Source organism: Treponema sp., assembly GCF_045641405.1.
GTDB lineage: Bacteria > Spirochaetota > Spirochaetia > Treponematales > Treponemataceae > Treponema_D.
In genome coordinates, this window is the sequence record NZ_JAZUGX010000006.1 from 1 (window position 1) to 57,671 (window position 57,671).

51 protein-coding genes and 3 tRNA genes (1 of these 54 running past the window's edge) are annotated in these 57,671 nt (G+C 42.5%); 31 read left to right on the top strand and 23 right to left on the bottom strand.

The annotated features are described in order from the left end of the window. The 3 genes from ACKI39_RS00790 to ACKI39_RS00800 all read left to right on the top strand — a co-directional run. Positions 1-249, top strand: a 249-nt coding sequence (locus ACKI39_RS00790) for a transposase domain-containing protein (RefSeq protein ID WP_407396684.1), incomplete at its 5' end; no start/stop codon positions are given. A gap of 82 nt (positions 250-331) precedes the next feature. Beyond that, complete coding sequence (locus ACKI39_RS00795; RefSeq protein ID WP_407396686.1) at positions 332-715, top strand: RNA recognition motif domain-containing protein; 384 nt, start codon at positions 332-334, stop codon at positions 713-715. 5 nt (positions 716-720) lie between these two features. Then, positions 721-1,620 carry a M28 family peptidase gene (locus tag ACKI39_RS00800; protein WP_407396688.1) on the top strand — a complete coding sequence of 300 codons (900 nt, stop codon included), beginning with the start codon at positions 721-723 and terminating at the stop codon, positions 1,618-1,620. Positions 1,621-1,679: 59 nt separating this feature from the next. Here ACKI39_RS00800 and ACKI39_RS00805 read toward each other — a convergent pair whose 3' ends face one another. From ACKI39_RS00805 to ACKI39_RS00855, 11 genes are read right to left on the bottom strand one after another with little or no spacing between them, the layout of a single operon-like run. Further along, positions 1,680-3,446: a methyl-accepting chemotaxis protein gene (locus ACKI39_RS00805; protein ID WP_407396690.1), complete on the bottom strand. Its 1,767-nt coding sequence runs from the start codon at positions 3,444-3,446 to the stop codon at positions 1,680-1,682. Between the two features lie 3 nt (positions 3,447-3,449). Beyond that, positions 3,450-5,216, bottom strand: a complete 1,767-nt coding sequence (locus tag ACKI39_RS00810; protein WP_407396692.1) for a methyl-accepting chemotaxis protein — start codon at positions 5,214-5,216, stop codon at positions 3,450-3,452. Continuing rightward, complete coding sequence (locus ACKI39_RS00815) at positions 5,213-7,072, bottom strand: methyl-accepting chemotaxis protein (RefSeq protein ID WP_407396694.1); 1,860 nt, start codon at positions 7,070-7,072, stop codon at positions 5,213-5,215. The genes ACKI39_RS00810 and ACKI39_RS00815 overlap by 4 nt, the downstream gene beginning before the upstream one ends. Beyond that, on the bottom strand, positions 7,069-8,829 hold the full coding sequence (locus ACKI39_RS00820) for a methyl-accepting chemotaxis protein (protein WP_407396696.1): 1,761 nt from the start codon (positions 8,827-8,829) through the stop codon (positions 7,069-7,071). Before ACKI39_RS00820 ends, ACKI39_RS00815 begins: the two co-directional genes overlap by 4 nt. 15 nt (positions 8,830-8,844) lie before the next feature. After that, a complete protein-coding gene (locus ACKI39_RS00825; RefSeq protein WP_407396698.1) occupies positions 8,845-10,719 on the bottom strand; it encodes an adenylate/guanylate cyclase domain-containing protein in 1,875 nt (624 codons plus the stop codon). After that, complete coding sequence (locus tag ACKI39_RS00830; RefSeq protein ID WP_407396700.1) at positions 10,709-12,808, bottom strand: hybrid sensor histidine kinase/response regulator; 2,100 nt, start codon at positions 12,806-12,808, stop codon at positions 10,709-10,711. The genes ACKI39_RS00825 and ACKI39_RS00830 overlap by 11 nt, the downstream gene beginning before the upstream one ends. Continuing rightward, positions 12,809-14,146, bottom strand: coding sequence for a CheR family methyltransferase (locus tag ACKI39_RS00835; protein WP_407396702.1), 1,338 nt, complete (start codon positions 14,144-14,146; stop codon positions 12,809-12,811). Continuing rightward, the gene (cheB, locus tag ACKI39_RS00840) at positions 14,139-15,218 is read right to left on the bottom strand and encodes a chemotaxis-specific protein-glutamate methyltransferase CheB (RefSeq protein ID WP_407396704.1); all 1,080 of its coding nucleotides are present in this window, start codon (positions 15,216-15,218) and stop codon (positions 14,139-14,141) included. Before cheB ends, ACKI39_RS00835 begins: the two co-directional genes overlap by 8 nt. Beyond that, entirely contained in the window at positions 15,215-15,595 is a 381-nt protein-coding gene (locus ACKI39_RS00845; protein ID WP_407396706.1) for a hypothetical protein, read from the bottom strand. The genes cheB and ACKI39_RS00845 overlap by 4 nt, the downstream gene beginning before the upstream one ends. Further along, the gene (locus ACKI39_RS00850) at positions 15,582-16,082 is read right to left on the bottom strand and encodes a chemotaxis protein CheW (protein WP_407396708.1); all 501 of its coding nucleotides are present in this window, start codon (positions 16,080-16,082) and stop codon (positions 15,582-15,584) included. Before ACKI39_RS00850 ends, ACKI39_RS00845 begins: the two co-directional genes overlap by 14 nt. A 32-nt stretch (positions 16,083-16,114) precedes the next feature. Beyond that, complete coding sequence (locus tag ACKI39_RS00855; protein ID WP_407396710.1) at positions 16,115-17,002, bottom strand: DMT family transporter; 888 nt, start codon at positions 17,000-17,002, stop codon at positions 16,115-16,117. 81 nt (positions 17,003-17,083) lie between these two features. Between ACKI39_RS00855 and ACKI39_RS00860 the strand changes: the two genes are divergently transcribed. The 7 genes from ACKI39_RS00860 (at position 17,084) to ACKI39_RS00890 (ending at position 23,844) form a co-directional block, all read left to right on the top strand. After that, entirely contained in the window at positions 17,084-18,148 is a 1,065-nt protein-coding gene (locus ACKI39_RS00860) for an RluA family pseudouridine synthase (protein WP_407396712.1), read from the top strand. Positions 18,149-18,425: 277 nt separating this feature from the next. Continuing rightward, positions 18,426-19,568: a bifunctional diaminohydroxyphosphoribosylaminopyrimidine deaminase/5-amino-6-(5-phosphoribosylamino)uracil reductase RibD gene (ribD, locus tag ACKI39_RS00865; RefSeq protein ID WP_407396714.1), complete on the top strand. Its 1,143-nt coding sequence runs from the start codon at positions 18,426-18,428 to the stop codon at positions 19,566-19,568. A 56-nt stretch (positions 19,569-19,624) separates the two neighbouring features. Beyond that, entirely contained in the window at positions 19,625-20,272 is a 648-nt protein-coding gene (locus ACKI39_RS00870) for a riboflavin synthase (protein WP_407396716.1), read from the top strand. Positions 20,273-20,286: 14 nt separating this feature from the next. Then, on the top strand, positions 20,287-21,492 hold the full coding sequence (ribA, locus tag ACKI39_RS00875; RefSeq protein WP_407396718.1) for a GTP cyclohydrolase II: 1,206 nt from the start codon (positions 20,287-20,289) through the stop codon (positions 21,490-21,492). Positions 21,493-21,516: 24 nt separating this feature from the next. After that, positions 21,517-21,984: a 6,7-dimethyl-8-ribityllumazine synthase gene (gene ribH / locus ACKI39_RS00880; RefSeq protein ID WP_318689097.1), complete on the top strand. Its 468-nt coding sequence runs from the start codon at positions 21,517-21,519 to the stop codon at positions 21,982-21,984. Positions 21,985-22,248: 264 nt separating this feature from the next. Continuing rightward, complete coding sequence (locus tag ACKI39_RS00885) at positions 22,249-22,581, top strand: antibiotic biosynthesis monooxygenase family protein (RefSeq protein WP_407396721.1); 333 nt, start codon at positions 22,249-22,251, stop codon at positions 22,579-22,581. A gap of 222 nt (positions 22,582-22,803) precedes the next feature. Then, positions 22,804-23,844, top strand: coding sequence for an esterase/lipase family protein (locus tag ACKI39_RS00890; RefSeq protein ID WP_407396723.1), 1,041 nt, complete (start codon positions 22,804-22,806; stop codon positions 23,842-23,844). A 223-nt stretch (positions 23,845-24,067) separates the two neighbouring features. Here the strand turns inward: ACKI39_RS00890 and ACKI39_RS00895 are convergent. The 3 genes from ACKI39_RS00895 to ACKI39_RS00905 all read right to left on the bottom strand — a co-directional run bounded on the left by ACKI39_RS00895 (position 24,068) and on the right by ACKI39_RS00905 (position 25,139). Beyond that, positions 24,068-24,140, bottom strand: a tRNA-Glu gene (locus ACKI39_RS00895). Between the two features lie 37 nt (positions 24,141-24,177). Then, positions 24,178-24,248, bottom strand: a tRNA-Gln gene (locus ACKI39_RS00900). A gap of 66 nt (positions 24,249-24,314) precedes the next feature. Further along, positions 24,315-25,139: a cytidylate kinase-like family protein gene (locus ACKI39_RS00905; protein WP_407396725.1), complete on the bottom strand. Its 825-nt coding sequence runs from the start codon at positions 25,137-25,139 to the stop codon at positions 24,315-24,317. Positions 25,140-25,219: 80 nt separating this feature from the next. Between ACKI39_RS00905 and ACKI39_RS00910 the strand changes: the two genes are divergently transcribed. The 5 genes from ACKI39_RS00910 to lon all read left to right on the top strand — a co-directional run bounded on the left by ACKI39_RS00910 (position 25,220) and on the right by lon (position 30,555). Continuing rightward, positions 25,220-25,783, top strand: coding sequence for a chromate transporter (locus ACKI39_RS00910; protein ID WP_407396727.1), 564 nt, complete (start codon positions 25,220-25,222; stop codon positions 25,781-25,783). After that, positions 25,780-26,352, top strand: coding sequence for a chromate transporter (locus ACKI39_RS00915; RefSeq protein ID WP_407396729.1), 573 nt, complete (start codon positions 25,780-25,782; stop codon positions 26,350-26,352). Before ACKI39_RS00910 ends, ACKI39_RS00915 begins: the two co-directional genes overlap by 4 nt. A gap of 84 nt (positions 26,353-26,436) precedes the next feature. Beyond that, complete coding sequence (locus tag ACKI39_RS00920; RefSeq protein ID WP_407396731.1) at positions 26,437-27,345, top strand: nucleotidyltransferase family protein; 909 nt, start codon at positions 26,437-26,439, stop codon at positions 27,343-27,345. Further along, positions 27,345-28,118: a type I phosphomannose isomerase catalytic subunit gene (locus ACKI39_RS00925; RefSeq protein WP_407396733.1), complete on the top strand. Its 774-nt coding sequence runs from the start codon at positions 27,345-27,347 to the stop codon at positions 28,116-28,118. Before ACKI39_RS00920 ends, ACKI39_RS00925 begins: the two co-directional genes overlap by 1 nt. Before the next feature lie 37 nt (positions 28,119-28,155). Further along, positions 28,156-30,555 carry an endopeptidase La gene (gene lon / locus ACKI39_RS00930; RefSeq protein ID WP_407397014.1) on the top strand — a complete coding sequence of 800 codons (2,400 nt, stop codon included), beginning with the start codon at positions 28,156-28,158 and terminating at the stop codon, positions 30,553-30,555. Between the two features lie 60 nt (positions 30,556-30,615). On the opposite strand, the gene ACKI39_RS00935 is transcribed toward lon, so the two are convergent. From ACKI39_RS00935 to ACKI39_RS00945, 3 genes are all read right to left on the bottom strand, one after another. Continuing rightward, a complete protein-coding gene (locus ACKI39_RS00935; protein ID WP_407396735.1) occupies positions 30,616-33,609 on the bottom strand; it encodes an efflux RND transporter permease subunit in 2,994 nt (997 codons plus the stop codon). Positions 33,610-33,644: 35 nt separating this feature from the next. Continuing rightward, on the bottom strand, positions 33,645-35,219 hold the full coding sequence (locus ACKI39_RS00940) for a hypothetical protein (RefSeq protein WP_407396737.1): 1,575 nt from the start codon (positions 35,217-35,219) through the stop codon (positions 33,645-33,647). Between the two features lie 80 nt (positions 35,220-35,299). Then, on the bottom strand, positions 35,300-36,109 hold the full coding sequence (locus ACKI39_RS00945; protein WP_407396739.1) for an outer membrane lipoprotein-sorting protein: 810 nt from the start codon (positions 36,107-36,109) through the stop codon (positions 35,300-35,302). A gap of 224 nt (positions 36,110-36,333) precedes the next feature. Between ACKI39_RS00945 and ACKI39_RS00950 the strand changes: the two genes are divergently transcribed. Continuing rightward, the gene (locus ACKI39_RS00950) at positions 36,334-36,681 is read left to right on the top strand and encodes an ArsR/SmtB family transcription factor (protein ID WP_407396741.1); all 348 of its coding nucleotides are present in this window, start codon (positions 36,334-36,336) and stop codon (positions 36,679-36,681) included. A gap of 97 nt (positions 36,682-36,778) precedes the next feature. On the opposite strand, the gene deoC is transcribed toward ACKI39_RS00950, so the two are convergent. From deoC to ACKI39_RS00970, 4 genes are all read right to left on the bottom strand, one after another. Next, positions 36,779-37,474 (bottom strand): deoxyribose-phosphate aldolase, encoded by a 696-nt coding sequence (gene deoC / locus ACKI39_RS00955; protein ID WP_407396743.1) that lies wholly within the window; start codon positions 37,472-37,474, stop codon positions 36,779-36,781. After that, positions 37,471-38,409, bottom strand: coding sequence for an MBL fold metallo-hydrolase (locus ACKI39_RS00960; RefSeq protein WP_407396745.1), 939 nt, complete (start codon positions 38,407-38,409; stop codon positions 37,471-37,473). Before ACKI39_RS00960 ends, deoC begins: the two co-directional genes overlap by 4 nt. An 83-nt stretch (positions 38,410-38,492) precedes the next feature. Further along, positions 38,493-41,204 carry a transcription elongation factor GreA gene (greA, locus tag ACKI39_RS00965; protein ID WP_407396747.1) on the bottom strand — a complete coding sequence of 904 codons (2,712 nt, stop codon included), beginning with the start codon at positions 41,202-41,204 and terminating at the stop codon, positions 38,493-38,495. A gap of 67 nt (positions 41,205-41,271) precedes the next feature. After that, complete coding sequence (locus ACKI39_RS00970) at positions 41,272-42,201, bottom strand: tetratricopeptide repeat protein (RefSeq protein ID WP_407396749.1); 930 nt, start codon at positions 42,199-42,201, stop codon at positions 41,272-41,274. 270 nt (positions 42,202-42,471) lie between these two features. Between ACKI39_RS00970 and rplU the strand changes: the two genes are divergently transcribed. The 7 genes from rplU to rsfS all read left to right on the top strand — a co-directional run bounded on the left by rplU (position 42,472) and on the right by rsfS (position 46,902). Continuing rightward, complete coding sequence (gene rplU, locus ACKI39_RS00975) at positions 42,472-42,786, top strand: 50S ribosomal protein L21 (RefSeq protein ID WP_407396751.1); 315 nt, start codon at positions 42,472-42,474, stop codon at positions 42,784-42,786. A gap of 16 nt (positions 42,787-42,802) precedes the next feature. Then, positions 42,803-43,138 carry a ribosomal-processing cysteine protease Prp gene (locus ACKI39_RS00980; protein WP_407396753.1) on the top strand — a complete coding sequence of 112 codons (336 nt, stop codon included), beginning with the start codon at positions 42,803-42,805 and terminating at the stop codon, positions 43,136-43,138. A 29-nt stretch (positions 43,139-43,167) separates the two neighbouring features. Then, positions 43,168-43,431, top strand: coding sequence for a 50S ribosomal protein L27 (gene rpmA / locus ACKI39_RS00985; protein WP_407396755.1), 264 nt, complete (start codon positions 43,168-43,170; stop codon positions 43,429-43,431). A 99-nt stretch (positions 43,432-43,530) separates the two neighbouring features. Further along, complete coding sequence (gene obgE, locus ACKI39_RS00990; RefSeq protein WP_407396757.1) at positions 43,531-44,655, top strand: GTPase ObgE; 1,125 nt, start codon at positions 43,531-43,533, stop codon at positions 44,653-44,655. Positions 44,656-44,742: 87 nt separating this feature from the next. Then, on the top strand, positions 44,743-45,324 hold the full coding sequence (yqeK, locus tag ACKI39_RS00995) for a bis(5'-nucleosyl)-tetraphosphatase (symmetrical) YqeK (RefSeq protein WP_407396759.1): 582 nt from the start codon (positions 44,743-44,745) through the stop codon (positions 45,322-45,324). Further along, positions 45,321-46,508: an LCP family protein gene (locus ACKI39_RS01000; protein ID WP_407396761.1), complete on the top strand. Its 1,188-nt coding sequence runs from the start codon at positions 45,321-45,323 to the stop codon at positions 46,506-46,508. The genes yqeK and ACKI39_RS01000 overlap by 4 nt, the downstream gene beginning before the upstream one ends. A gap of 43 nt (positions 46,509-46,551) precedes the next feature. Then, positions 46,552-46,902 carry a ribosome silencing factor gene (rsfS, locus tag ACKI39_RS01005; protein WP_407396763.1) on the top strand — a complete coding sequence of 117 codons (351 nt, stop codon included), beginning with the start codon at positions 46,552-46,554 and terminating at the stop codon, positions 46,900-46,902. A 146-nt stretch (positions 46,903-47,048) separates the two neighbouring features. On the opposite strand, the gene ACKI39_RS01010 is transcribed toward rsfS, so the two are convergent. Beyond that, the gene (locus tag ACKI39_RS01010; protein WP_407396765.1) at positions 47,049-47,354 is read right to left on the bottom strand and encodes a hypothetical protein; all 306 of its coding nucleotides are present in this window, start codon (positions 47,352-47,354) and stop codon (positions 47,049-47,051) included. A gap of 375 nt (positions 47,355-47,729) precedes the next feature. Between ACKI39_RS01010 and ispE the strand changes: the two genes are divergently transcribed. From ispE to lepA, 8 genes are all read left to right on the top strand, one after another. Continuing rightward, the gene (gene ispE / locus ACKI39_RS01015) at positions 47,730-48,626 is read left to right on the top strand and encodes a 4-(cytidine 5'-diphospho)-2-C-methyl-D-erythritol kinase (RefSeq protein ID WP_407396767.1); all 897 of its coding nucleotides are present in this window, start codon (positions 47,730-47,732) and stop codon (positions 48,624-48,626) included. Between the two features lie 116 nt (positions 48,627-48,742). After that, a complete protein-coding gene (spoVG, locus tag ACKI39_RS01020) occupies positions 48,743-49,027 on the top strand; it encodes a septation regulator SpoVG (RefSeq protein ID WP_407396769.1) in 285 nt (94 codons plus the stop codon). Between the two features lie 35 nt (positions 49,028-49,062). Beyond that, a tRNA-Gln gene (locus ACKI39_RS01025) sits at positions 49,063-49,135 on the top strand. A gap of 33 nt (positions 49,136-49,168) precedes the next feature. Further along, positions 49,169-49,723 (top strand): 50S ribosomal protein L25, encoded by a 555-nt coding sequence (locus ACKI39_RS01030; protein ID WP_407396771.1) that lies wholly within the window; start codon positions 49,169-49,171, stop codon positions 49,721-49,723. Between the two features lie 65 nt (positions 49,724-49,788). After that, positions 49,789-51,159 (top strand): tRNA lysidine(34) synthetase TilS, encoded by a 1,371-nt coding sequence (gene tilS, locus ACKI39_RS01035; protein WP_407396773.1) that lies wholly within the window; start codon positions 49,789-49,791, stop codon positions 51,157-51,159. Positions 51,160-51,186: 27 nt separating this feature from the next. Then, a complete protein-coding gene (locus ACKI39_RS01040; protein WP_407396775.1) occupies positions 51,187-53,325 on the top strand; it encodes a tetratricopeptide repeat protein in 2,139 nt (712 codons plus the stop codon). After that, positions 53,312-54,964 (top strand): S1C family serine protease, encoded by a 1,653-nt coding sequence (locus ACKI39_RS01045; protein WP_407396777.1) that lies wholly within the window; start codon positions 53,312-53,314, stop codon positions 54,962-54,964. Before ACKI39_RS01040 ends, ACKI39_RS01045 begins: the two co-directional genes overlap by 14 nt. A 20-nt stretch (positions 54,965-54,984) precedes the next feature. Beyond that, positions 54,985-56,790, top strand: a complete 1,806-nt coding sequence (lepA, locus tag ACKI39_RS01050; RefSeq protein WP_407396779.1) for a translation elongation factor 4 — start codon at positions 54,985-54,987, stop codon at positions 56,788-56,790. A 35-nt stretch (positions 56,791-56,825) separates the two neighbouring features. Here the strand turns inward: lepA and ACKI39_RS01055 are convergent, their stop codons facing one another. Further along, positions 56,826-57,671 carry the 3' portion of a 6-hydroxymethylpterin diphosphokinase MptE-like protein gene (locus ACKI39_RS01055; protein ID WP_407396781.1) on the bottom strand. 804 nt of this gene lie beyond the right edge of the window, so the window shows 846 of its 1,650 coding nt (coding positions 805-1,650); its start codon lies beyond the right edge, outside the window — the gene reads right to left on this strand; the stop codon is at positions 56,826-56,828.

Genomic DNA, 57,671 nt, shown 5'->3' on the forward strand with positions numbered 1-57,671 from the left:
CGCAAAAACTGGCTTTTTGCCGGCTCGGAAGATGGTGCACGCTCAAGCTGCCTCTTGTTTACATTGATTGAATGTGCTAAAATCCATAATATAAATCCAGAAGATTATCTTCGCTGTATTTTTGAACAGGCCGCCGATACTGATGGCTGGACTGAAGATGACTGGAAAAATTTGTTACCTTGGAACATAAAAATCACATCTTTTGAACCCCAAGGTGTCTGGCTGGCTCCCCAGGGGGCCCAAAATTGACGGACACATCTGTTTCTGTGGAATTCTTGGTGGATGGTAAAAAAAAGTTGATTTAAAACATATTACAATGTAAATTTAGACCATGTCTAAAAGAATTTATATCGGTAACCTTAGTTACACAACAACAGAAGATCGACTCACTGAATTGTTTTCGGAATATGGTGAGGTAATATCGGCTACTATCATCAAAGATAGGGATACAAGCCAGTCAAAGGGATTTGGTTTTGTAGAGCTTTCTGATGAATCGGACTGTGATGGTGCCATTGCAAAAATCGGTGGAAAGGAAGTTGACGGACGCCGTGTAAGGGTCAACTACGCTGAGGAAAAAAGAGATGACCGTGGACCTCGTAGGAGCTTTGACCGCGATCGCAATGAACGCGGTGGAGAACGCAGCTTCCGTGGTGGGCGCTTTGGCGGCAACCGCAGCGGTGGTCGTGACCGTGGTTCTTCCAGGGGAGAATACTAGGCTTCATGGGATTTCTGCCGCAGGATTTTTCAAGCTTCATAAGCAGTCGATGCGATCGTGCTGATTTCATACAGTCGTGGCTTAAGGGGCACGGTGTTGAATCGACAAGGGTTGCCATTGACGGTAAGAACCATATCCTCGTGCAGTTTGGTGCTGGTGCTTACAATCCAAGGTTCAGGATAAAAACTGTTGTCGCCCATCATGACAGGGTTGAAGGTAGCCCTGGAGCAAATGACAACAGCGCCGCCGACTGGCAGCTTATGAACTGGGCTGTATATTTAAAGAACTATCCTAATTTTCATAATGTTCGCATTTTCTTTACTGACGGTGAAGAGCTTGGTTGGAATACAGGAGTAGCTGAGCAGGGTGCATTCGGCATAGCGGCTACATTCCAGCGGCTGGGAATAAAAGATGATGTCTATGTCTTTGATGCCTGCGGCCGAGGTGAGGTGCCCGTTCTTGCAAGATTGAATCTTGGCCCAAAGACTCCATCCTCATTCGTAAAGACAGCCAATGATCTTTATGTAAGGACTCAGGAAATCCTTAAGGCGGCAAGCCCTGGACGGTGGATGACATTGCCTGTACCTTACAGCGACAATGCATCTTTTCTTGCCTGTGGAATTCCAGCTGTGGCAATTACCATGCTTCCTGCCGATGAAGCATCCCTTTATGCAAGGATGATAACCAAAGACAAGAACCTTGAATCGAATGTACTCAATCGGGAATGCACGAAGGAACAGAGGTTGAAGGAAAATGTTCCTGACTTTTCCTATAAAGAGCACCTGCCTTTGACATGGAGACTGTTCCATTCAGAAAAAGACAATGAGGAATCCCTCTCTCCTGTAAGTTTCTCCGTAATGGAAAATATCCTTAGGATTCTGGCTGAATCCAAGACACCTGCTTGAAAGAATTCAGGTGCAGTCAGAAAATTATATCTTACTGGCATGCACCTGTTGGATCCTGATCAGATGTGGTCCTTCATGTTTGAAAGCTTGAAGGCGATGTTCTTCATTTCATTGACGGTATTTGTTATGGTCTTTGTTGATTGTGCGAAGCTTTCGATTCCAGAACTGATCTGACGCAAGGTTATGACTATCTGGTTGAAGGATGCCGTCTGCTGTTCGATGATTCCAGAAATTTCAGTTGCCTTTTCATTGGTTTCGTTTGATGATTCCATGATTCCACCGAACTGTGTTTCAAGCTGTTTTGAAATGTTTGCTTCTTCATGGATGAATTCCGTACTCTGTTCTGATGAGTAGATCAGTTCCCGAGATGCATCCTGAATGCTTTCGATGTAAGATTGAATCTTCTGGATGGATTCCATTGTGTTGTTTGCAAGACGCCTGATTTCAGTTGCAACGATATGGAAATTTCTTCCGTTCTTTCCATTCGATACGGCCTCGAGTTCTGCATTGAAGGCAATGATCTTTGTCTGATCTGCGATATCCTTAATTATTGTAACGATGTCGTCGATGTTGTCTATCTGTGCAGCCAGATTCTTTATGCCGTCGATTACACCCTGGTTTGAATCGTTGATGTCGGAAAGGCGCTTGATGTTTTCCTTGAGAAGGGAGAATGCTTCTGAAACGTCATCCTTTGTCTTGTCTGTTCCTTCCGAAACCTCTGAAATTCTTGTCGCTACGTTTTTGGAAAGTTCGTTGGAATCTTCCATAGTGCTGAGAATTTCCTTTACATCTCCGCTCTGTTCGGAAGATGATGTAGCGATCTTTCCTGAGATTATGGAAAGGTCTTCTGTAGAATGAAGAACATCCTTACCGATATCCGAGAACTGGTCCATAAGCGTTTTGTAATGGGAGATCACATTTCCAAGAAGATATACATTGTACTGGATCTGGTCAGATAGGGTCGTTGTGATTTCTGTGTTTGGATTACCCGTTTCAAGAAGTTCAATTGATACTTGACGCAACTGGCTGTTGTTCTGTGACATGTAACGGATAAAAAGAATTATCAAGGCACCTGTAAGGATGATCTGAAGGATGTTTGCAATGATGATTCTTATGATCTGATCCTTTGGTCCAAGTACAACTCCGTTGATCAACATGTAGCCCTGCTTTAGAAGGAAGAAGGAGAGTATGTTTGAAAAAACAATCGGAATGAAAAGAAACATGATGCAGCGTGATAGAATTGAAAGTCCGTAATAAGGCTTCTTGATTCCAAAAAAGTTTTTCTTGTTCAATATGGATGAATCTATGCCTGCTTTGAGTATCCTTTCAATAGGTTTCTTTGAAATGCGTTCCGAGAAATAATAGATAACGATTGCTGTAGTGTATGAGCCAAAGATACATGCAATGTATGAAATCTTTGCAGTTGCCAGGTCAAGGCCAATTCCTGGAAATTTATGATAGATGAAACATAGGAATGCAGTTATTAAAGTTGCATATATGAATGTTCTTATGCCTGAGAGAAACGGGTAGCGAACCAGTTCCAGGAATAGTCTTGTTCTGTCTTCAACATTATCAAGTGCATTATCGTTGAAAAGGGTAAGGTCCTTTTCTATTCTTCTGGTGAGAAATCTATGTATGAATGGCATGAAAACAAGCTGTGCAACACAGTAAGTCGTAATGCTCCAAGTGAAAGCCCAGAAAAGCTGGGATGGTTTTATCGAGATAAAGAATGCAGAGTAGCAGAATACAAAGATTGCACATGTGAGCATTGTTGCAGTATTGTACCAGTACAGTTTTGATGAAAATGAAATCGACTTGTTGACCATATTCTATGCCTCCATCTCTTCGTCTTCTTCCGCTTCGTGGTCTGAAATGCTGGCGGATTCAATGAGGTTTACGTTTTCCTGCAGGTTTCTTGATGTTTCAATTAGTGATCTTGTTGACTTGGAGAAGCCCTGGACACTTGTGCTGATCTGCTGAAGGGTATTGACTATCTGGTCAAAGGCCTTAGTCTGCTGTTCTACAAGATATTTGATTTCGTTGGAAGATGTTGAATTATATCTTGCGGAATTATTGATGCTTGTGAATTTGTTTTCGAGCCTTGTCGAAAGTTCCGATTCCTTCTTGATGAGGTCTGTGCTTTCCTGTGATGCCTTTATGAGTTCTTCTGATGATTTCTGTACGGCTGTGATCTTGGACTTTATTTCCCTTGTGCTGTCCATGGTGCTGTTTGCAAGTCTTCTGATTTCGTTTGCGACATTCTTGAAGTTCTTGCTTTCACCAATCTCCGTGGTAGCCTCAAGTTCTGCGTTGAAGGCAATGATCTTTGTCTGGTCTGAAATACTGTCGATGATGTTTGCGATTTCCCAGATTGAATTGATCTTGTCATTTAGTTTTTTTATGCCTGTGATGGTTATCTCGTTGGATTCAGCGATGGCAGAAATTGAGTTGAGTGATTTCTCAAGAAGCTCTGATCCCGTGTTTACTTTTTCTACGGTCTTTTTTGCGATTTCCGTAACTTCGATGATTCTGTTTTCGATGTTGTGGGAAAGGTTTGTTGCGTTTTCCATCGTAGAAACTATTTCCTTGATGCCTGTTGACTGTTCAACTGAAGTGGATTCAGTTTCATTTGCAATGCGCATAAGATCGGATGATGAATCACTGATGGTCTTTCCAAACTGTTCGGTCTGAAAAAGAATTCCACGGAGCATTGAGATGATCTGGTTTGCAAGATAATGGTTGAACGAGAATTCGTCTGAAATATCTGTTTCAATAGGTGATATTTTTGAAAAGTCCGTAGATGTAATTTTATTGAGGACTTCGGTCATTCGTGTATTCTTCGTGTTTATGTCGTTGTAGAAGAATAGAATTGAAATAAGCATGATTATGCTGTTGATGACGATCGTGTTGAACATTCTTAATGTCTGGATGTCGCCGTTTGTTGCAATTGCTTTTCCTTCAAATGGATAATATCCTGCGATAAGAACAGAGCAGTTGATGATGCAGGTGAAGATGCATGGTAAAGCAACGAAAAGCAGGACCTTCATGTTGAATCGGACACCGAAGAATTTTTTCTTCATGACATAATCCTTCTCAATGCCTGAATTGATGATGTCTATGCCGATTTTGCTTACAATCTTGGAACAGAAGGTATAACCGATGAGGGATGCAAAGTATGTTCCGAAAAGAGCCTCGATTATGAAAAGTCCCGTAATGTTCAAAGGCTGGTTGAGATATGAGTAGATGTAATAGGAAATGATTGTTGTGCCAAGGAAAAAGTAGAAGAAAGTCATGAGGGCAGTGTAGAAAGGATACTGGATGATCTCATCAAAAAGATGAGTTCGTTCAGTTATCGTGGTCTTTGATGTGTAGAAGCTTTTTATTCTAATGGAAACCTTATGGTAACAGAGGTGATCCGTAATAATGGCACAGCCAAACTGAAGGAAAACCACAACTGCAATGAAGAACTTTAAGGATCGGAGAAATACATCCAAAGGAATGTTCGTAGAGAAAATCGAGTACAGGAAAACTACTATGGCTCCAAATATGTCTGGTAAAAAGCTTCTTACGGTTGCTTCATGTTCAAAACTTTTCATAGGGCGTTACCTTCCTCTATATCATCTGATTTGTTGTATTTATTGTTAAGGGCAAGAATATGCATAGAATTTTGCCTTAAGTTTTCAATGGTGTCAGCTATTGTCGTTGAGGATGATCCGAAGTTGCGGACACTCTTTGCGATCTGGGAAAGGGTCTCGACAAGTTGATGAAAGGAATTAGTCTGCTCGTGTAAAGATTCCTTGATGTTGGATGAGCTGAAAGAAGTAGATCTTGCCGACTGTTTTATTTCTTCAAATTTTTCACCCAGCTGGATACAGATTTCATTACCTTCCTTTGTTTTCCTCATACAGTAGTTGCCTGTTGCGATAAGATCTTCGCTGGCATTTGTAATATCCGTAATCTGTGCATGGATTTTTTTTGTCAGTTCAAGCGTGTTGTTTGAAAGATGACGGATTTCTTCTGCGACGTTCGTAAAGTTTGTGCCTTCTGATTTTATGTTGTTTGCCTCAAGCTCAGCATTGAAGGCGACTGTCTTTGTCTGTTCTGCGAATTTGTCGATGGAATTGATCACTTCCTGAATTCCAGAAATTTTGTCAGACAATTTCTTAAGGTTTTCAATTGTTATCCTGTTTGTGTCGGTTATTTCCTTGATCTTGTCAAAATTGTCGTTTAGATCAACGAAGGTCGTGTCTACGCTGATCATTGTCTTTGATGCAACCGTTATGACTTCATCAAAGTTGCTTTCTATTTTCTTGGAAAGGTTGTCGACACTTTGCATTGTGGCAAGTATTTCTTCTATGTTTGCAGACTGCCTGATTACGTTTTCTGTTGTCTGCGAAGAAATCTGTGAAAGCATCCGTGATATGTTGTCGATGTCTTTGTTTGTCTTTGTATTGTTCCTGATGATGGAATCAAAAAGGAGAATTGTTCTGTTGATGAGGTGCATGGTATAGGAGTCTTCCGAAAAAATATTGACTTCAAAAAGAGCACTTCTATCTACCTTGTTGTTGTTGAGCATGACAAGAGAATTCTGCATGAGAGTCGTGCTGTTGAGAATTCTTGTGTAGTAAAAATATATGAGAATGCAGGTTGCTATGGTGTTGACGATTGAGATTTTAAGGATAAACAACATTGTTTCTGGTTTCGTAAAATTTGTCTTGATGTATAGACCGAAAGATTCCATATATGAAAGATTTCTGGATGTCATTGTTCCAGTTGTGCTATGGATGGTCTGTGCATGGAAAGCATAGAAAACCGTGTGTATCGTTATGAGTGAAGTTCCAATAATAGGGATCACCATGTATAGAATGAAATTAGCTCGCTGTGAAAGACCAAAGAATTTCTTTTCCTTAAGTTCTATTCCCTGGGAAGCGATTTTTACTGCAAAAGGACTGCATTTCTTTTCTAGGACATGGATTGTAATCAAGATGTACATATAGGCAAGGGATGTGTACAGGTGAAAATAGAAAATGCTTATGTGAAGGTCTGCGTTCATAAGATAATGAGCGCATCCTGAATACATGGCTCCTGTTATGATGAAGAGGAAAGCAAGCTGATATGCCTTTTTTACAGGATATGAGCCTGTGATTTCAAGAAGATTGGTTCTTTCCCTTGAAGACAGCTTTGTGGCTTCCCAGTATAAAAGGTTGTTTGCCATAGGTTTTGTAACAATGAAATGAAACATGATCTCAGAAAACAAGGCTATGACAAGGCTGGAGAATATGATCCATGCAAGCTGAATTGGAGTATAATCCATGGAGAATTTTGCGAAGATGGAGCAGTATCCAAGTATTACAGTATTCGCAAACCAGCTGAGTGCGAACATCATGGATGTAATCTGGAAATCCAATGGAAGCGTCTTGAATTTTTTAATCTGTCTTTTTATAAAATTCATTTTAAGCCTCCATTTGTGTTGCTGCTGTATGAGCCCAATGTTGCGGCAGCTTCATTGAGAGCCTTTGTCTCCTGACTGATTTTCTGGCTGCTCTGTGAAAACAATTCAAAGCCTGAGTTGATTTCAGCAAGAATCGAGTTTATCTGCTCAAATGCTCCCTGCTGGATATCTGTGATGTCAACAACCTTTCTTAGGCTTTCAGCCGTGATGTCGCTGGACAGGCATAGTTCCCTGAAGTTGGATTCAAGCTTGATGTAGAATTCACTTCCTTCTCTTGTCTTTTGTGTACCTGATTCACTTGAAATGATGAGATTGTCGCAGGAGTGGAGGATGTCCGTTATTTTCTGCTTTATCTCATAGATTGAGTTTTTGATGGAGGCTGCAAGTCTAAGAATTTCGTTTGCGACGATGTGGAACTTTTCTCCTTCATCTCCAACGATAGCGGCTTCAAGTTCTGCGTTGAAGGCGATTGTCTTTGTACGCTCTGCAACGGAATCAATGGCGTCCACTACGGAGCATATGGAGTCGATTCTTTCACTAAGGTCCTTTATGCCATAGATCGTGTCCAGATTTGACTGGGTTATCTCTGACATTTTCTGGATTCCTGCGGCAAGAAGCTCAGAGGATGCATCTGCAGAATTCTTTGTGGTTGTCGCGGAAGTCTGTATTAGGTTGATGTGTGATGAAATTCTTTTATGCTGGTTCTTTGCATTTTCCATTGTCGCAAGGCATTCTCTGATTGCCGCTGCTTCAGAGATGGAAGTTTCAGCCGTAAGGTTTGCATCCCTTGCAAGTTTCTTGGACGAAGAAAGAATTTCATCTCCTGCAGAGGAAGCTTCGATGGAAAGGTTTCTAAGATAATTAATCAGTTCATCTATGAGGAAAATGCTGTATGAAAGCTCATGGTTGAGATCAGTTGGAAGGAACAGATTCTTCTTGTTGTCGGTCAGTTTTTCCAGGACTTCCGTAATGTTCCTTGTGTTGACTGTAAGGATTTTGTGAAGATAGTATCCTGAAAGGATGCTTAGCAATGCATTGCAGGAAATTATGAAAATCATGTGCTTGATTGCATGGACATTGTCCCATCCGTCAAATATCATCATGTAGAGAATCGTGCACTGGATGGCAGAAGACAGGATGACAGGGAAAATCGTAAAGCATAGGATTCTTCTTCTTGTGCTTGAGCCGTAGAATTTGTCCCTGTGTACTGTTGCCTTGTTTATTCCCTGTTGAATGAGTTTTGTAGCGATTTTGCAGCAAAGAGTCTCTGAATAGCAGAAGGCAGAAACTCCTGAAAGATATAGACCTCCCATGCAGCATAGGCTTATGTATGCAAAAGTATATGGGGTTATATGGATACGGAACAGAAGCATGATGATTGGGGCTATGGATGCACATAGGACAACGACAACTACTTCAATGCTTATGGAGCGTGGAAGAGAAAGCAGGTCTTTGAGAAGCGTTGTCCTGTCGTCTATGTCGAATTCTCCCTGGTCATTTTTAGCTATCCTATCCGAGATGTCCCTTGTCAGGATTCGGTTCGTGTGTGGAGCAACGACAAACTGAGCCAATGCTGAAACGACGATGACAATGGTGAAGAAAATGGCGAAATCCTTTCTTTCCATTATCTTTACTACGCCAGAAGAGTAGAGTGTATATGCAAAGAAGAATGCTCCGCAGGCAAGATTCTTGAATCGGCCTGTGTCCAGCATCTCCGTCTCGAAGCTTTTTTTCTTGTTCATCTCGTTGGTTTTCATATTTTCCTGCAGCCTTTATTTAGTGGTAAGGGTTATAGCGCCGTCCCAGTTCTGCGGGCGTTGTTTTATGAATTTCTTGCATCGTTCGAGAAGAACAAGTGTTGCCTTGTCCTTTGGTGCAAGTACCTTTGCGATCCTCAGATAATCCTGTGCTCCATTGAAATTACCAACAAGATATTGATATAGACCCTTGCTGAAATTTTCATTGAAGTTTTCTGAATATTTATCCTTGTTGTTGTAAAGCTCAAAAATCTGAACGGGAATTGATTTTCCCTTGACCTTTACGTTGTCCAGATAACGAAGATTGTATGACTCATGCTTTGCAAGGTATCTTCCAAATTCCATGTCTGCTTCCGCTGATTCAATATCCTTTTTTACAGCATCAGTTATGAGGATTGAAGTTCCATAGAGCTTGGTAAGATCCTCGATTCGCGACGCCAGATTCACATCGTCACCGATGACCGTATATTCCTTTTTGTCTTCGCTGCCGATGGTGCCTGCGATAGGAAGTCCATAGTGGATTCCAATTCCAACCTTGAAAGGTAAATTGTCAGGAATGAGCAGGGAACTCGTATCGATTTTTTCTATTTCCTTGAGCATTTCTGCAGCTGCGTTTGCTGCACGGTATCCGTTATACTTGTAGCTTTCTGGAACTCCAAAGAGAGCCATTATTTCATCGCCCATGAACTTATCGATGGTTCCACCGTGCTTCCTGATGATGTTTCCCATCAGGGAGAAATATTGGTTGAGGAAGGTTACGACCTTGTCTGGCTGATTTATCTCAGCGATGGCGGTGAAACCCCTTATGTCTGCCATAAGGATTGCTACTTTTCTCTGTTCACCTACTGAAGATGTGACAGATGTGTCTCCTTCAACGATTCTTTCTATTACCTTTGGCGGAAGGAATCGGCTGAAGGCATTTTTGATTTTCATCTCAGATGTAATGCTTTTATTGAAGGTGATGGTCTTTTCAAATACAGGGGCATAGATGTCCGTAAGAAAATCCAGTCTTTTCTGTATGGTGGTGCTCATAGGATTGTTTCCGCTCGTGGCGACATGAATGGTGAATGGATATTTTTTTGTCGTGTCCACAGGGAAGATGTTATAGTTCCTGAGTTTCTCCTTTTTAGGATTGAACTGCTCGATGACGGTTTCAGAGAAATTTGAATTGAGCCAATTGAAATCCTTTCTTGAACTGATCCTCTTTATGAAGTCTGTCTGGCAGATGTTCCTGAAATCCTGAAAATCGGACTTTGCGATTGAATCGCTTCTGTCATAGTATTCATCAACCTTGTCTTCATTGACGATTATGCCGAGTACATCATAGTTGTAAATGTTTCCGATGGATCTTGCCATCTGGGAAAGAAGATGCTCCAGATCCCAGACGTAGTTTTCAACATTGAAGACCTCCCTTGTCATGTAAAGCTCATAGAGTTCTTCGCCGAAAGTGGATGTTATGAGAGCGATGATTTCCGTTTCCGTCATTTTCTTTGACTGGATTCTGGTTCTGTTGCTGAATCTTTCGGTTGTCTTTTCTACTAGGGTTGTAAGTGTGTTCAGATTGTCTGCTGAAGGAACATAAAATGCGTCGCTCTTTGAATTTTCCGACCAGAATCTTGCGTCATTTCCCTGTTCGTTGGAAGTAATGATCACCGCTGTGTTCTTGAGGTCGTCGATTGCCTTTACGATGTGGGTAAGGTCATATCCATTGATGACGGGAAGCTCTGTAGAAACGATAAGACAGTCTGGCTGATCCTCAAAAAGCTTCTTGAGGGTATCGATTCCATCCTTTGAGCTTTCAACCACCCATCCTTCATCCTGAAGAAACGACTTGAGGAGATCTGTTATCAATGTTGAATCATTGGCAATTAAAACCTTTTTAATTTTCATCAAGAAGTTCCTTAACTGTATCAAGTAGATTTCCACGCTGGAAATCAGATTTTACAATGAATGCCTGGGCACCAAGATCCATGAACTGCTTCTTAGAATAGATGTCATAGGCTCCTGAAACAACGATGACAGGTATGTTGCCGATGTTTTCCATCCTTCTGATGTTGGACAGCAGTGTCTTGCCATCCATTCTTGGCATGCTGATGTCCGTTACCACTATGTCAACATTCTTTTTTCTGAGTTTTTCAATGGCATCAACACCGTCTATCGCTGTCTCCACGGAATATCCATCCGCTTCGAATATTGCCTGTTCAATCTGTCTTGTTGTTGCCGAATCATCTACGATCAGTACAGTCCTTGTTTTCTTCATGTTCATCGATGCATATTTCTTTGTGTCGTAAGAAACCAGTTCCCGCATTTTCTGCATTATGCATGGGATGTCGATGATAGGAATGATTGAGTAGTTCTCGTCGTAGACAACGCCTTGTAGTGAATTCATTTTCTGAAGACATTCTGGAAGGGGAGTGATGATGACGTTTTCATTCTGCTTTATGGAATCAACGACGATCGCCATCTTGGTCTCAAGGTATTCAACAACAATGACATTGGATATGTTTTTTTCCTGCCCCGTGCCGAGAATCGATGAAAGAAAGTGGAGTGGAATTATTTTATTATGTATGTTGATGAAGTGCTGGTTCTGCATGGTGAGAATGTTTTCTCCCGATGTGGTGATCACTTCGTGGATGTAATGCGAAGGAATCATGACTTTTGTTGAACCAGATACTACGAAAAGTCCACGCTGGGTAGCAAGAGTAAGCGGAATTGAAAGTTCAAAGGTCGTACCTTCGTTTGCTTTTGTTGAGATGCGTATCTTTCCCTTGATTTTTTCCATTGCGCTTCTGACAACATCAAGTCCTATTCCTCGTCCAGAAATTTCCGTAGTCTGCTCCGATGTTGTGAAGCCTGGCATGAAAAGATACTGCTGGAGGTCTTTGTCTGGCATTGCGCTTATTTCCTCGCGCCTTATGCTGTTCAACTGAATTGCCTGCTCCCTGATCTTGTCATACTGGATGCCGCAGCCGTCATCCTGGACTGTAATTAATATTCTGTTTGATACTTGAGAAGCGTGAATGGCAATGAGACCTTTCTTGTTTTTTCCAAGCTTTGATCTTGTATCTTCATCCTCGATTCCATGGTCAAGGCTGTTGCGGACCAGGTGAAGTAGGATAGTCCTCAACTGTTCAAGGATGACCTTGTCAAGCATGAAGCTTGTCGTAGGAATATCTGTGATTATGTCCTTGGAAAGTGCAAGGGCTTCCTTTTCGATTTCCTTTTTCAGCGGAACAAGAACCATTTCAAGTGGCAGCATTCTGAGAGCAAAAATCTGGTGCTGTGTTTCAAATATGCTGCTTTCAGTGGAAAGCAGTTCCTCATGAAGCTGCCGTGGAACTTCATATAGGCGGTCTGCATTTCTGTCAGCAAGTCGTTTTTCCAAAGCTTCAATCTGATGCTTGAGCCTGAACTGTTTGATTATCAGGTTGTCGTATTCATGTATTATGCTGTTGATTCTATCGATGTCGATGCGGACTGAATTGATCTTGTCGAAGGAACTTGTGGTTGTGAAATTCTGTTCCCATTCGTCCATCTCAAAATCATCGTCATCTGAATCCTGTATTGTTATCTTGTCTGGTTCAAAGAAGAATCCAGAAGCGGCACGTTCACAGGTTTCTATGATTGAATCTGCGATGGCCTTTGTATCTCCGTTTTCTGCGATTTCAGAAATGATTATTTCCAGGAATTCCGTTATGCGGAAGGAAAGCTTGAATATGTTTGTGGAAAGCTCCACTGTGGTTTCCTGGATGGACTTGAATACTGATTCGAGGGCGTGGGAAATCTGCTCCATCTGTAGAAAATCAAGCATTCTTGAAGCACCCTTGATGGTGTGGAGATGGCGGAGAATTTCAGTTATGTGTTCCTTCTTTTCTTCAGGATTGTTCTTAAGCGAGATGATGTGAGAAGTTATGCTGTCGATGTGTTCCCTGACTTCCGCTACATAGCCGTCAACGAAATTTTCCCTTGAAAACGCCATTTATTCCCCGATAAGCTTTTGAATCTCGTCTATATTCTTCCGACAAAGGTTGATTATATAGGCGGGTGCAAAATCCACAATAAAATTATAACATGTTTTTTCATTTTTTACATATTCCAGCAGTATATTTAGGGACTGCTCGAAATAGTCCCTGCTTCGTTCAAGTCTATCCAGATGCTTGTAGGTAAAGGCAAGCATGGTTGTGGCAGGCCAGAAATTAGGGTTGAGGCTTGCTGATTTATAGAAGTTTTCTTCTGCGACCTTGTGCTGGGACTTATTGTGTTCAATCAGTCCAAGAAGAAAATATCTGTATTCAAGTTCATTTGGCTGAAAGTTTATCTCGGAAATAAGCTGCTGAGCCTTCCTGAAATTCTTTCTGTCGATGAATTTTATGATTTCCCTATAGACCTTCTTCATTTCTTCCGACTCAGCTTCATTGTCTGCATCCTTCAATGGAACCATCTCGGCGTGGTGAATCTCAATTTTTCTTGGTTCTGCAGGTATTCCTTTCATGCCTTTGTTCTTCTCAAGAAACTGCTGGATCTTAGATGGTTTTTTCTGTAGATAATAAACGCTTCCATTGTTTTTCTTTTCAAAATAGTCATTGTTTGGGATTGAAGCGATTTCATTCGATGAAAGCATAAGAATTCCATCTGGTTTAAGTACGGTCCAAAGCTGTGTAAGGGTCCTTAATGTCGTTTCCTCCGAGAAATATATGAATATGTTCCTTAAAAGGATTATATCAAAGCAGTTCAGCTCAAAGGGAAAAGATGATGTCCGTTGTAGGTTGAGATATGATATGTGTATTTTTTTTATGTCTTCCTGATGTATCTGAATCGAATCGCCGTTGATTTTGGATATTGAATGGATCATGGCGTGAAACTTCTGTCCGTCACATCTGAAGGAATTCTTTGAGTAGATGCCTTTCCTGAAGGTGTTCAATGCTTCCGTGTTTATATCCGTTGCCGTTATGTCTGTCTTTATGCCGAACTGTTTTGTCATGGCATAGATGGAAAGAGGTTCTTCTCCTGTAGAACAGGCACCGCACCATATTTTAAGGGGCTTGTAGCTTCGGGAAGGCAAGTATACCTTGTGGAGAAAGTCAAACTGGGATTCTTCGCGGAAAAAATATGTTTCGTTGACCGTAGAAATATTGATGAGCTGTTCCAGTTCAGCGGGGTTCAAGTCCAGATGTGCACAGTAGGATTCTATGGTCATGTTGAGTTCCTGCATCCTGCGGTCAACGAATTCCAGTATTGTCTGCTTAAGGGGAGCTGTGAGGATGATTCCGCTTGTTTTTTTTATCTTGTCCACAAGAAGATCTGGCAGTCTATCCACGTGTAGCTCCTGTGATCGTCCTGATGATTTCACCCATATAATCAAGGTCTTCAATCCTGGTGACGGCATTCATGTCGACCGCAGCCTTAGGCATTCCAAAAACGACACTTGATTTTTCAGATTCTGCTATGGTGTAACCGCCTGCGTCATGGATTTTTTTCATTCCCTGAGCGCCGTCCTGTCCCATGCCTGTTAGAAGTATCGCAAGAGTCTTGCTGCCTACTACTTCTGCGCAGGAAGTAAACATCTTGTCCACCGCTGGCTTGAGAAAATGAACTTCTTCACTGTCGTCAAGAACAATGGCATAATTCCTATCGCTCTTTTTTTTAAGCATAAGATGTTTCTTTGATGGTGCTATGTAGACATGACCTGCCTGAAGGATCTCTCCATCGGTTGCTGTCTTTACTTCATGACCTGTTGTGTTGCTGAGCCATTTTGCAAACTGTGTGTCAAAGACTTCATCAATGTGCTGGGTAATGATGATGGGCAACGGAAACAAAGGCTTTAGGGCTCGTAGAAGTTTCTGTATTGCGACAGGTCCCCCAGTTGATGCTCCTATGGCAAGGACTGAGAATCTGAGCTGTTCCTGTTTTTCTGGCTGGGTGTTCTTTCCCTTTATGATTTCCTTTGCAAGGGACTGTGCATAGTAGATGTTTCTGAGTTCATTGGATTTTTCCATGTGCTTTCTGTAAGCCTCAGAAATTATTGTGAGCTGGTCGCAGAAATTTTCAATTTTATGTCTGTTCATGGTGGCAAGGTTTGGTTTCTGCACCACGTCGATGGCTCCCGCATCAAGGCACTTGTATCCAATCTCAGCGGTATCTTCTGTCGTGAAAGCTACAATTGCGGGATTCATCTTTTCCTTGATCTGGATGATGGCATCTATTCCATTGAGGATAGGCATGTTGATGTCCATGACTACAAGGTCTGGCTTAAGCTCAAGGCACAGTTCGACCGCATGTTTTCCGTTTTCTGCCATCCCAACTATTTCAAACCGACTGTCATCTCCAAGAACCTGTCCAAGCATGGCGCGTACTATGGCTGAATCATCTGCTATAAGGACTCTGATCATTTTTCTTTGCTCCATTCTTCATAGAGAAGCTCTGGATTTATGATTACTGAAATTCCTTTGGGAGAGAAAGAAATTGCTATGATTCCGATTTCTTTTGAATGTTCTTCAATGATGCCGCTTGGAATGTAGAATTCCTTGAGGTCTGCCTGATGGATCGTAGGTATGGCAGATGTTGAAAGCATTGCCGTCTTTGTGCATTTAACCGTTATTGCGGCAGGGTGCTTTTCGGAATTTTCCACGGAGAACATATCCTTTGCTAGCTTGTCAAAGTCAATGAAAATGTCTGGTATGGAACCGTTGACTATGTTGTAGGAATGAGGAATCAGAAAGCTGTATCTTTCATAGGCCAGGCAGATGAACCATTCAGTCGTTTTCAATTTCTGCGTTCACCTTGTTGGATATGGACTGGACATCGAGAACAGGGGCTATGACGTTTCCGATGGTGATTGTCTGCGAAAACAGTTCCGTATCAGATTTGTCCAGAATCTGCTGTTCCTCCACGTCTTCTGAAGTGTAGAAATCCACTATGTCGTCGATCTGAAGGGCTATGTCGGCGGAATCATTCAATACGAGGAATAACTGGGTCGTTGTCTTCTGCATGTTCTGGATCATCATAAAATCAACGACTGCATATGGCTTTCCGTAGAAATTCAGCACTCCCTTGATGTATGAAGGAGTAAAAGGCATCTGGAATACCTCGTTGTTTCTCAAGACTTCGCGTACGTTGCTTGATTCAACCGCGTAGGTTCCGTCCTGAACCTTGAAGACGAGCCAGGTCTTTAAGACTTTTGATTCAGACTGATTGTCTTGATGGTCCTGAGTTTCATGGCTGCCTTGAATTTCACTGTAAAGAATTTCGTCCATAATGAATAATTATAGAATAAATTCTGTGAATTTCAATTTTTTTCTGTTTTTCTCCTGTTGTAGAAGAACATGACTGTGGCTGCTCCGATGATGATGGCATAGCCTAGGAAACTGTATCTGTCAGGAATCTGCTCGAACATCATGAATCCCAATATTGCTGAGAAAATGACATTTGAGTACTCGTAAAGCGATATTTTTGAAGAAGGCGCGTTGAAATAGGCATTTGTAACGCCAAACTGTCCTACGGCGGCAGATGCTCCAGCCCCTATGAGGATGAAAAACTGGCTCAAGGTCATTGGAGTGTAATAGATGAAGAAAAAAGGTACCGCAATTACAACTGAAAAAAGTGAGAAGAATGTTATTATGACTTCACTTGCTACATCGTATTTGCTGTGCATCTTGCGTACGAAGGCATATGCAAATCCTGCTCCAAGACCTCCGAGAAAACCTGCAAGAGCGGGTAGGAATTCCGTAAAGTTGAATGTCGGTTTTATGACGAAAAGGGCTCCTATAAAGGCGGTTACCAGGGCTGTTGCTGAAAACAGGGTAGGTCTGTCCCCAAGGATGAATATGCTGAGAAGAAGGGAAGCGAAAGGGGACATTTTGTTCAGCATGGCGGCATCGGAAATGTTCATGTGGCCTATGGCATAAAAGTTACCGAATATGCCGAAACTTCCTGTAAAGGAACGGAGAAAAAGATACTTCCACGCAGGACGAGGGACAGCAAGGATGCTTCGGTCTTTCCGTGCTTTTACCATGAGGGTCGTGAACGCAATGATGAAGGCAATGCTGTTCCTGAAAAGGGCTTTCTGCATGAAGTGAATGTCTCCTGCCGCACGGACAAGGGCACCCATCATTGCAAATCCAAAAGAAGATAATATAATCCAAGCGATTCCGCGACCAAGGTTGTCCTGTTTCATGGCTCTAGTATATCAAATTGAAAAAGAAAATGCATTGTAGTTGTTGTATAAAAATGCCCTGGGAATGTAGAATGTATTTATATGGAACAAAAGATATGGACCGTTGAAAGGAAATGTCGATTGGATGAGTTCTTGAGGCGTGAACTGCCCTTGCTTTTCCCTGGAAAAGATGTATCCAACAGCAAAATCAGGCGTCTCATAGTGGCTGGAAGTATATTTGTGAATGGAAAGCAATGTAGGATTCCAGCCTACGATCTTTTCCCAAAATCCAAGGTCTGTGCAGAAATTGAGGAAGACAAATTCTTCTTTGAAAAACAGCCAGAGGACATTGATTATGTTTTGACAGAACAGAATGTTCTATTTGAAGATGAAAGCATTATCATAGTGAATAAACCTGCTTTTCTACCAACTGAAGGCACCATCGTTGAATCGCGAAAGTCCATGCATTCCTGTGTAATAGACTATTTATGGAAGAAAAATCCATCTTTACGAAATCCTCCTTATGTGGGAATAATGCACCGCCTTGACAGGGAAACCAGCGGAGTCCTTCTATTTACTAAGACACGGCAGGTAAACAAGGCTGTGTCGGACATGTTCCAGAACCATGCTGCGGTAAAGACTTACCGTGCTGTTGCTTGCCCGCAGCTTAAACAGAGGGGACAGACCCCATGGCGAAAGCCTTGCATTCTTAAAACCGATCTATCCAGTAACTTTCGCCACAAGAATTGCGAAGCAATTCTTGAACAACGGGGACAGACCCCTGAAGAAAAGGGGAACGGCAACATCAGTTTACAAAAACATTTTGTTATAGAAAACTACATCGGCCGAATAGCGGCAAAAAGTGCCCAATGTCGAGTAGGCCCTCTGCCAGAAAGCAAGGGAGGCCAGTACGCAAAGACGGATTTCACTGTAGTGGCTGTCGATAATGAAATGTTATATGTCGACTGCCGTCTGTACACTGGTCGCACACATCAGATAAGGGTTCATCTGTCAGGTTGTGGACTGCCTCTCTTAGGCGACACCCTTTACGGCGGAAAGACAAACAAACGCATCATGCTCCATGCCATGAGCCTAGAATTCCCTCATCCCGTTACAGGCCAGATCATGAAAGTAGAAGCCCCTCTACCAGAAGGGTTTGACTTTTAAGCAGCAATCACGAATTAATTCTAAATGGCAATCACGACAGAGGGGACAGACCCCATGAACACGCAAAAAAATCTGGTGGGACGCAGACGGAAAGGATAAGGAAGGGCCCGCCAAAGAAAGCACATCGCCTTTAACAGTGAAGCGGGAGGATACCATTGTCCTTTACGTCGTCGCTGGGGCCCGCCACTTTTTACTTTTGCCAATGGGGTCTGTCCCCGTTGAAAAGCAATTATTTTCTCCCTTGACAAGAAAAATAGTTTGATATAAAACTATTTCCATGGCATTCAATCCCCAGGAAAAATTTATGCGCCGTGCAATAGAACTTGCAAAACTTGGCGGCGGTCATGTACATCCCAATCCTCTTGTTGGGGCCGTCATTGTCCGTGACGGAAAAATTCTTGCGGAAGGCTATCATCACAGATGCGGCGACCTCCATGCGGAACGCGACTGTCTCAAGAATGCCAGGGAAAACAATGTTGATGTTTCCGGGGCAGAAATGTATGTCACCCTTGAGCCCTGCTGCCATACAGGAAAGCAGCCTCCGTGCACCCAGGCCGTCATCGAAAGCGGAATAAAGACCGTAATCGTCGGCAGCCGTGACCCTAATGAACTTGTAAACGGCGGTGGAGTAAGGCAGCTTGAAGAAGCCGGAATAACCGTGATCCAGGATTTCCTCCGTGAAGAGTGCGACATAATCAATCCGATTTTTTTCCATTACATAAAGACAAAGATGCCCTATGTCATCGTAAAGTATGCCATGACTGCAGACGGAAAAACTTCACTGTCTACAGGCGAAAGCAAATGGATAACTGGGAATGCAGCCCGTGAAAATGTCCATCGCACCCGCGGAACCACAAGCGCCATCATGTGCGGAATAAAGACCGTCATTGCCGATGACCCCATGCTCAATTGCCGTGTTGAAGGCTCTCAGTACAAGCAGCCTGTCCGTGTTGTCCTTGACCGCAATCTTGAACTTCCCCTTGAAAGCCATCTTGTAAAGACTGCAGGTGAAATTCCCGTAATGGTTTTTACAAGCAAAAATTCTATGGCTTCCGTAAGTGATGCAGGAAAAAACATTCTTTCAGGGCTTGGGGTTGAGATTGTCCCGGTTTCGGAAAAAGACGGCCACCTGAATCTTGAAGAAGTACTTTCAGTTTTGGGCGAGAAGAAAATCGACAGCGTCTTTGTGGAATCAGGCGGAACTCTGAATGCGTCCTTGTTTTTCAGCGGCGGCAGATGTCTCGTCAACGAGCTTCATTGCTATGTGGCTCCAAAAATCACAGGCGGAATCAACGGCAGCGTCCATAGTCCTGTCCAGGGCATGGAATGCAGTTCCCTTGATAATTGCGTAAAAATGAAAATGATTGAAGTCAAAAACTTCGGTGAGGATGTTTTAATAAGATACATGATTTGCAAATAATTCAAAATTATGAATTTTAAATTGTGAATTATGAATTATTAATTGTGAATTGAATTATGTTTACAGGAATCATAGAAACAACCGGAAAAATAAAAAGCATCTCGCGCGGAACAAAATCACTGACCCTTTCCGTTCAGGCGGAATTTGACAGCGGTCTTGTTCTTGGAGAAAGCATTGCAGTAAACGGAACCTGCCTTACTGTCACGGATTTTGGCGGCGACTGGTTTGCAGCAGATGTAACGCCTGAAACCTTCAGCAGGACTTCCCTTGGACAGCTGCACACTGACAGCATTGTGAACCTTGAGCGTGCAATGAAAGCCGACGGCCGCTTTGGTGGCCACATTGTTTCGGGGCACATAGACGGAACTGCAAGATTCCTTTCATTCTGTAAGGAAGAAAATGCGGTGAACGTTTCTGTCGTAATGGAAAGCAGTCTTGGTGAATACATGATCGAAAAGGGAAGTGTGGCCATCGACGGTATAAGCCTTACAATCGCAAGCGTAAAGAAAGATGGCAGCGCCTACATCATTTCCGTTGCAGTAATTCCCCATACATGGGAGCACACCACATTGGCAAAGAAAAAAAGCGGTGACATCGTAAACATCGAGTGCGACGTGATCGGGAAATACGTAAGGCATTTTGTGTCGCTTAAAGACGCTCCAAAAGACATGGGTGCCTACATGGATTTTGAAAGTTATCATTGATCTAAGGAAGCAATATGAAAAAAGATAGATTTGAACTTGTAGAAAAAGCATTGGAAGACATTCGCAACGGAAAGCTCATCATGGTTACTGATGATGAAAGCCGTGAGAATGAAGGCGACCTCATCTGCGCTGGAAGATATGCGACACCTGAAAACATCAACTTCATGGCATCAAAGGCAAAGGGACTGATCTGCATGCCCTGCAGCCGCGAGTATGCCAAAAGACTACGCCTTGATCCGATGTGCTTTACAAACACGGACAACCACGAAACTGCCTTTACCGTAAGCGTTGACCATATGGTTACGACAACGGGAATCTCTGCCTTTGACAGAAGCCGCACCGCCATTGCCTTTGCTGATCCTGCTTCAGAACCTCATCAGTTCCGCCGCCCGGGACACATGTTTCCTCTGGTTGCAAAACCTATGGGTGTACTTGAACGCAACGGACACACTGAAGCAACCGTAGACCTCTGCCGTCTTGCAGGACTTGAAGAAGCAGGCCTTTGCTGCGAAATCATGAGCGACAACGGAACCATGGCTCGCCTTCCAGAACTTGAGCAGAAAGCAAAGGAATGGGGCATGATATTGATTGCCATCGAGGACCTCATTGAATACCGCAAGCAGACAGAAAAGCTTTTTGAATGCGTTGCCAAGGCAAAACTCCCTACAAAGTACGGCGAATTCATGATGTACGGCTATCAGGACAAGGTTACAGGCCAGCATCACGAAGCACTTGTAATGGGTGACATTTCAAAAGACGAAAGCGTTCTTTGTCGCGTGCATTCCGAATGCCTTACAGGGGATGCCTTTGGTTCTCTCAAGTGTGACTGTGGCCAGCAGTTTGATGCTGCCATGAAAAAGATATCGGAAAACGGTTCCGGCGTTCTCGTATACCTTACACAGGAAGGCCGTGGAATCGGAATCCTCAACAAGATAAAAGCTTATGCTTTGCAGGAGCAGGGTATGGATACTGTCGATGCAAACCTTGCCCTTGGACTTCCTGAGGATGCCCGCGACTACACATGTGCCGTTCAGATTCTCAAGGATCTTGGCGCAACAAAACTCAGGCTCTTGACAAACAATCCAAAGAAGGTCGATGCCCTAAACTTTGAAGGAACTGGAATTGAAGTTGTTGAGCGCGTTCCAATCGTAATCCAGAGCCAGAAGTTTGACGAGTTTTACCTTTCGACAAAAAAAGTCCGCATGGGACATTTGTTATAGAAAATATTTTTATAGGAGAATCATATGAAGATTTTAGAAGGAAAGATGGTTGCCGGAAAGGGCAGCATGAAGGTTGGTATTGTAGCAGCTCGTTTCAATGAGTTCATCGTTTCAAAGCTCATCGGCGGAGCACGTGACGGTCTTTTGCGCCACGATGTTTCTGAAGATGACATTGACCTTGCATGGGTTCCAGGTGCCTTTGAAATTCCTGTTGTCGCAAAAAAGATGGCAGAAAGCAAGAAGTATGATGCAATCATCTGTCTTGGTGCTGTAATCCGCGGTTCCACAAGCCACTACGACTATGTATGTGCTGAAGTTTCAAAGGGAGTTGCCCAGGTTTCAATGAGCGCTGGAATCCCTGTTATGTTTGGTATTCTTACAACTGACACAATCGAACAGGCAATCGAAAGAGCTGGAACAAAGGCTGGAAACAAGGGCTATGAGTGTGCTCTCGGTGCCATCGAAATGGTAAATCTTTTGAAAGAAATTTAATGAAGGTTATTGACATCTAATATAAGTTAGTGTATGCTAACTTATGATGATTGAAATACAAAAGCCTTTTTTATGTGTAATAAGCCACACGTAAAAGGGCTTTCTTCTGACTGTTTGGTTAGAAAAAGCTAATTTTAGTTACCTCGATATAATTGCTTTTGTTTCATTCTTTTTTTTAGGAGCCGCTTTTGTGTGTGTTTGGGCGGCTCCTTTTTTTATGGCCTTTTTTGATTTAATATAATATACTCTTTGTACGAGGTTTTTATGAAGTGTTTATTTATTCAGGTAAGATATTCTTTGAAATCAGGTTGTCGTGACGATTTTTACCAGAGGTTCCGTGACAACAATATTCGTGAAATGTCTTTGACGGAAGAGGGCAACATTGAATATGAACTCTACATGCCTCAGGACAGTGGCAATGATGTTTGCCTTCTTGAAAAATGGGAAAGTCTACAGGCTCATGAAAAACATATGCACACCTTGCACTATGCCATTCTTTGTGAGCTTAAGGCAAAATATGTCAAAAAAGTAGAAATCAAGAAATACTGGCTTACGGATTTTGAGGATGCGGAAGTCGAAGACATAAAGTTAAGGTAGAATTTTTATATGAAAGTCATCAGGACACGAGGTCTTATACTTGGAATCTATCAGTTTTTCTTGTTTTCCTTCATTGGCATTTGCCTTATATTTTTGTTTTTTCATGCTGCCATTCTTGCTCTTCCAATAATTGCATTCATGTGGACTTTCTGCGGATTTAATTTCTTTACTTTCATTTTTGGAGTTGAAGTTCGCCGCCGTTTTAAGATTCCCTTTGCAGTAATGAATTTTCTCCTTGTCTTGTTTATATTGTTTTTATGCATCATAAAGTCAGAGGATTTTGAAATACCGAAATTCATAGTCCCATTATGTTCCGGTTTAATTGGTGCTTTCTATCTTTTGCTTATTGTTTTATTTTTAGGAAACTATTTTAGTCCCGTTGCCAGGGAATTGAAAAATGTCTTTAAGCCTGATCCATCTCTTGAGATTGAAAAATCAGATTGTGCTACAAAATATCCTGTGCTGCTGGTACATGGAACAGGATTCAGGGATAGAATTTTAGCAAACTATTGGAGCATAATCCCGTACCTTCTGCGAGAACATGGCGCAAAGGTCTATTACAGCAGACACGATGCCTGGGCTAATATTGAAACTTCTGCCGCCCAGATTGTTTCAGGGCTTGAAAAGGCTCTTGCAGATAGTGGGGCAGAAAAGGTGAATGTGATAGCGCACTCCAAGGGTGGTATTGATGTCAGGTATGCCATTTCAGAATTGGGAATTAAAGATAAGGTAGCGTCTTTTACCATGATAAGTTCTCCGAATTATGGCTCTAAAACTATCGATCGCGTTTATGAAGTTTTAGGAGAAGGAATATTTAAATTTGCTGCAGTTTTTGTTGATCTGTGGTTTAGGCTACTGGGAGACAAAAAGCCTGATTTCTATGGAACTACTTCTCAATTCCGTTTTTCATACATGAAAGAATTCAATATGAAGTATCCCAATGATGATTCAATTTATACACAGTCCTTTGCTGGCATAATGAAAAACCCATTCAGTGATTTTTCCATGTTCATGCTCAATTTTATTGTTTCTCTTAGCGAAGGAAAAAATGATGGACTTGTATGTGAAGATTCCGCAAAATGGGGGAATTATAGAGGAACCCTAGAGGCAAGATCCTTGATTGGAATTTCCCATGCCCATGAGGTGGATGCTTATAGAACAAATCCTATGCTTAAAGAGCATCCAGGACTTCCAGCAGGAACAAAGACAATCCGTGATTTTTATGTAGGACTTGTAAAAGAACTTAAAGTAAAAGGATTGTAATATTCTTTTCACCTGTCGGCTTTTCGCAGCACCTGCTGCGCGCTCACTTCGCGGTTCGTGGAAACAATCTGTCGATTGTTTCTACAAGTTTACTCTGTAAACTTGCCGTTTGCTAAACTGGGACTTTTTATGTTTTTTTTCGAAGAAAAAAATGGCGCGGACTGCGCCAAAGAAAAAGTCTGGAAATAAAAAAGGTCTTCAGAAAGAAGACCTTTTTTATGACTAGCTCCTACGGGAGTCGAACCCGTCTTTCGACCTTGAGAGGGTCACGAACTAAACCGATATTCGAAGGAGCCGTAAAAAAAAGCTGACTTTTTACGGTCAGCTTTAGGATTCCCCAAGGAGGATTCGAACCCCCACAATCAGAACCAGAATCTGAAGTGCTACCATTACACAATCGGGGAATGTGATAATTAGATACTATAAAATTATGGCTTTGTTGTCAATAGCAAAAATCGAAAATATTAAAATTATTTTCTTACGGTCCTAAGATCCTGCACGCAGCGAATTTCTGAGGTCACGTTCAGGTCTGGATATTCAAGCTTTATGAGATCCAATGCCCTGTCTACCTGAGCGCTGGACTCTGCAAGTCCCGTGAGCACCAAATCCTTTTTTTCGCCCTTTATGTTCAGGTCCGTGATAGGAAGCTTCTTTTCGATTATAAGCATGTTGATGATTTTCTGATGGGTATGCAGTTCGTGGATTTTTCTGATTCCTTTAAGGTTCAGCTCCTCTGTTTCATAGCTTTTGATCATTGAAGAAAGCATGTCTCCAATCTGATTGATCTTGTTCTCGCTGGTTGTGATGGTAAGATTGTAGTTGTTGGGATCGTTTACATCGCATTTAAAGTAGTCCTTGTAGTAATCCTTTCTTCTTGTATCTGCCTTGATTATGGAAACTCCCGCGTGATGGATGTTTATGTTCCTTTCCTTGCTTATTTTCTGTGCCCTTTGCTCCATAGGGGAAGTAAAGTTGAATGAAACATGGTTTGGCACATCGCTGAGAATTTTCCATGCGCCCTTTCCGATGAAGATGCAGTTGTCTTTTTCTGCAAAGCTAAGAATGGCAAGCTTAAGGTAGTTGAAATATAGTTCCCTTTCCTTTGTGATGGAATGCCAGAAAAGAGGTCTTTTTTCATTGAATTTAGAAAGCTTTTCCTCGGGAAATCCGTAATGAACAATCTTTGCTTCAACGTCAGTTCCTGTGATCAGTCTGTAGCCAAGATTGTGTGCGATGCGTTCTGCTATTTCATTTCCTGATGAAGCTATTCCTCGTGATATAGAAATTATTGCCATGGTTTTCCCTCCATAAAATGGTCTCATCAAATTATACCACAAAAATTGAATTTTCAATAAATAAGTGGTAATTTTTTAACATGGATTTGATAAAAAAACTCATCACCTTATATGTGACTTTCTTTAAGATTGGCTCCATAACTTTTGGCGGCGGACTTACCATGCTTCCCATCCTTGAAAGGGAACTCATAGACAATAAGAAATGGACCACAAGCGAAGAGCTTCTTGACTACTATGCCATAGCTCAGTCCACTCCTGGCATCATTGCCGTCAATGTTTCAACCTTTGTCGGCCATAAGATTTCAGGCATTCCAGGAGCGGTTGCTGCTACCTTGGGAATGGTGTCTCCTTCTATCATTATCATAGTATGCATTGCAGAATTCATAGCAAGCTTTGATTCCATTCCTTGGGTAAGAAAGGCTATGAGAGGAATCAATGTTGGGGTTTCCGCCTTGCTCACTTATTCCGTCATAAACCTTTTCAAAAAGACCGTTAAAAAGTGGTGGAATCTTATCCTATATATTCTTGCTTTTGTTGCCGTCTATTTTTTCCATGTAAGAACGATATTTGTCATTCTTTCTGCTGCCGTTCTTGGAATCTTTATTCATGTTGTAGATGTTAAGAAAGGGGAGGCAGGAGAATGACATTGCTTCATCTTTTTTTCATATTCTTCTACATCGGTCTTTTTGCGGTCGGTGGAGGTCTTGTTGCGGCTACTTTCATGCAGCAGGAGCTTGTCGAGCATTACCATCTTATCACTGCAGAAAAATTCTACAGCATGCTTGCCATAAGCGAAAGTACACCAGGTCCCATTGGAATCAATATTGCAACTTATATAGGTACGGAGCTTTACGGACCTGTTGGAGGGATTGTTGCCACCATGGGAGAAGTTCTTCCGTCCCTTGTGGTGATAATTGTCATAGCAAGGTTTTTTGCCCACTTTCAGGACAAGCCCATGGTTAAGAGTGTTTTTTCAGTCTTGAGGCCTGTTACAAGCGGACTTGTTCTCATTGCCTTGGTCCAGGTCTTTGGTCTTGCCTTGCTTCATCTTGGTCTTGTGCCCCAGGTAAGGAATGTTGAAAGCCTTGGAGTCATCTTCAATTGGCCTGCAATGGTTGTCTATCTTATAAGCCTGATGGTTCTCTTCAGGACTAAAGTTCATCCAGTTGTGATTATCATTATCTGCGCTGGATTTGGTGTTCTTTTCCTCTAAGACTGGACTGATATTCTGTTACATTTTTTTTACAAAAATGTTATAATTTTAAGAGTATTATATTGAAAGTAAGGGGTTATGTTTATGAAACCAACATTGGTAGTACTTGCTGCTGGAATGGGAAGTCGTTACGGTGGTGTTAAACAGATAGACGCAGTAGGAAAGAACGGTGAATGCCTTCTTGATTTTTCAGCCTATGATGCACGCAAGGCAGGCTTTGGTAAGGTTGTCTTCATCATCCGTCCCGACATTGAGAAGGATTTCAGGGAGCGTCTTTTTGACCGTGTCGCCGCAAACATGGATGCAGAATATGTTTTCCAGACAAAGGAAAGACTTTTGACAGAAGAGGAGCTTGCCCGTGGTGCAGAACGTACAAAACCTTGGGGAACACTCCATGCCGTTCTATGCGCAGAAGAAGCAATAAAGACTCCTTTTGCAGTAATAAACAGCGATGATTATTACGGAGCTGAGGCTTTTGAAATCCTTGGAAAGCATCTTTCTTCCATTCCTGCAGACTCCACAGAACACGCCATGGTTGGCTATGTCCTTGGAAATACCATGAGCAAGAGCGGTTCCGTTAGCCGTGGAATCTGTACTGTAAAGGACGGATACATGGACTCAATCGTTGAGAACACAAAAATCTACTATGAAGATGACGGCATAGTTACTGAACTTAATGGAGAAAAGAAAAATCTTACTGGTAAAGAGTGGGTAAGCATGAACTTCTTTGGATTCAGCCTCAAGGCATTTGAAAGATTCCACAAGTACTGGGACAGCTTTAAGGCAACTTCCCTTGACCAGCCAAAGACAGAAGCTCTTCTTCCTGTTGCCGCAAGCGACATCGCCAAGAACAGCGAAGGATGCATCAAGTTTTATACTTCAACTGAAAACTGGTTCGGAATGACATATCCTGAGGACCGTGAAATCGTTAAGAAGGAAATCGCTGCTAAGATTGCAAGTGGGTATTACCCCGAAAAGCTTTGGGAAAAGTAATGATAAAACTTGATACGATTCGCTCTGACAAGATCTGGGGCTATGAAAACTGGATTGCTTCAACTCATCCAAATGGAATGCAGAAGGAATTCTATGACTTTGCAGGCGGAGACTATCCTCTGCTTGTAAAGGTGATTCAGGCAGATGACACTTTGAGCGTTCAGGTTCATCCTAACGACGAGGTTGCTGAACGGCTTGAAAATTGTCGTGGAAAGACTGAATGCTGGTATGTTCTTTCTGCCAGAAAAGGTGCACAGCTTGTTTATGGTCTTGATGATGTCTACAGCCCTGATGAGCTTAGAAAGGCAATTGAAGATGAAAATCTTGAGGACATGCTTTTCTATGCTGATGTCCACGCAGGGGATTTCATATATATTCCTGCAGGAACTGTCCATGCCATAGGTGGGGGGCTTCGTCTGCTTGAGGTTCAGCAGTCAAGTGATATAACCTACCGTCTTTATGACTGGGGGCGTGGTAGGGAATGCCATGTAGAAAAAGGAATTGCCTGTATCGATGAGAGCGGAATTCAAGACATAGCTCCTTTTGATGGAAATTTTGAGTGTGAATATTTCAGCCTTGAAAAAATTTCCTGCGAAGGAAGCTATGAGTCATCGGTCGACGGTGCTGATGCGGTGCTATATTTTGTCCTTGATGGTTCTGGAAAAATCAACGGATATGATGCTGAAAAAGAAGACATTTTTGCTTTCAAGAAAGGTGAGGTTTTAAAAGCTGAAGGAAGCATCATCTTGATGAAAATTCTTCCTAATTTGTAAATTTGAATTTTTTTTATTATATTTATGTTATATGAAAATACCTAATAAAGAAGACATTTTGGGCGGACTCCCGATTGAAAAGCCGCTCCCTGTAAAACTAAATATACTTCCCATCGGTGGAAGGCCTATTTTTCCTGGAATTTTTACTCCTCTCATGATAAATGCGGAGGAAGACATAAAGGTAATCGAGGATTCCATGAACGGTGACGGTTATGTCGGTATCGTCATGCTCAAGGAAGACAAGGATAATCCAACCTCTGTGGACCTTCATAATGTTGGAACCGTTGCACGCATCATCAAGAAAATCAATCTTCCTGATGGTGGAATGAATGTTTTTGTTTCTACATTGGAACGCTTCAAGATACGAAAGATTCTAAACACACAGAATCCTATTGCCGCTGCGGTTGAATATCTCGGCGATGTTGAGGATGACACCTTTGAGGTAAAGGCTTTGACCCGTGCCTTGATAAGTGAAATGAAGGAAATCAGTGAAAACAACCCTATGTTCAGTGAGGAAATGAGGCTGAACATGGTGAATATCGATCATCCTGGAAAAATCGCAGACTTTATAGTTTCTATTCTTAATATCGATAAACTTGAACAGCAGAAAATTCTTGAGATGTCAAACGTGCGCCAGAGAATGGAGCAGGTTCTTGTGTACATAAAGAAAGAACAGGAAATTTATAGGGTCCAAAAGAAAATTCAATCCGAGCTTAATGAAAAGGTTGAAAAGAATCAGCGTGAATATTTCCTCCGTGAAGAGCTGAAAAGCATTCAGGAAGAGCTTGGTATCAGCGGAAGTTCTAAGGAAACTGAATACCAGAAGTTCAAGGATAAGCTCGATTCCTTCAATCTTGATGGAGAAGCAAAGGAAACTGCCTACGGGGAGCTTTCAAAATTCCAGATGCTTGATCCTCATGACAGTGAGTACAACATCAGCCGCAACTATCTTGACATCCTTACTTCGTTGCCTTGGAACGATGTTTCCGTAGAGGACTATAGTCTTGACGGTGCTAGAAAGATCCTTGATGAAGACCACTATGGCCTTGATGACGTTAAAAAGCGTATTGTTGAATATCTTTCTGTTCGTCTTCTTAAGCACGACGGAAAGGGAAGTGTCCTTATACTTGTTGGACCACCAGGTGTCGGCAAGACTTCCGTAGGTCGCTCCATTGCCAATGCCATGAACAAAAAATTCTATCGCTTTAGTGTCGGCGGAGAACATGATGAAGGTAAGATCAAGGGATATAGAAGAACCTACATCGGTTCCATGCCTGGACAGATCATACAGGGCTTGAAGATAACCAAGTCAAAGTCGCCTGTTTTCATGATCGATGAAGTGGACAAGATGAATGCAAGCGCGCAAGGTGATCCAAGTGCCGCTTTGCTTGAGGTCCTTGACCCAGAGCAGAATGCGACATTCCGCGATACATACCTTGATGTGCCATTTGATCTCAGCAATGTTTTCTTCATTCTTACGGCAAATACCCTTGATACGATTCCAGGACCTTTGCTCGACCGTGCGGAAATCATTGAGCTTTCTGGATACATCGATCAGGAAAAGATTGAGATTGCCAAGAAGTACATTGTCCCAAAGAATCTTGTCAAGAACGGACTAAAAAAGAATCAGGTCAAATTCACCAAACAGGCGCTTGCACTCATAGCTACAGAATATGCCCGTGAGGCGGGTATGCGAAACTATGAAAAGTGTGTAGATAAGATCAACCGTAAGATCGTTACGGAACAGGTACAGGCTCTTGAAAGCAAAGGAAAATCTGGCGCTGATAAGATTTCCTCAAATATTTCAAAGAAGAATTTTTCTGTGGATGTTCCTGAAGTAAGGAAATATCTTGGAAAGGCTGTTTTTGATGAAAGCCAGATAAAGGTTGCAGATGTGCCAGGTACCGCAATCGGTCTTGCATGGACCAGCATGGGAGGCGATACTCTCCTTCTTGAGAGCATCGCCTTTAAGACTGACAAGGGGGGACTCCAGCTTACAGGTCAGATGGGCGATGTAATGAAGGAAAGTGCCCAGATTGCCATGAACTGGGTAAAGCAGCATGCCATTTCCAATGGAATCAAGGACAGCAAATGGTTTGATGAATATACGATTCATCTTCACATTCCTGAAGGTGCAACTCCAAAGGATGGACCAAGTGCCGGAATCACAATGGCAACAACCTTCATGTCTTTACTTACCGGTAAGAAAATAAAGGCAAACGTTGCCATGACCGGAGAACTTAGCCTTACAGGTCAGGTTCTTCCTATCGGTGGGCTTCGTGAAAAAACCGTTGCTGCAAAACGCAACAAGATCAAGACAATCCTGATTCCAAAAGCCAATGAAAGGGATCTTGAGGATATTCCTGAGCATGTAAAGAAGGGAATAAAGTTCATTCCTGTAAGCCATGTCATGGAAGTAATTGATAATGTTTTTTAACTGCTTGATTTAAAATAGGAAAGGGCTTCCGAGTAATCGGAAGCCCTTTTGTATTGGTTTTTATTCGTCTTTTTCTTCTGGTTTGATGAACTTAGGATCTGAAAGGTTCAGGATACCAGGAATGATTGTCATTGCAAGGAAGCTTGATGTAAACATAACGATTGCAACAAGAACACCAAGGTAGCGGAGGATGACGAATTTTGAAAGACAAAGGACAACGAATCCAAGACCTACTGCAAGGGCGTTTGTAACGATACCGTGACCGCTTTTCTTGAAGGTTTCCTTTGTTACTGCGACGATATCATCAGACTTGCTTCTTTCTTCCTTGTATGTCGAAAGGAAGTGGATTGTATAGTCAATGCCGACACCAACTGCAACGGAAGCGATGATGCTAGTAATGAGGTCTAGGTTGATTCCTGTGAATCCCATCATCATGTAGTTGAGAAGGATTGTAAATGCAAGTGGAATTGCACCAACAACGCCAGCCCATCCAGACTTGAATGAAATGGATATGATGATGAAAACTGAAAGAAGAGAAATCAGCAAGCTTGTAAGCTGGCTTGAAACAATCATGTCAGTCATTGTGTATTCCATTTCACCAGGACCAGTTGCCTTGAGTGTGTAGCCTTCTGGGAAGTTTTCCTTGGCATAGGCTTCGGCAGCCTTGATGATGTAACCTGTGTTTGTTGTGTTGTGGTTTCTGAGCTGACAGGTAATGCGCATTGACTTTGAACTTGTATTGCCGTCGGCAAATTCGTCGAGGGAACCACTCAAAAGGATGATGAGTCCGTTGATTACCTTCTTAAGGTCTTCGTGAGTCTTTACGCGGTATTTTTCTGCATCGTATGGAATTTCATAATATGCTTTTCCTGCAAAGTTAAGGTCCTTAAGGAGAATGTCGATGATTGCATCAACGCTTGCATTTTTTCCGCCGGCTTCCGAGTATGCCCTGTTGAAAGCATCGAGAACATCGTTTGCTGTGTATGTACCATTGAGCATCTGTGTGTACTTTTCATTTGGATGTGGAATTGATGTATCAATGAATTCATCTGTCGAAGTTGTTTCACCGAAATCTCCGAAATCACCAAAGTCCATGTCACCCAAATCTACATCGCCAAAGTCCATGTCGAATGATTCTGCCGAAGTTTCTGCATTTTCTGCAGGTGTTTCAGGAACATAGGTTGCTGGGTCATTGAATACCTGATTGATTCTCTTGACGAACGAAGTGAGAGAAACAATTTTTCCGATTTCAGGGAATTTCTTTTCAAGGTATTCTTCCATTCCGTCTACAGCTTTGAGAATGTCTGGATTTGAAATATCTCCTTTTTCTGGACCTTCAACAAGGAAGAATACGCTGTTTGTTCCAGCAAAAGAATTGTCTACATAATCGATGTCCTTTCTGAATTCGGAATCTTTAGGAAAGTAATTTATGAGTGCTGTATCAACCTTAAGTAGTTTTAATCCTGCAAAAGAAAGGATGATAATCAACAGTGATGTAAGGGTAAGTCTTGTGTGTGAGCCACAGAAAAATTTAAAGATAGAATAGAGTGTGTCTCCGTTTGCTTCATCTTCAGACTTGTTTCCACGGAGGTTTGAAAGGCGTTCAAGTTTTGCCTTAACTTTCTTTGTTGCCCGCTTAATGATCTTAAGGTCGCGCTTTTTTGAAATTGTTTTTGGATCCTTAAGAAGAAGAATTGCTGGTATGAATGTTACTGAAAGAATGAGGGAAATTCCAACACCTATGGCTGTAAAGATTGAGAAAGAATGTAGAGGCTGGAGAGGGCTTGTGATCAAAGAAATGAAACCGACTACAGTCGTAATTCCTGCAAGAAGAACTGCAGTCCATACTTCCTTAAGTCCGCGGAGAAGTGCTTCTTCATGCATCGCCTTTGTAATTTCACCTGTAAGTTTTTCCACTTCTACATAGTAGTGGGTAAGGACATGAATTCCGTATGCCGATCCGACTGCAATCAGTGCAACCGGAATGACGCTTGAAACGAGTGTGAATGTATATCCTAAAAGTCCCATGAGACCTACGGAAATTGAAGCTGACATGAGAACTGTAACCAATGGAAGGATAGTTCCTTCCAAAGTGTGGAAACTCAAATAGAGGGAAATGATTACGACAACTGCAACGAGAGGAATGAGGCCAACAAGGTCGCTCATCATGTATTCCTTTGAGTTCTTTGACTGAACAGGTTCACCTACAATTTTTACAAGAAGCTTTTTGCCTGCAGTTTCCTTTTCAACGATTTTTGTAACTTGCTTCAATACAAACTGCTGACGTGCAGAATCGTTTTTGGCACTGTTTGCGTTGTAGTATTCTTCTTCTGCCTTTTCAATTGCTTCTGCATCGTGAGTTTTTTTAGCAGCCTTAAGGGCTACCTTTGCTTCTGTAATTCTTGTGTTGATTGCAAGTTTTACAGTCTTCAGATTTGCCTTTGCTTCTGCAATTTTTTCCTTGTCTCCGCTTAACTTTGCTTCGTGAAGAAGGTTCTGTGCTTCAGTAAGCTGCATCTTTGTTTCGCCGTTTGGCTTGACTGTAATCTGCATCTGAGAACCGGTAAAGTCGTCGTTGAGGATTACGCGGTTGTACATGTCTTCCCAAGACTGAACCCTGAGCTTAAGGTTCTTGATTGATTCCTGTGTAAGAAGTCCGTCAGGCGTATTGAAGTCTTCTTCCGGAATGATGTTTGTTGCTGAAATCGATCCGTCCTGATTGCATACATAGTCGATGTTTGTAACTGACTTTACGTCTTCAATGTTGTCGATGAGCTTAACCTGTTCCGAGATCTTTCTGATTACATCAAGGTATTCAGGTGTAAGGATTGTTCCGTCCTTTGCATCGATTACTACGCCGATACTCAGCATTGAACCGAAAGTTTCTTCAGTTGCGTTCATGCGGTCGTAGGATTCATCCTTCTGAGGAAAGAACTGTCTAAGGGAGTTGTCCATCTGGAGTCTTGTGATGAAGAACCCGAAAAATCCAGTAAGAGCTACGCAAGTAATTATGATAGCCCATGGATGCTTGAAAAATTTCTTAAGAAGATTCATTTTCTTTTCCTTCTATATTTTTTGTTTCTGAACTATTAGAATTTGCACTTTACGCCAACACCAATGTAGCTGTTGTTGAAGTTTCCGTCACCTTTGCCTGACCATTCTGCAAATTCGCTGTTTTCATCCTTTGCGTACATCAAAAGGCCGCTTACTGTAAATGTAATGTCCTGGTTTGGCTTGAAATTTACCTTTGGCATTACGGCAAGGTCGCCTCTTTCTATGCTCCAGAGGGCAGTAACTTCAGGTTCAATCTTTCCGTTCTTCCAGCTGTCTGTAATGTTGATTACAAGGTGGTTTGTCGTGTACCTGTCCTTTGCATCGTAGTCAACGTCATAACTGAGGGCTGAAGCATAAGGTGCTCCGAGTACTTCCTTGATTCCGTCTCCGTTCTTAACCTTGTCTTTATTAAGAATGTATGTACCTGTTTCCTGGATGTTTACGTTTATGTTGCTGATTGGAAGGTCAATGTCAAATCCACCAAGCCACTGGATGCTGTTGTTGTGTACCCAAGGGTTTGTTCCGTCTGTATCCGCTGTAAGGTTGTAACAGAGTTCTCCGCGAAGGTTGAGCTTCCAGAAAATCGTTGCGGCCTCAAGACCGAAGGTCTGCTTGCGGTCAAAGTCCAGTTCTGGAAGTACTGGTTTACCAGTCTTCTGACCAAGAATTGTCTTTTCTGAATTTACAGAAACCTGCTTGTAGTGACCGTAGTAGTAGCTTGCGCCAAGATCAAAATTTCCCACCGTTCCTGTAAGGCGGAGACCTGCCTGGTTGTATTTGAGGCTGTTTGTGTCAGGGTAGAGGGATGAAGGATTTGAAGACACTTTGCTTGCTTCTGAAAGGATTGACATCTGAGATGCGTATAGTTGAGCAGCTTTTGTAGGATCGGTTTCTGTTTTTGCTTCTAATCCTGCAGCTGCGTATTTTGCCCCATAAACACCTTCAACAATTCCCTTGAGATTTGCAACCTTTGCAGGTGTCCATCTTCCGTCCGTTGCAAAACGGTCTGCTTCCATTCCTGGTGTCCAGATTGCCTCAAGAACCATGTTGTTTCTAGGAAAGGCGTAGCTTGTCTTTAGCATTGGAACTGCAATTCTTCTGTCCTTATATAATGGAACGATAAAGTCTGAATAATCGTCTGCGTTGAAGTTGTCGATTACATGAAGGCGGTCTCCCTTTCCCCAGATGGTGCGCATCTTTCCAGCTTCAACTGTAAGGGCGCTGTCCATGAATATTCCACGGATGATTGCTTCGTCAAGAATATCTGCCTTATGGTTTTCGATGGTGTTTCTGTCAAACTTAAGGTTTACTTCTGCTTCTACTGTTGCACCAGAATACTTGAAGTTAAGCTTTGCATTAGGTTTGTTTGTCGTGTTGATGTCCTTGATGCCGTTTTCCCTATTGATTCCTTCTTTCGTTGAATCTGTATCAAGGTAACCGCGTGCTTCAATTCCTGCTTCTCCGCTGATGGAAACTGGAATTGAAACTCCAGAAGATGTTCCGCCACCAATGTCACCGAAATCACCAAAGTCATCAAAGTCCTGGGCAAAGGCTCCAAGACAGGTTAGGGCAGAAAGGGCTGCAATTGCAGTATATTTTGTAATCTTCATTTTGTATCCTCAAAAAATCGGACTGCCCGTAAGCAAGACAGTCCGTCAGTGTGATGTTTTTTTAGAGTCGGTTAATATTTTTATTTTCCAGTCTTCAAGAAGTTCTGTGTGAATACAGTCTTAGGGTTGATGTTCATTTTCTGCATGAGGGCAAGACCCTTGTTGTCAACTACAATTGCATTAACCTTAAGGGTTGTTGTGTGTCCTGTTGCAACGTTCTTGTATTCGTTTTCTGTTGGAATGTTGTATCCGTCTACATTCTTGATTGTCTTTACTGTAAGAACCTTTTCAAGCTTTCCTTTCTTGTCGTAAAGTTCTGTGTATACAGGGTACATTGTTTCTGTGTCAATCCAGAGGATTCTCTTTGAGTACTGGCTTGAAGCAATTGGTGTACACTCTACTACCTGGCAGTTGAATCCGTTCTTTGTCTCATCTCTGAGATACTGATGGTTGTCGTCAGAAACTTCACGGGTCTTAAGGTCTCCGTATGTAGCGTCTGTTCCAAGGAATGACTTTGAATCTTCGCTTGAGTTAACGCGGCGTGGTGAAGGGTCAGTTGCAAGGCGGACAAACTTTCCGTCTTCTGGACCGTTTTCAATCTGAAGGAAGCGAGTTCCTGCATAAGATGCTGGTTCAATGAAGTTCATTACAAGCTTTGTAATGTCTTTACCATTATCTGCCTTCTGCTGGTTTGATCCAAACTCCCAGAATACGCGGTGTTCGTCAACTGAACCGTTCTTTGAAACAAGGTTCATCTCTGCCTTTGCTACAGTATATTCAGGTTTCTTCACATCATGAACCTTTGTCATGATCTCTGTTCCCTTTGCATCTGCGAAAACTGCTGCAATTCCCATTGCCATTACTGCTGCAACTGCTGTAAGTCTTTTCATAATCCCATCCTCCACGATGTATAAAACTTCATTTGTTTTTTTGTTGATTGGTTTATATGTTCAAAAACTTAAACCATTTGATATTAATATAACGCAAAAAAAAATAATTTCAAGTAATTATAACAAAAAATTAGTAAAAAAGTTTAATCTTTTGAACCAATATTTGTTGACAGCCCTTTCTTTCCCATTTATATTCAAAATCAGAGGGGATAACTGGAGAATTTATGAAAATCACAGAAGAAGACCGTGCTTTGCTCCATGATATGTTTGGAAAATGTGGTCCGCTGTTCATTGCCTTGGGTGATGAAATCAGGCAGAAGCTTATTCTTGATATTCTTGATGCGGGAGAAAACGGCATAAATGTAATGACTTTGGCGGCTGGCTCTAAGCTGTCCCGTCCTGCAATCTCTCACCATCTTAAGATCCTTAAGGATTCTGGTGTTGTAACCTGTGAAAAACAGGGAACTCAGGCATTCTATCGGCTTGCAGTACATAAAAAGTTTGCGGAAGTAGAAAGCCTCATCCATTCAACGATCAGGATAATCGATCAGGTCAACAGCATGGAAGGTTGAAGTTCCAAGTCTGGTGGATGACATGTCCTCGACGACAATAAAAAAGCCCCTTCACTGAAAAACGGAGAAGGGGCATCGTTTTGAATGTCTATGAACCTTATTCAGCCTGGCTTACGATTTCGATTCCAGCGCTGGCTCCGATTCTTGTGGCACCTGCGTTGATCATTGCTATGGCTTCTTCGTAGCTGTGGATTCCGCCTGAAGCCTTTACGCCCATTTCAGGACCGACGGTCTTGCGCATGAGTTCAACGGCGTGTACTGTTGCTCCGTTTGGCTTTGTGCTGTAGAAGCCAGTAGAAGTCTTTACGAAGTCAAAGCCTGCTTCCTTTGCGCACTTGCAGCTTTCCACGATTTCTTCGTCCGTAAGGCAGCAGGTTTCAAGAATGAGTTTTGTAAGGACTGTACCCGGTGTTTCGCGGAACATTGCGGCTTCCTTTACGCTCTTTGCTATGAAAGCAAGCTCAGCCTTAAGCTCTGTCCATTTATGTGCCTTAACGAGTCCAAGGCTGATTACAAAGTCAAGTTCATCAGCACCGTCATCAATTGCAATGTCTGCCTGTGTCTGCTTTGTTTCAAGTCCACCAGCTCCAAGAGGAAAGTCGATTACAGTGCAAACTTTTGTTGTGCTTCCTGCAAGAAGCTCCTTTGCTTTCTTGATGTATACAGGATTGATGCAAACGCTTGCAAATCCAAAGTCCTTTGCCTTGCTTACAAATGCAACAAGTTCTTCCTCTGTTGCCGTAGGTGCAAGCAATGTCTGGTCGATATAAGCTGCGATTTCATTTTTTTTCATTTCTTTATTCTCCATAAAAGTTTATTGTTTTCCATATAGTTTTCAATCTTTCCGTCTTCTTCAAGACTTGAGAGGTAGGATCTGACGGTGCATAGGATGAGATAGTAGTTGACGCTTTTAAGCTTCATTCCTGAATAGTTTGCGATTGCTTCGATCAAGGCGTCGTTTCCCATGTTTCCTTTTTCTATGAGCTTAAGAATCAAGTCCTCAAGCTCATATGTGATCATTATGTTGTATTCTGCGACACAGCCTGCCGTTTCCATTGTACAGATTTCACCGTGTCCTGGTATATAGTAGTCTGCGGAAGTTCTTTCGATTTTTTCAATGGAATTCCTGAATTCTTTGGGAGAGAGAATGAATGGAATCCATATTTTGGAAAGCATCTTCATGCCAAAGAAAGCATCCCCAAGGAAAAAGATTTTTTTATTCTCTTCCTTGTCATGCACTATGAAGCCCGTCATGCCTGGACAGTGCCCTGGAAGATCCATGGTTTTGATTATGAAGCCACCGATGTCTATTTCCTGATTGTCTGCAAGGATGATGTCCGTTTTTACAGGGGCTTCCATAAGGAATTCCTTTGCGGACATTTCCTTTCCTGGTTTAGATCCTGAATATATGTATCCGATGGCGTCTGGAACCTGGAGAAAGCAGGAGGTCGTTCTACCTGCATATAGGGTTGAACTGAAGGTTTCAAGAACAGGTGGAATTCCTCCTGTGTGGTCCGTGTGGGCATGGGTCAGGAAAATTCCTTCAACCTCTTTCCCTGGAAAAAGCTTTGCGAGTATGTCTAAAAGAGCCTTTCCAGTTTCAACGGTTCCTCCTGGATCCATAAGGTATAGGCCTTGAGGTGTGTTGATTATGCCTATGTTTGTGTGGTCACAGAGCACTCCGACGTTTTTGGTCACCTGCCTGTATTTCTCTATTGTTAAAGCCATTGTCCCCTCTGTCAATGTCAAAAAAAATGCCATTCCAAAAGCGTTTGCAGTCAGAATGGCATCGATTGTTTCAGTTCATAGGTTTACTTTGCTATGACGATTGCTTTTACTGTCATATCAAGCTGCTTGTCATTGATTGTAAACTTCTTGTTTTCTCCAGCCTTCATGTTGAGAAGCTCGTTGCCAAGTGGAGAAAGGTAAGAGATGATTCCTTCCTCGAAGTTTGACTCCCATGGACCAAGGATTGTGTATGTGATTTCCTTGTTTTCGATGTTGTCCTGAAGTGTAACTGTCGTGCCGAAAGAAACATAAGAGTTTGTTGCTGTCGATGGATCGAATACTGTTGCGCGGGCAAGTTCTTCCTTGAGCTTTGTAAGCTGCTGGTTAAGGAGGGCCTGAGCCTTTCTTGCTTCGATGTATTCAGCGTTTTCCTTAAGGTCTCCCTTTTCCTTTGCTTCTGCAACTTCCCCTGCGATCTTAGGAAGCTGAACCTTTTCGATGTCTTCTGCAAGAGCCTTCTTTTCTTCGAGCTTTGCTGCTGTAACGATGAGTGCGCTTGAAGTTTCCTGCTTTGTTTCTGCTTCCTGGAACTTGAAGTCAGGTACCTTGCTCAATATTCCGTTTCTAAGCTGAGCCTTGTAAGAAGGATCGAGGTTTGCAACGTCGTTGACGATGGTGTACATGCGGCTCATTGTTTCTGTTGAACCTGCAAGCATGTAGTTGAGCATTACGTTCTTTGTGTCGTCTCCGCACTTTCTTGCAAAGAGGAGGGTAGAAGCTGCCTTGATCGTCTTCTTGTTCTCTGTTGTGTTTACATGGTTGTCGATTTCCTTGTAACAGGTCGAGATGATGTTGACGAGGGTAACAAGCTGCTTTTCCTCTGGAATTTCTGCGGCCTTGAACCATTCTTCATTGAGACATTCGTCTATGAAGTATGTAACAGCGTTTCTGTTGGTGCGGTAATCATTGAAGCAGTCCTGAACGAGGCGAACTACCTTGTTCTGTCTGTCTGCCTGTACGATTTCCACAAGAAGCTTTTTGTCGAGTACGCTAGGGAAGAGACGGATGTATTCATCGTCCCACTTAACGAGCATCTTGATTTCGTTGAGGAATGCCTGCTTAAGGTGTGTGTTCTTTGTATCCTTGAGCCTTGTATACATCTCTGCAGGCTTTTCGATGTCTCCGTAAAGCTGTGCGAATGTGAATGTTGCAGGATTTTCGAACGCAGAGATTCTTCTCTTGATTTCTTCTACGACAAGGTATGATGCTACAGTCTGTTCGTTTACAGTTGTCGCAGACTTTATATAGCCTGCAAAGTATGTGTACATTTCTGTGAACTGTTCGTCTGTTGGATCGTCGTTTTCTTCAAGATAGCGTACCATGATGTCGATTCTCTTGAAGAAGTCTTTTTCTGCCTTGAATTCATTTGCAAGGCGTTCCTGCTTTGTCATTTCCTTGTCACGAACTGTGTATTCGTTGATGTTGTTTGGATTTACGCCAAAGATAGGCTTTGCAAGCTCCTTCTGTGCCTTTGCATGCCAGCTTGTCCACTTTGTCGGCTCAAGGATCGCAGGTACGATTTCTGCCTTGATGCGCTTTTCGTCACAGCTGTTGTTGAAACTTCTGATGATTGTCTTGAGTGCCCATTCAGGATCGTTCTTGATCTTTTCTGCAAGGTCAGCCTTCTTGATGGTCTTCTTATAGACCCAGATATGGTCTTCTGCCAATGGCTGGAGGCATTCTACCGCCATCTTGAGCTTCATTGACTTTGTGCCTGTCTTTTTTCCGAATGTGATTACAAGTTCATCCCCCTGCTGCTTCAGGATCTTTCCAGTACCCCATGTCCTGTGGTATACCCAGTGGCCTGCGGCAAAGGCGATGTGCTTTTCAAAGTCGTTGATGGCTTCGAATACATTGCGTACAGTGAGTGAAAGGTTTGATGAGCGGATGTATTCTTCAACATGAGAATTGTCTGCATACTTCTTGCGGTAGCATTCTGTAAGCTCACGGCGTGCTGTTGCGGCATCTTCCTTGCCTGCGATTTCAAGGATGATCTTGAGGAGCATGATTGCTGTGTCCCAGTTGGAAATTTCCCTGTAGTGTGTGCAGAGTTCCCCAAGGAGAGCAACTGACTTTTCCTTGCTGATTGTCTTTGCGATCTTACGCTGTATATGGAGGAAGAAATCGATGTCTTCCGGCTTGTTCTTTACAAGGATCGACCATACTGACTTGGCCATAGGGAGGTTCTTTGCTGCAACGTAGCGGAGGAGTGCCTTCTTGTAATAGTTGTTGGATGCTTCTGGGTTCTGCTGTGCCGCATAGTATTCTGCAAGGAACCTTGGAATCTCTGGGTCCTCAAAGTCAAGCTTGATGAGCTTTTCGTAGATTTCGCAAACCTTGTGGTTGTCGTTCTTGTTGAGTTCTGCGACCTTTCTGAGGGCAAGCTTGTTGTTTGGGTCCTTGTCGAGGATTGTGTTGCATACTTCTTCTATCAAATTTTCCTTGTGGTTGTTTTCAAAGATTTCAAAAAGAGAAGAAAGGGAAGTTGTGTCCACTGATCCAGTGCGGAGTGCGATCATTCCCGAGAAGAAAAGAGCAATGATACTGTCTTTAGAATGGATGAGCTGCTCGTCGCAGATTTCTTTGATGGCGTTTTCGCTGTTGTCTGCGTGTGCCTGTTCAAGGATGCTGAAAAGTTCAGCAAGGTTTGTGGTAGTAAAGTTAGCGATACCTGCGCGTGTCCAAGTTTCAGCCTTAAGCATCTCGCGGACTGAATTCTCAAGTGTTTCAGACATAGTCTTTGCTCCTAATATATTTTTGGGTCTCCCCATTTGTTTCCAAATAATGGTTCGTGGAACCTATCTATTTCACATAAAGCTTGTGGATCTCAGGATCAAGAAGCTTCAGCTTTAGAAGAATCTCCTTTATGTTTGAGACGCTGTCCTTTTCCAGGACATAATAGTCTATCAGCCAGAAGTAGAGGTTTATGAGGTGAGGCTTAAGGAAATCCTTGTTGCTGGATGAATCCTTCATCTCGCCTTCCTTGGAATAAATCTCCTGCTTGAGGCGCAAGACTTCCTGCGACTTGAGCTGTCTCTTTACATTGAAGATGCCCAATATCACACCGTATACAGGAATCCACTCTAAAAGAGCCTGTCCCGTGTGCCCCGCGTCTTCAACCTTTTCTATGAGAACCCTTATGAGTGGGGAATCAAGGAAAGTAAGGTCTATCTTGCGGGCATCCATATAGAATGCTTCCTTGAAAAGCATCTTTGCATTCTTTGTTTCACCATAGAACGCATAGCAGTCTGCCATCTCTGCGATAAGCTGGGCCTGTCCTGGAACCATTGCATTGGCTTCTGTAAGGAATCTCAGTCCCATTTCATAGGAACCCAGCTTCTTGTAGCAAAGTCCCGTCTTTCTGAGTATTTCGGACTTGAATTTAGGGTCCTTCTCGTCATTGGCCTTGCTGTAGACCTCAAGGGCCTTGGAAAAAATTCCTTTCTTGAAGGAATATATGATCTTGTCGCAGTCAGGTTCTGCAAATTCAAGTATCATCTGAAATTTCTTCCACTGGTTCAGGAGCCATTCACCCTGTTCAAAACAGGAGGTCTCTGAAAGGGAATCGTCTGTTTTTGCCCAGAAATCGCAGCATTTTATGGCGAACACAAGCCTTTTGTCTCCCAACTCACCAGGAAGTATGTCCTTCAGCAGCTCAAGAGGTTGTCTGAATGTGCAGGATTCGATGAGTTTAAGAGCCTCTTCAAGGGCCTTGTCCGACTGAATGCTCATAATATACTATTATATAAATATAAGAATTTATGTCAATATGTATGAAAAAAGGTCACCGTTTATAATGTATTTCATTTTAAGTGTCAAGTGGTTTATGAAAAAGAATTTTTAGGGAAGGAAGATCCAAGATGGAAAATATTTCAACAACTATACAGAATTTCACTATTTTTGACTTGACCTGTTGCCGTTAAATTTGTTAAAGTCGTATGCTATAGGAAACCTTCGGGGACCGCTACTCCTCGGGGTCAAAATTTATTTAGAGGTAAGAAAATGTACGCAATTGTTGAATTTAAAGGCAATCAGTACAAGGCAGAAAAGGACGCTGTCCTTGATGTAGCACATCTCGATGCTAAGGCAGGAGATACTGTTACAATTGACACTGTGCTTATGACAAGCGATGGTGCCAATGTTTCTGTTGGTACACCTTATGTTAAGGGTGCAAAAGTTGTTGTAGAAGTTGGCGAATCATTTAAGGATGACAAGGTGCTTGTTTTCAAGTACAAGTCAAAGAAAGATTATCACCGCTTCCATGGTCACCGCGAGCAGTATACTAAGGTTACTGTTAAGGATGTGGTTTTAGCATAATTGCCTAGGCAATCGTATGACAACCGTTGAATTGGTCTGTGACGGAGAAGGCTGTATCAGGCGCTGCTTGGCGAATGGTCATGCTGATTTCAGTCACAAGGGTGGTGACATAGTGTGTGCGGCAGAATCCATTCTGTTCAACACGATTCTGGAGCTGCTCATGGAGACCGACGGGGTTGTGCTCGAAACTGACAAATCTTCCCGCGGAAATCTCGCATTCAGTGTGGAAGAAAAAGGCTCTGGTAACACGGAGCGTTTAAGGTGCATGGCTGATGTTCTAAGGTGTGGGCTTAGGTCCATATCCGAACAATATCCTGAGCATGTGCTCCTGCGGGAAAAAACTGAATACTAGTCCGTTTTTAATAACGGCGGAGGATTAAAATGGGACGTACTAAAGGTGGAAGCGGTGCTAAGAACGGCCGCGATTCAAACCCTAAACACTTGGGCGTTAAAAGATTCAGTGGTGAAACTGTAACAGCTGGTTCTATCATCGTTAGACAGCGCGGTACACGTGTTCACCCGGGTGACAATGTTATGCGCGGTGGCGATGATACATTGTTTGCTACAGTTGACGGTGTTGTAAAGTTCGGCGAAAGAATGAACCGCAAGTTCGTTTCTGTTGAACCAACAACAGCTGCTAACTAAGTTTCTGATAACAGAACAACTGATGCCCGGCTTGACTTATCTCTTGCCGGGTCTTTTTTTTATAGGGTATGTTTCATACCCTTCGGGAAGGTTTTTTTTATGATTCAGTTTGCAGACGAAGCAACCATCAGAGTTCAGTCTGGAAAGGGCGGAAATGGATGTGCATCATTCCGCCGCGAAAAGTATATTCCAAACGGCGGTCCAAATGGTGGAGATGGCGGTCGTGGTGGAGATGTTATTTTCTGCGTAAAGAAAAATTTGAGGACTCTTGCTCATTTAAGGTTTCATCCTGTCCTCAAGGCACAGAATGGCAGTGACGGTCACAGCTGGGGAAAATACGGAAAGGACGGAGAGGACAAGGTCATTCCTGTACCTCCTGGAACTACTATCCGTGACAAGGAAACTGGCGAAATTATCATAGATTTTCCAACGGACAGTGAAGAACAGCAGTTTACTTTCTTGAAAGGCGGAAACGGAGGCTGGGGTAACATTCACTTCAAGTCAAGTACAAACCAGGCACCTCGCCGAGCAAACAAGGGGGAACCTGGAGAAGTTCGTGAGCTTCGCGTAGAACTTTCCGTAATGGCAGATGTTGGTCTCGTAGGATTCCCTAATGCTGGAAAATCAAGCCTTCTTGATCTTTTTACAAATGCAAGACCAAAAATTGCTCCATACCCGTTTACAACAAAGATTCCAAACCTTGGAGTCCTCCATGTTGATACGGATACAGATCTGATTATTGCGGATATTCCTGGAATTATCGAAGGTGCATCCGAAGGTGCGGGTCTTGGTATCAGGTTCCTCAAGCATATTTCCCGTACTGCCTGTCTTCTTTTCATGATTGACTGCAGCGACGACAATTATCTTGAAGCCTATGACCTTCTTCTTAAGGAGTTGGAAGGTTTTGGCGGTGATCTTACAAAGAAACCTCGCATCGTCCTTTGCAACAAGATCGATGTTGAAGGCGCTGATAAACGTGCTGAAGAAGTCGTTGCAAAACTTGCGGAGCGTGAACCTGAGGTAAAGGTAATTCCTGTTTCAGTAATGGCACGCAAGAATATGAATGAAGCTCGTCTTGCCATCGTTTCCCTCGTGGAGAAAATGAATGCTGAAAAGGATGCGGAAAAGAAGGTTGTTGAAGGAAAACCTGCCAAGAGTGATTTCATGGCTGGCCGTTCAGTAGACGATTCCATGGAAGTTCAGTTCCCTGGCAGTGAAGGCTGATTTTTCGTTGATGGTTCAATGCCTTGTTCCACAGATAGTTTTAAAGTATATTATTGATGGTAAGAGCCATAGGAAGCAGCGTAAATTATGGAAAGCATTGATGAACTTATAGAAAAAATCCGTCTGTATGCAAAGGAAGCGGAAAAGCCTAAGCGTTATGAGCACAGCCTTCGCGTTGCTGAGACTGCTGAATATATGTGCGGACTTTATGGGCTTGATAAAAAAAAAGGATACCTTGCTGGAATCGCCCATGACATCTGCAAGAATATTTCCGAGGAGGAAATGAAAGCTCTTGCAATTCAGGATGGGGGGGGCATTTCAGATGTGGAGAATCTAAAACCTTCGCTCCTTCATGGAAGAGCCGCTGCAGTTCTTCTAAAAGACAGATTTGGTGTTGAGGACGGGGATATCATTCAGTCTGTTGCCGTACATACCCTTGGTGGAATCGGAATCTGCGATTTGGCAAAAGTCATTTACTCCGCCGACAAGATCGAACCTGGCAGAGAGCAGTCTACCGATGAATATAGGGCAAGACTTTTTGCCATGTCGCTCAATGAATTAACTCTCAATGTGGTAGAGGAGAATATGGAGTACCTAAAGTCAAAAGGCAAGAAGATAGCACCTTCAAGCATAGACTTTCAGGAAAACCTTAGGAGTCAGATATCATGAACATGTCGCGCGATAAAAAGAGTGCAATTTTCCTCCTTGTAATTCTTGCCATCATTGTTGCCGTGTCACTTGTGATTGCCATGTCCCTGAGGGTCGATCCTATTCAGGAAACCATGAAAAATGATCCTGTCGTAAAGATTCTTTTTGTCCACACTGATGATGAGAAGAATGTCCTTGCAACCGATATTCTGCTTTACTGTCCAGGTTCAGATCAGGCTGTTTCCTTCAATATCCTTGGAAATACAGGTGCCATCTACAAGAGCATCAATCGTGTAGATAGGATCGATGCAGTATACAAGGAACTTGGAATGGAATCCTACAAGGGAGAAATAGAAAAGCTTGTCGGAAAGAAAATTCCTTTCAGTGTCGAATATACAATGAGTGACCTTGAATTCTTTGCTGATTATCTTGGTGGACTCAATGTTTTTGTTCCGATGCCAGTTGATGAGAATGGACCCAACGGAGAGAAATGGCTTTTGCCTAGCGGTGCCGTTTCTCTTGATGGTGATAAAATAAAGATATTTGAAACCTACAGACTTTCATCTGAATCTCAGGATGATGTTGATGACAGAAGACAGGCTGTCTTTACGGCTCTGCTTGCGGCTCTTCGAGACAACAAGAAATCTGTCTATAACGCAAGAATTTTCCCTGTGTTTGCAAAGCACTTCGTCACCAATATCGACTATCAGAATTTCTACCGTCTGATGATGCAGGTTTCTGATATTGATACGGAAAGAATCGTTACCCAGACGATAACTGGTTCAGCGCGTACCGTAGAAAGCGGACAGACTCTTTTGTTTCCACTTTATGATGGACAGCTGATCAAGGATGTCATGGATCAGTCCATCAGTTCCCTTGTTACAGGTGATTACGGCAACCAGAACAGAGCCTATGTTCTTTCCATCAAGAACGGTACATCGACTCAGGGACTTGCAAGGAACACTTCGTTCCTTATGCAGAGTGCGGGGTATGAGGTGCTTGAAACTTCAAATGCCCCTGCCACCGACAAGACGATCATTGTAAACCACATCGGTAACAGTGAGGCTGCAAAGGCTCTCGGTAAATTCATCCGATGCACGAATATCATCGATGCCGATGAGTCCGAATCAGGGTCAAGCGGTTCTGCTCAGGCCGACTTTACTCTTATCATTGGAAAGGACTTTGATGGACGTATCGTTCGCTAAGTCCATTGAAATATAATGCAGGGAATCACATAAGGAAAAAAATATGGAAAAGACAATCAAAGACATGGCACTTGAAATTGCCGCACTAATGGAAGATGGAAAGGGACAGGATGTAATGGTCCTTGATGTTTCAAAGCTTAACAGCTGGACTGACTTCTTTGTCATCGTGACTATTTCCAGCGGTCCACACTGGCAGGGACTTTACAAGACTGTCAAGGATTATGTAAAGGAAACAGACCTTGAAATCCATCAGACCCACAACAAGGCTCCACAGGGAAATGAATGGAATCTTATTGACCTTGGACCTATCGTCGTTCACCTTATGAGCGAGGAAGCTCGTGGTTTCTATGAGCTTGAAAAGCTTTGGCATGCAGGTGAAAAAATCAAAGGGTAAGCATTGACAGCTTGATGGATACAGGCTTTTTGTGCCTTGGCTCCAGAGTTTGTTTCAGCTTCTGAGGTAATAAAAAAAGACTGTCTGAAAACCAGGCAGTCTTTCTTGTTTTTTATTTGATTGCATCTGTCATTTCGACAGTATGATTACATGTCGTCGTCCATATCTGCAGGATCTGAGTCTTCCTCGATTTCGTCCTTGATTCCATAGAACTTATCGTAGTCAAATCCGTCCAATCTTCCGTCTTCTGCTTCACGGTCGTCGTAGTCATCTTCATCGATGTAGTCATCTTCTGCTTCGTTGTCTTCAAGGAAATCATCCTCAAAGTCATCGCCGTATTCATCTGAATCTTCTTCGTCTTCGAAGTCATCAAAGTCATCTTCCATTTCGTCAGAAAAATCATCTTCGAAACCGCTCATTGAAAACATGTCTACATCTTCATCGTCGAACATTAAGAACCTCTCTTGAATTGCTGGCTGATAAACTACCTCAGATAGATTAAAGAACAATATCCCTTTTGTCAATTGAGTCTTTGTGGGTTGTTCTGATAACGAAAATATATAATCACCTACTGGAATGAAAAAAGTAAAACTGCATTAAACTATTTTACGGATAGAAAGTTTACAGCATCAATCGACATGATCTTAGGGAATATGTTTATGACGGAGACTATACGCTTTCCCGATTGGATTACAATGCAAAACTTTTCCCTGCTCTGGATCCTAATGGTGATGTCTATGCCGATGGGGACGCAATTCATCCTTCTCCATCGGTTTTGCATTTTTGCCCTTGACCCGATTGCTTTATTTCAATATATTATCTTGCGTATGTGTGACAGTATAACTGTTCCTGCTCCTGCTAAAATAAATCTTGGTCTCAAGGTTTTTCCTAAACGGGCGGACGGTTACCACGATATACAGAGTGTTTTTCAGACGGTAAGGCTTTTCGATGAAATTACGGTAAGCCTCCTAAAGGATGAAGACAACACCTGCATAGTGGAATGTGATTCACTTCAGTTGCCTGAGGAAAATACGTTTACCACATCATACAAAGCTTTCTGCGTGCTGACTGGCATTCAAAGAGGAGTTCGTGTTTCTGTAAAGAAGCGTATTCCTGCTGGCGGTGGATTGGGGGGCGGATCGAGTGATGCTTCATCTTTTATTCAATCCCTTGACAATCTATTTGGCACTCAGCTTGACTTTTCTGCTTTATCTGAGCTTGCAGGAAAAGTTGGTAGCGATGTTTTCTTTTTTACCCATGCTTTGAATGCGGACGGAAAGAAAAGATTTTCCAGCTTTGAACCTTATGCGGCTTATGTTGAAGGAAGAGGAGAAAAGGTTCGTCAGATAGAATGCAGAAATGATTTTTCAGTACTTCTTGTTTTGCCTGGTGTGTCGGTTTCAACGAAAATCGCTTACGGTCTTGTTGACAGGGAGCATGAAAAAAACAGTTCAAATAACTGCAGCTTGGTTCAAGGAGAATCTCTGGAATCAATCTACAGAAAAAAAATAGGCGACTGGAATTTTGTGAATGATTTTACAGTTCCTGTCGCAAGAGAATTCACCCAGGTGGCGGATGCTCTTGAAAAGCTCAGAGACTGCGGTGCCCTGTTTGCAGACATGTCTGGTTCAGGCTCCACCGTGTTCGGTGTGTTTTGTGATGTAAGTGACGCTCTTAAGGCAAGAAAAATGCTGGAACGGTACTATGTAACTGTACTTTCGTGAAATTTGAATTTAAAAGAAATTTATTTCCGAATTTCCAAAAGTCCTGTATAATTAAGGTAGAATGTTCGCGGTAGGATACCGAGACTATTTTACTTCAATTTAAAGGAGAAAAGCTTATGCAGATTACAGACGTACGTATCCGCAAGGTTGAAGCTGAAGGTAAGCTCAAGGCTTATGTTACAATCACATTTGATGACTGTTTCGTTGTCCACAATGTGAAGATAATCGAAGGAACATCTGGCCTTTTCATCGCCATGCCAAGCCGCAAAACTGCTAACGGTGAATACAAGGATGTTGCTCATCCTATCAGTCCTGACTTCCGTAATGCCATCCAGACAAAGATTCTGGACGAGTACAACGCTGGTCATGTTGAAATTGGAACAGGAAGTGCCGACGACTAAGAGTTTCTTTGGTCTTGGAACTTTTTGAATATTTTTAGGCCGTCGTCAAGTGGTAAGACAATGGCTTTTGGTGCCATCATTTCGCTGGTTCGAATCCTGCCGGCCTAGGATTTTATTTTATTATTTTTAAGGAGTTCTAAGATGGAACGTTTCGTAATCAATGCTACAACACGCAAAGAGACAGGAAAGAAGTATGCAAAGGCTCTTCGTGCAGAAGGAAAGATCCCTGCTGTTGCATACAATGAAAAGGGTGAAGCTACAATGCTCGAAATCGCAGGAAGCGAATTCGAAAAGGCTTGGAGATCAATCACAAAGACAACTCTCGTAACACTTAAGATTGATGGTGCTGATAATACAGCATATATCAAGGATACAGAGTATGACATCATCACAGACAAGGTTCTCCATGCTGATTTCCATGTTGTAAGCGGCAACAAGGCAATCAAGGCAAAGATGAAGATTCATCTTGCTGGAACACCTGCTGGTGTACTCAAGGGTGGATTCATGGTTAAGCATGTTTCTGAAGTAATCCTTAAGGCTCTTCCACAGGATATGCCAGAAAAAGTTTCTGCAGATGTAAGCAAGCTTGAAATCGGTCAGAAGTTCACAGTTGCTGATCTTAACCTCGGCGACAAGGTAACAGTTCTTACAGCTCCAGCTTCTGTTGTTGTTTCAATTGCACCACCAAAAAAATGATCTTAACTGAATAAGATGAAGGCTGTCCAAGGTCAACTTTGTTCCTGGGCAGCTTTTTTTATGCCATGAAAAAATTTGATGATAAAAATTTCGAAAAAAAAGTTCTTGAAGGACTGAAATGTGCTCTGTCGTTGGTTGGATGCGGCGTTGAAGGCTGCTCTTCTATCGGTGTTGCCGTTTCTGGAGGTGCTGATTCCGTATCTCTTCTTTGTGCGTTGAAAAATATACTTCCTGAAAACATTGTCCTCAAGGCGGTGACCGTCAATCATAATATTCGTCCTAGTGAAGAGACGTCGGGAGATGCCGACTATGTTGAAGCTCTTTGTGCCAACCTGGGGATTTGCTGCGTGCGCTATGAAATTGAAAGAGGGCTTGTTGGGCTTAAATCAGAGAATGAAAAGACTGGTATTGAAGACAGTGCAAGAAGATTGCGTTATGAAAAATTCAGTGAATTCATTGCCGCTGAAAATATAGATTATCTTTGCCTTGCCCATAACAGGAACGATCAGGAAGAGACTGTCCTCATGCGTTTCCTTCAGGGCAGCGGCGATCTGAGCGGAATTCCTATGGCCAGAGACAAATATATCAGGCCTTTGCTAGATATTACGCGTTCAGAGATAGAAAACTACCTTACTGCCATAAATGTTTCCTATAGGACAGATTCCACAAATCTTGAAAATGACATGATGAGGAACAGAATCAGGAATCTGCTTGTTCCCGTGCTCAACGAAAAATTCGATGGGTGGAAAAGGGCTGTTGAAAGCCTTGCCGAAAAAAGCCGCAGGGACAATCATGCTCTTGATCTTCTTGCCAGGGAATCCCTTGCTGATATTTCCTATGAGGATAAGGCTGGAGCTGTAACTTTTGATTCGGATGGTTTTTATTCTTTGCATAAAGCCCTAAGGGACAGAATTCTTATGCTTGCTGTAAAAAGCCTCAAATCTTCTGCAAGAATTCCTCAGTCTTTCATAAGCCGATGGTCGGACAGGGCTTACGCTGAATCCAGGAAGGTAGAATTCTGTTCAGGCATTCAATTCAGACTGGACAATGGAAAAATTGCTCTGGAAAAGAAAAGCAAAGTAGCGACAGAAGAAGGTTTTTTTGCTATAATAGAAGAACCTGGTGATTTTTTTATTGGTGAGACAGTTTTTAATGCAAGGAAAGACGGGAAAAGTCTGTTGATTTCTTGTGGAAAAAAAAGTATCTGCCTTGAGCAAATGGATTTTCCTTTTGTGTTCAGGAGCAGACAGCCTGGTGATGAAGTAAAATGCAGTGACGGTACCATGAGGAGCCTTTCTGGAATTCTTGATGGATGGAAGACTTCTGGAATGCAGGATAGAATTCCTGTGGTTCAGCAGATGAAAAAAACGTCGCAGAATATAAAATGTATCTGGGGCAGCCTGTGCGGTTTCAATGACTGGATAGTTTTGGACTGAAGGGTGACTTGGTTTACGGGAAAAAAAATGAAAAAAATTTTTAGTATCTTTTTACTCAGTGTTTCATTCTTTGCATTCGCCTTGGAACCTATCAAGTCGGGTGACGCTCTCAAGGACAGCGCTGATTTGGCAAACAGACGTACTGCTTTGAGGTGCCTTTCCAATGCAACCAACTACGCGGCGGAAAAAAACTTCGGTGCTGCAATGAGCCAGGCTCAGCTTGGGATTGCCTATGATGATTCAATCTCTGATCTTTGGTATGTTGTGGCAGCCTGCAGCTCCGCTCTTGGTAATACCAGGGCAGAGATCCTTCCTGTGCTTGAACGTTCACTTGAAATCAACAACTGGGTCAACTATAACCGTGACAATGCCCGCCTTATGGCTGCAGACATTCTTTCAGAGACAAACAGGCTCCATAAGGCCCTTGAACTTCTTGACTCAAAACCAATGCTCTATTCTTCCGATGCAGAATTTGTCCGCGTAAAGATCTACTACAGGCTTGGTGGTTCTGATTCTGTTTCCAAGGCAAGGAATAAGATTGATGGTGCAAGAAGGATATATCCTACGGATACAAGATTTCCTCTTGTTTTCTTTAAGTTTGAGAATCCAGATGATCTTGATGCCAATGCAAAACGTCTTTCTGAATATTTCATTGCGCAGATTGCTCAATATCAAGAAGCAAGTCCTGACAAGGATGCTGAGCTTGAGATCTATGCCGCAAGCTTTGCGCAGGGGGAAGTAAAGAAGCGTCTCCTCAAGTCTTTTTCTGCCCGTGGACTTAAACATCCCCTCTATGCAAAGGAAGCATTGAAAGCTGGTCTCATCGATCAGCAGCATGCCTTTGAGTATGTCTGTATGTTTGCAGAAAATGAAATTGACTATGATATGTTCAAGGGACTCATTTTGAATATAGATGATGACAAGGTCATTGAATATATTTCAGAATATATGGAATCCTTTGAAGGCTCTGTGGTTCAGGATACCGATGGTGATGGAAATTCCAACATCCTTGTAAAGTATGTTCGTGGACGACCTCAGGAAATTTTCTATGACAGGAACCAGGACGGCAAGCTTGAATGGACTGTTGAATGTGATTTTGGTGTTCCTGTATCAGGTAATTTTGAAGAGCGGAAAATGTCCTTTGAATGGAGCCAATTCCCTTATCTCAGCAGCCTTTCCTTCAATTCAAAGGATAAGGATACCCTTGCTGGTGAAAAGTTCACCTTTGCTGGAGAATCCATCATGTGGACTCCTGTACTTATTGAAAACGATGAAGACATCTCAACGAAGACTGGAAAGAATTTTTTCTATCCAGTCCTCAATCCAAAGGTGCCAGAGATTTCCAATTCACAGCTTCTCGATGCTGCTTCAGCCTTTGAGATTGATTCACTCATGAAAAACGGTGAGAAAATTTCCTTTGTGCTCCTCAATGGAAATGTGACACAGGCTATGTACTACAAGGACAATGTTCTTTATGCACAGGCTCAGTTTGAAGGAAACATTCCTGTTCTTCGTGTCGTGGATTTTGATAACGACGGTGTTTTCGAGACGACAGAATTCTATGATCTGGATGAAAAAGGTGACATGGAGGTTCATTCTCTTACTGATGAAAGAACAATCATGCAGAATCTCTATGGAGTTCCTTCGAATGGTGCTGAATTCTATCTTCGTATGGTTCAGATTGATACAGACAGGGATACTGTGCCTGATTTTACTGAAGAATACCTTCCACATGGCGGTAAGATAACTTCCTGGGATACAGATTCAAACGGTAAATGGAATGTTCGTCATGTTGTCTATGCAGACGAAGGAAAAGGAAAGAAAGAGGATTCCATGTTCTATGTCAGCCCTAAGAATCTTCTGGTAAAGGTTGCTTTCATTGATGGAATGCCTAAAGAAGTTTCCTATGGTGTTGATGATCTTCAGGTAACTCCTGGAAATAGCGGAAAACTTTACTGGCTTTCCAAGAATGTAAAGAATCTTGAAAGCAAAAAGTACACGGTCCTTGAATCAAAGGTTTTGGACGTTCTTGATGGTAAACATGAGCAGGGAATCTCTTCCATAGTTGAAGAATCAGATGTGCGTGCCATCTGTATACGCATTGCAGAAAATAACTTTGCGCTCATCATAGAAGAAAGTGATTGGAATGAAAATGAAAAAGAGTAGTGTTGTATATTTTGTGTCAGCTTTGCTTTGCTTTGGAATGCTTTCGTGCAGATCCATCAAGAAGCCTGAAAGCGTCTATGTTCCTGTTGATTATACAGAGGAGGATGCTGTAAAGGATCAGATTGATTATGTCCTTAAGATGTCTGAGAAAGACACTATTCGTGCTGTATGGCGTTCAAGGATTCTTGCTGAAAAGGCATCTGATAATCCCGAGGCAAAAGCAACCTTTGAGAAATGCTGTGAAAAAGCCGTCGAAGACATGAACAAAAAGATCGAGGAAAAGGATTTCTTCAGTGCCCTTAGGATTGCAAGGTCTCTTTCTGCGGTTTCTTATTCAAGTAAATCTATGGTCATGACCGAATCTCAGGTTGAGGAAGAAGCCTACAGAAATGTGCCAGGAAAAGGAAAATCTTCTGGAAGCAAAGAAAATGTTGCAAGGCTTATAAGCGGTACTGTGACTGTCTATGTTGATAAGGGAATAAAAATTCAGCGTGGCGTTGGATATGCTGATTCTGTTCTCGGTAGCGGTTTTTTTATTTCAAAAGATGGATATATCGTTACAAACCATCACGTGATCTCCGATATGGTTAACAAGAAGTATGAAGGATATTCACGCCTTTACATAAAGCTTGCGGATGATCCTGATACAAGAATTCCTGCAAAGGTGATTGGATATGACAGCACCCTTGATATTGCTCTTATAAAAACAGAAGTTGAAGCTCCATATGTATTTGCCTTGGGGTCATCAAGCGATCTTTCCGTGGGAGATAAGGTTTATGCCATAGGTTCACCTTTAGGACTTGAAAAGACTTTGACAAGTGGCATCATCTCTTCTACAGACCGTCAGCTTTTTACTGCTGGTACAGTTTTCCAGATCGATGCTGCTGTTAACTCAGGCAACTCAGGTGGTCCTCTTGTCGACGAGCAGGGAAGGGTTCAGGCAATTGTCTTTGCTGGGGTTGCAAACTACCAGGGGCTTAATTTTGCCATTCCTGTTGAATATCTTAAGAATGAGCTTCCATTTCTTTATGCAGGTGGCGAGAGAAAACATCCTTGGATCGGTGCCTACGGAAAGACAAAAAGACTTCCAGGGGCTGGGGCAAAGAGGGAAGGTGTAAATGTTCTCTATTGTCTTCCAGGCGGAAGTGCGGATCTTGTTGACATAAAGGAAAATGATACTGTCGTTGCCATAAATGGAATGAAGGTTAATTCTCTTGATCAGCTTCATGTTGCCATGATGAAGCTTGAGTCAAACATCATTGTCAGGGTTACTGTTGAAAAGGAGGATGGAACACGGGCAGATAGGCTTGTATATCTTGCAACAAGACCTTCTTCTCCTGGATATGAAGTTTTCAGGCACGATGATTTGGGCAATGCCATGTATCCTATGCTGGGGATGCGGCTTATCAATTCTTCTTCAATGAACAGAAGGCAATACATGGTAACAAAAGTCATTAAAGGATCCATTGCCGATGAAACGGGGTTCAGTGAAAACGATCCTGTGGAAGTACATGATGTTGCTTTTATGGAAGGAAACTCTGGGGCGGTGGTTACTTTGTATGCCAAAAAGAGGAAAAACGGATTTCTTGATGTGAGTGTCAGGGTTCCAGCTCCAATGGACAGCCCTTATTATTTCTAGAACAATTATAGGAAACAATTATGAAAGACTTGAAATACAAACGCAATTTCTGCATTACAGCCCACATTGACCACGGTAAGTCAACCCTTGCTGACCGTCTGATCCAACATGCAAAGATCATCGAAGACCGACAGATGATGAATCAGATCCTTGACAACATGGACATTGAACGTGAGCGTGGAATCACAATCAAGAGTCAGGCTGTTACCATCCCATATCATGCAAAGGATGGCAATGATTATGAGCTTAATTTTGTTGATACTCCAGGTCATGTTGACTTTTCCTATGAGGTCAGCCGTGCCATTGCTTCCTGCGAAGGTGCTCTCCTTCTCATAGATGCAACTCAAGGTGTCGAAAGCCAGACCATGAGCAACATGTACCTTGCCATGGAACAGGATCTTTCAATCGTTCCTGTTGTCAATAAAATCGACCTTGCAAGTGCTGACGTTGAAAGCGTAAAACGCCAGATTGACAAGGATCTTGGTCTTGACAGCGCAGATGCCCAGCTTGTCAGTGCAAAGACAGGTGAAGGCGTCGATGAATTGCTTGAGGCGATAGTGACAAAACTTCCGCCTCCACAAGGAGATGTAAATGCTCCATTGCAGGCCCTGATTTTTGACTGTCACTATGATGAGTACCGAGGGGTTGTAGTCCACATCCGCGTAAAGGAAGGTACTGTAAGGACTGGAGATGTCATCCGTCTTATGAGTACAAATACCGAATACAAGGTGGACAAGTGCGGTATCTTCAAGATTAATTACGAGGAAACGGGTGTTCTTGAAGCGGGTGATGTAGGATACATCATTGCTGGAATCAAGACAGTTAGCGACGTTAAGGTTGGAGATACCATCACCACTGCCGCTAATCCTGCCAGCGCACCTCTTGAAGGCTTCAAGGATGTAAAGCCTGTTGTCTTTTCTTCAATCTATCCGATTGATTCCAATGATTACGAAGAGCTTAAGGAAGCAATGGAAAAGCTTAAACTCAACGATGCTTCCCTTGTCTATGAAAAGGATAATTCCCTTGCCTTGGGTAATGGTTTCCGCTGTGGCTTCCTTGGACTTCTCCATCTTGAGATCGTTCAGGAACGTCTTGAACGCGACTTTGACCAGGTTGTAATCTTTACAGCCCCTAGTGTCCGCTATAAGGTAACTCCAGCAGGTAAAGAAGAATTCTATGTGGATAATCCTGCTGATTTTCCTGATGGAAAAATCAATTCTTCCCAGGAACCATACATCAGGGCTTCCATCATTACTCCAACTGAATTCCTTGGTAACATCATGGAACTTTGTCGCATGAAGCGCGGTGCCCAGACAAACATGAGCTACCTTGATGAAAAGCGCGTTGAACTCATTTACGAAATGCCTCTTTCTGAAGTGCTCTTTGATTTCTATGATAAACTCAAGTCATATAGCCGTGGCTATGCCAGCTTTGACTATGAAGTAATCGATTATCGTCCGACTGACCTCATTAAAATCGATATACTCATCAATTCAAAGCCTGTTGATGCCTTGGCTCAACTTTGCTACAGACCTTCCGCAGTGGAGCGTGCAAAGGTTGTCTGTGAGCGCCTTAAGGGGGAGATCACTCGCCAGCAGTTCAAGGTTGCAATCCAGGGTGCCATCGGTGCCCAGATTATCGCTCGTGAGACTGTTAACCCTGTTCGAAAGGATGTTCTTGCCAAGTGCTATGGTGGTGACGTTACCCGTAAAAGAAAGCTTCTTGAAAAGCAGAAGGCTGGTAAGAAACGTATGCTCATGGCAGGAAACGTTGAACTTCCACAGAGTGCCTTCCTTGCGGTTCTTAAGGAAAAGGAAGACAACTGATAGGTTTTCTTAGGATACTGATCTGTTCTGCGGCCTCAATATTTCAGCCATTTGAGAAAATTATCTATTTCAGCACGGACTCTTTTCAGGAATGAGGAATCTGTGCTGAACCTGTATCCATCTGGAAAGTGCAGGAAAAGATATTCTCGTTGTGAAAGAAGATTCTTTATCTGCTCTTCAATGCTTCCGCCGTCATAATGCTCTGATTCAATTCCCTTTGATAGAAGGGATTTTGCAGTCTCAAGGGCTTCAATTTCATTTCTTATGAATTCCGTTGTCCTTTCAGTTCTGCTTTCTATTTCATCTGGGAATTTGATTCCTCCATGGTTTTGCAAAGCCTTTATTCCCTCTGTTGATTTTTGAGGAAGACCTAAATTCATTCCTGTTGGAGAAGCATCGTAGGTGTTTTTTTCCTTTCCAAAAAGCCTTGTGAACTGCTGAGCATAGGCCGATAGGAGTTTTGTCGTGACGGTTTTTTCCCCGTTTTTGGAAAGGATGTATCCTGCGCCTGGAGCAAATGAAGCATCGGTGTTTTCAACAGGAGTAGTCCTGTTTGTTGCAATCAATCTTCCCTTGTGTGCCATTGTTCCCTTTGCGTGGGTGAAACCGACAGAGTAGCTGAAATCCAATCCTGCGGTGTATACTTCTACGGAGTCATCCTTCCTCAGCCTCAATGCAATATGAAAAGCTGCAAGTCCTATTGAACCCATGGGAAGAATGTAGTTTTTTATCAGACCTTGCCTGATCAGGTTTTCAAAGAATTCACCTTCTGTGTAGCGGGAAGCAAAGAAAACAGTCCTTGTGTCCAATCTGTCGATGATTTGATATCTCGAGGAAAGGTCGGCAAAGAAAGTTGTCTGTGACTTTCTTATTTTCTCTGT

What these genes read in the sequence shown, in the direction of transcription:
- ACKI39_RS00870 (WP_407396716.1), top strand. Translation starts at nt 19,625, where the DNA reads ATGTTTACAGGAATCATAGAAACAACCGGAAAAATAAAAAGCATCTCG.
- lepA (WP_407396779.1), top strand. Translation starts at nt 54,985, where the DNA reads ATGAAAGACTTGAAATACAAACGCAATTTCTGCATTACAGCCCACATT.
- ispE (WP_407396767.1), top strand. Translation starts at nt 47,730, where the DNA reads ATGTGTGACAGTATAACTGTTCCTGCTCCTGCTAAAATAAATCTTGGT.
- ACKI39_RS00810 (WP_407396692.1), bottom strand. Translation starts at nt 5,216, where the DNA reads ATGAAAAGTTTTGAACATGAAGCAACCGTAAGAAGCTTTTTACCAGAC.
- ribD (WP_407396714.1), top strand. Translation starts at nt 18,426, where the DNA reads ATGGCATTCAATCCCCAGGAAAAATTTATGCGCCGTGCAATAGAACTT.
- ACKI39_RS00815 (WP_407396694.1), bottom strand. Translation starts at nt 7,072, where the DNA reads ATGAATTTTATAAAAAGACAGATTAAAAAATTCAAGACGCTTCCATTG.
- ACKI39_RS00970 (WP_407396749.1), bottom strand. Translation starts at nt 42,201, where the DNA reads ATGAGCATTCAGTCGGACAAGGCCCTTGAAGAGGCTCTTAAACTCATC.
- ACKI39_RS00925 (WP_407396733.1), top strand. Translation starts at nt 27,345, where the DNA reads ATGATAAAACTTGATACGATTCGCTCTGACAAGATCTGGGGCTATGAA.
- rsfS (WP_407396763.1), top strand. Translation starts at nt 46,552, where the DNA reads ATGGAAAAGACAATCAAAGACATGGCACTTGAAATTGCCGCACTAATG.
- yqeK (WP_407396759.1), top strand. Translation starts at nt 44,743, where the DNA reads ATGGAAAGCATTGATGAACTTATAGAAAAAATCCGTCTGTATGCAAAG.
- ACKI39_RS00850 (WP_407396708.1), bottom strand. Translation starts at nt 16,082, where the DNA reads ATGGACGAAATTCTTTACAGTGAAATTCAAGGCAGCCATGAAACTCAG.
- ACKI39_RS00890 (WP_407396723.1), top strand. Translation starts at nt 22,804, where the DNA reads ATGAATTTTCTCCTTGTCTTGTTTATATTGTTTTTATGCATCATAAAG.
- ribH (WP_318689097.1), top strand. Translation starts at nt 21,517, where the DNA reads ATGAAGATTTTAGAAGGAAAGATGGTTGCCGGAAAGGGCAGCATGAAG.
- ACKI39_RS00795 (WP_407396686.1), top strand. Translation starts at nt 332, where the DNA reads ATGTCTAAAAGAATTTATATCGGTAACCTTAGTTACACAACAACAGAA.
- ACKI39_RS00980 (WP_407396753.1), top strand. Translation starts at nt 42,803, where the DNA reads ATGACAACCGTTGAATTGGTCTGTGACGGAGAAGGCTGTATCAGGCGC.
- ACKI39_RS00885 (WP_407396721.1), top strand. Translation starts at nt 22,249, where the DNA reads ATGAAGTGTTTATTTATTCAGGTAAGATATTCTTTGAAATCAGGTTGT.
- ACKI39_RS00920 (WP_407396731.1), top strand. Translation starts at nt 26,437, where the DNA reads ATGAAACCAACATTGGTAGTACTTGCTGCTGGAATGGGAAGTCGTTAC.
- ribA (WP_407396718.1), top strand. Translation starts at nt 20,287, where the DNA reads ATGAAAAAAGATAGATTTGAACTTGTAGAAAAAGCATTGGAAGACATT.
- ACKI39_RS00950 (WP_407396741.1), top strand. Translation starts at nt 36,334, where the DNA reads ATGAAAATCACAGAAGAAGACCGTGCTTTGCTCCATGATATGTTTGGA.
- ACKI39_RS01045 (WP_407396777.1), top strand. Translation starts at nt 53,312, where the DNA reads ATGAAAAAGAGTAGTGTTGTATATTTTGTGTCAGCTTTGCTTTGCTTT.
- ACKI39_RS00830 (WP_407396700.1), bottom strand. Translation starts at nt 12,808, where the DNA reads ATGGCGTTTTCAAGGGAAAATTTCGTTGACGGCTATGTAGCGGAAGTC.
- ACKI39_RS00940 (WP_407396737.1), bottom strand. Translation starts at nt 35,219, where the DNA reads ATGAAGATTACAAAATATACTGCAATTGCAGCCCTTTCTGCCCTAACC.
- ACKI39_RS00935 (WP_407396735.1), bottom strand. Translation starts at nt 33,609, where the DNA reads ATGAATCTTCTTAAGAAATTTTTCAAGCATCCATGGGCTATCATAATT.
- cheB (WP_407396704.1), bottom strand. Translation starts at nt 15,218, where the DNA reads ATGATCAGAGTCCTTATAGCAGATGATTCAGCCATAGTACGCGCCATG.
- ACKI39_RS00910 (WP_407396727.1), top strand. Translation starts at nt 25,220, where the DNA reads ATGGATTTGATAAAAAAACTCATCACCTTATATGTGACTTTCTTTAAG.
- rplU (WP_407396751.1), top strand. Translation starts at nt 42,472, where the DNA reads ATGTACGCAATTGTTGAATTTAAAGGCAATCAGTACAAGGCAGAAAAG.
- obgE (WP_407396757.1), top strand. Translation starts at nt 43,531, where the DNA reads ATGATTCAGTTTGCAGACGAAGCAACCATCAGAGTTCAGTCTGGAAAG.
- rpmA (WP_407396755.1), top strand. Translation starts at nt 43,168, where the DNA reads ATGGGACGTACTAAAGGTGGAAGCGGTGCTAAGAACGGCCGCGATTCA.
- ACKI39_RS00945 (WP_407396739.1), bottom strand. Translation starts at nt 36,109, where the DNA reads ATGAAAAGACTTACAGCAGTTGCAGCAGTAATGGCAATGGGAATTGCA.
- ACKI39_RS00905 (WP_407396725.1), bottom strand. Translation starts at nt 25,139, where the DNA reads ATGGCAATAATTTCTATATCACGAGGAATAGCTTCATCAGGAAATGAA.
- ACKI39_RS01010 (WP_407396765.1), bottom strand. Translation starts at nt 47,354, where the DNA reads ATGTTCGACGATGAAGATGTAGACATGTTTTCAATGAGCGGTTTCGAA.
- deoC (WP_407396743.1), bottom strand. Translation starts at nt 37,474, where the DNA reads ATGAAAAAAAATGAAATCGCAGCTTATATCGACCAGACATTGCTTGCA.
- spoVG (WP_407396769.1), top strand. Translation starts at nt 48,743, where the DNA reads ATGCAGATTACAGACGTACGTATCCGCAAGGTTGAAGCTGAAGGTAAG.
- ACKI39_RS01040 (WP_407396775.1), top strand. Translation starts at nt 51,187, where the DNA reads ATGAAAAAAATTTTTAGTATCTTTTTACTCAGTGTTTCATTCTTTGCA.
- ACKI39_RS00915 (WP_407396729.1), top strand. Translation starts at nt 25,780, where the DNA reads ATGACATTGCTTCATCTTTTTTTCATATTCTTCTACATCGGTCTTTTT.
- ACKI39_RS01030 (WP_407396771.1), top strand. Translation starts at nt 49,169, where the DNA reads ATGGAACGTTTCGTAATCAATGCTACAACACGCAAAGAGACAGGAAAG.
- greA (WP_407396747.1), bottom strand. Translation starts at nt 41,204, where the DNA reads ATGTCTGAAACACTTGAGAATTCAGTCCGCGAGATGCTTAAGGCTGAA.
- ACKI39_RS00825 (WP_407396698.1), bottom strand. Translation starts at nt 10,719, where the DNA reads ATGAAAATTAAAAAGGTTTTAATTGCCAATGATTCAACATTGATAACA.
- ACKI39_RS00800 (WP_407396688.1), top strand. Translation starts at nt 721, where the DNA reads ATGGGATTTCTGCCGCAGGATTTTTCAAGCTTCATAAGCAGTCGATGC.
- ACKI39_RS00820 (WP_407396696.1), bottom strand. Translation starts at nt 8,829, where the DNA reads ATGAAAACCAACGAGATGAACAAGAAAAAAAGCTTCGAGACGGAGATG.
- ACKI39_RS00860 (WP_407396712.1), top strand. Translation starts at nt 17,084, where the DNA reads ATGGAACAAAAGATATGGACCGTTGAAAGGAAATGTCGATTGGATGAG.
- ACKI39_RS00805 (WP_407396690.1), bottom strand. Translation starts at nt 3,446, where the DNA reads ATGGTCAACAAGTCGATTTCATTTTCATCAAAACTGTACTGGTACAAT.
- ACKI39_RS01000 (WP_407396761.1), top strand. Translation starts at nt 45,321, where the DNA reads ATGAACATGTCGCGCGATAAAAAGAGTGCAATTTTCCTCCTTGTAATT.
- tilS (WP_407396773.1), top strand. Translation starts at nt 49,789, where the DNA reads ATGAAAAAATTTGATGATAAAAATTTCGAAAAAAAAGTTCTTGAAGGA.
- ACKI39_RS00855 (WP_407396710.1), bottom strand. Translation starts at nt 17,002, where the DNA reads ATGAAACAGGACAACCTTGGTCGCGGAATCGCTTGGATTATATTATCT.
- ACKI39_RS00960 (WP_407396745.1), bottom strand. Translation starts at nt 38,409, where the DNA reads ATGGCTTTAACAATAGAGAAATACAGGCAGGTGACCAAAAACGTCGGA.